At 53.4% G+C, this 57671-nt stretch carries 50 protein-coding genes, 1 tRNA gene and 1 pseudogene (2 of these 52 only partly in view); 21 read left to right on the top strand and 31 right to left on the bottom strand.

The genetic code is table 11. From position 1 onward, the window contains the following. Positions 1-1143, top strand: the 3' portion of a protein-coding gene (locus EOS98_RS07845; RefSeq protein WP_126523953.1) for a DEAD/DEAH box helicase. 618 nt of this gene lie to the left of the window's left edge; the window shows 1143 of its 1761 coding nt (coding positions 619-1761); its start codon lies off the left edge, out of view; it ends in the stop codon at positions 1141-1143. A gap of 124 nt (positions 1144-1267) precedes the next feature. Next, positions 1268-1552, top strand: coding sequence for a 50S ribosomal protein L25 (gene rplY, locus EOS98_RS07840; protein ID WP_000494192.1), 285 nt, complete (start codon positions 1268-1270; stop codon positions 1550-1552). 108 nt (positions 1553-1660) lie between these two features. Here rplY and EOS98_RS07835 read toward each other — a convergent pair whose 3' ends face one another. Together EOS98_RS07835 and yejK are read right to left on the bottom strand one after the other, a co-directional pair. Continuing rightward, positions 1661-2281: a hypothetical protein gene (locus tag EOS98_RS07835; RefSeq protein WP_000033433.1), complete on the bottom strand. Its 621-nt coding sequence runs from the start codon at positions 2279-2281 to the stop codon at positions 1661-1663. A 27-nt stretch (positions 2282-2308) separates the two neighbouring features. Then, positions 2309-3316 (bottom strand): nucleoid-associated protein YejK, encoded by a 1008-nt coding sequence (gene yejK / locus EOS98_RS07830; RefSeq protein WP_000050806.1) that lies wholly within the window; start codon positions 3314-3316, stop codon positions 2309-2311. Between the two features lie 179 nt (positions 3317-3495). Here yejK and EOS98_RS07825 point away from each other — a divergent pair, with 179 nt between their 5' ends. The 5 genes and pseudogenes from EOS98_RS07825 (at position 3496) to EOS98_RS07810 (ending at position 5910) form a co-directional block, all read left to right on the top strand. After that, positions 3496-3723, top strand: coding sequence for a YejL family protein (locus tag EOS98_RS07825; protein WP_001135904.1), 228 nt, complete (start codon positions 3496-3498; stop codon positions 3721-3723). Positions 3724-3754: 31 nt separating this feature from the next. After that, on the top strand, positions 3755-5515 hold the full coding sequence (yejM, locus tag EOS98_RS07820; RefSeq protein ID WP_000256155.1) for an LPS biosynthesis-modulating metalloenzyme YejM: 1761 nt from the start codon (positions 3755-3757) through the stop codon (positions 5513-5515). Between the two features lie 73 nt (positions 5516-5588). Continuing rightward, a tRNA-Pro gene (locus EOS98_RS07815) sits at positions 5589-5665 on the top strand. Then, a pseudogene (locus EOS98_RS24805) lies at positions 5621-5713 on the top strand (hypothetical protein); the annotation flags it as partial. The gene EOS98_RS07815 and the pseudogene EOS98_RS24805, both read left to right, overlap by 45 nt. Beyond that, positions 5707-5910 (top strand): DinI-like family protein, encoded by a 204-nt coding sequence (locus tag EOS98_RS07810; protein WP_126524423.1) that lies wholly within the window; start codon positions 5707-5709, stop codon positions 5908-5910. The pseudogene EOS98_RS24805 and the gene EOS98_RS07810, both read left to right, overlap by 7 nt. 192 nt (positions 5911-6102) lie before the next feature. Here EOS98_RS07810 and pagL read toward each other — a convergent pair whose 3' ends face one another. Further along, on the bottom strand, positions 6103-6666 hold the full coding sequence (gene pagL, locus EOS98_RS07805) for a lipid A 3-O-deacylase PagL (RefSeq protein WP_000281868.1): 564 nt from the start codon (positions 6664-6666) through the stop codon (positions 6103-6105). 817 nt (positions 6667-7483) lie between these two features. Between pagL and narP the strand changes: the two genes are divergently transcribed. Then, positions 7484-8131, top strand: coding sequence for a nitrate/nitrite response regulator protein NarP (narP, locus tag EOS98_RS07790; RefSeq protein ID WP_001115500.1), 648 nt, complete (start codon positions 7484-7486; stop codon positions 8129-8131). 43 nt (positions 8132-8174) lie between these two features. Here narP and EOS98_RS07785 read toward each other — a convergent pair whose 3' ends face one another. From EOS98_RS07785 to napF, 15 genes are all read right to left on the bottom strand, one after another. After that, positions 8175-9218: a cytochrome c-type biogenesis protein CcmH gene (locus EOS98_RS07785; RefSeq protein ID WP_126523952.1), complete on the bottom strand. Its 1044-nt coding sequence runs from the start codon at positions 9216-9218 to the stop codon at positions 8175-8177. Next, positions 9215-9772 carry a thiol:disulfide interchange protein DsbE gene (gene dsbE / locus EOS98_RS07780; protein WP_000828295.1) on the bottom strand — a complete coding sequence of 186 codons (558 nt, stop codon included), beginning with the start codon at positions 9770-9772 and terminating at the stop codon, positions 9215-9217. The genes EOS98_RS07785 and dsbE overlap by 4 nt, the downstream gene beginning before the upstream one ends. After that, a complete protein-coding gene (locus EOS98_RS07775; protein ID WP_039521875.1) occupies positions 9769-11700 on the bottom strand; it encodes a heme lyase CcmF/NrfE family subunit in 1932 nt (643 codons plus the stop codon). The genes dsbE and EOS98_RS07775 overlap by 4 nt, the downstream gene beginning before the upstream one ends. Then, entirely contained in the window at positions 11697-12176 is a 480-nt protein-coding gene (gene ccmE / locus EOS98_RS07770; protein WP_001053601.1) for a cytochrome c maturation protein CcmE, read from the bottom strand. Before ccmE ends, EOS98_RS07775 begins: the two co-directional genes overlap by 4 nt. Further along, the gene (ccmD, locus tag EOS98_RS07765) at positions 12173-12385 is read right to left on the bottom strand and encodes a heme exporter protein CcmD (protein ID WP_126523731.1); all 213 of its coding nucleotides are present in this window, start codon (positions 12383-12385) and stop codon (positions 12173-12175) included. Before ccmD ends, ccmE begins: the two co-directional genes overlap by 4 nt. Beyond that, on the bottom strand, positions 12382-13119 hold the full coding sequence (locus EOS98_RS07760; RefSeq protein WP_126523730.1) for a heme ABC transporter permease: 738 nt from the start codon (positions 13117-13119) through the stop codon (positions 12382-12384). Before EOS98_RS07760 ends, ccmD begins: the two co-directional genes overlap by 4 nt. A gap of 51 nt (positions 13120-13170) precedes the next feature. Then, positions 13171-13830 (bottom strand): heme exporter protein CcmB, encoded by a 660-nt coding sequence (ccmB, locus tag EOS98_RS07755; protein WP_126523729.1) that lies wholly within the window; start codon positions 13828-13830, stop codon positions 13171-13173. Next, entirely contained in the window at positions 13827-14444 is a 618-nt protein-coding gene (ccmA, locus tag EOS98_RS07750) for a cytochrome c biogenesis heme-transporting ATPase CcmA (RefSeq protein WP_052944467.1), read from the bottom strand. Before ccmA ends, ccmB begins: the two co-directional genes overlap by 4 nt. Before the next feature lie 20 nt (positions 14445-14464). Continuing rightward, entirely contained in the window at positions 14465-15067 is a 603-nt protein-coding gene (gene napC / locus EOS98_RS07745; RefSeq protein WP_000431778.1) for a cytochrome c-type protein NapC, read from the bottom strand. Between the two features lie 9 nt (positions 15068-15076). Next, the gene (napB, locus tag EOS98_RS07740) at positions 15077-15526 is read right to left on the bottom strand and encodes a nitrate reductase cytochrome c-type subunit (protein ID WP_000835182.1); all 450 of its coding nucleotides are present in this window, start codon (positions 15524-15526) and stop codon (positions 15077-15079) included. 115 nt (positions 15527-15641) lie between these two features. Next, entirely contained in the window at positions 15642-16511 is an 870-nt protein-coding gene (napH, locus tag EOS98_RS07735) for a quinol dehydrogenase ferredoxin subunit NapH (RefSeq protein WP_127821158.1), read from the bottom strand. Then, positions 16498-17193, bottom strand: a complete 696-nt coding sequence (gene napG, locus EOS98_RS07730) for a ferredoxin-type protein NapG (RefSeq protein WP_000091682.1) — start codon at positions 17191-17193, stop codon at positions 16498-16500. The genes napH and napG overlap by 14 nt, the downstream gene beginning before the upstream one ends. Positions 17194-17199: 6 nt before the next feature. Then, entirely contained in the window at positions 17200-19686 is a 2487-nt protein-coding gene (napA, locus tag EOS98_RS07725) for a nitrate reductase catalytic subunit NapA (RefSeq protein ID WP_000778097.1), read from the bottom strand. Then, complete coding sequence (gene napD, locus EOS98_RS07720) at positions 19683-19946, bottom strand: chaperone NapD (RefSeq protein ID WP_023206828.1); 264 nt, start codon at positions 19944-19946, stop codon at positions 19683-19685. Before napD ends, napA begins: the two co-directional genes overlap by 4 nt. Further along, positions 19936-20427, bottom strand: coding sequence for a ferredoxin-type protein NapF (napF, locus tag EOS98_RS07715; RefSeq protein WP_000228070.1), 492 nt, complete (start codon positions 20425-20427; stop codon positions 19936-19938). The genes napD and napF overlap by 11 nt, the downstream gene beginning before the upstream one ends. Positions 20428-20840: 413 nt before the next feature. Here napF and eco point away from each other — a divergent pair, with 413 nt between their 5' ends. Continuing rightward, on the top strand, positions 20841-21335 hold the full coding sequence (eco, locus tag EOS98_RS07710; RefSeq protein WP_080194533.1) for a serine protease inhibitor ecotin: 495 nt from the start codon (positions 20841-20843) through the stop codon (positions 21333-21335). A gap of 191 nt (positions 21336-21526) precedes the next feature. On the opposite strand, the gene EOS98_RS07705 is transcribed toward eco, so the two are convergent. The 5 genes from EOS98_RS07705 to EOS98_RS07685 form a co-directional block, all read right to left on the bottom strand. Continuing rightward, positions 21527-23170, bottom strand: a complete 1644-nt coding sequence (locus EOS98_RS07705; protein WP_000421584.1) for a multidrug ABC transporter permease/ATP-binding protein — start codon at positions 23168-23170, stop codon at positions 21527-21529. Between the two features lie 75 nt (positions 23171-23245). Beyond that, the gene (gene alkB, locus EOS98_RS07700; protein WP_000884991.1) at positions 23246-23896 is read right to left on the bottom strand and encodes a DNA oxidative demethylase AlkB; all 651 of its coding nucleotides are present in this window, start codon (positions 23894-23896) and stop codon (positions 23246-23248) included. Between the two features lie 2 nt (positions 23897-23898). Continuing rightward, entirely contained in the window at positions 23899-24960 is a 1062-nt protein-coding gene (ada, locus tag EOS98_RS07695; RefSeq protein ID WP_126523950.1) for a bifunctional DNA-binding transcriptional regulator/O6-methylguanine-DNA methyltransferase Ada, read from the bottom strand. Positions 24961-25040: 80 nt separating this feature from the next. Next, entirely contained in the window at positions 25041-26093 is a 1053-nt protein-coding gene (gene apbE / locus EOS98_RS07690) for an FAD:protein FMN transferase ApbE (RefSeq protein WP_000784304.1), read from the bottom strand. Between the two features lie 114 nt (positions 26094-26207). After that, positions 26208-27344, bottom strand: coding sequence for a porin OmpC (locus tag EOS98_RS07685; protein ID WP_000865526.1), 1137 nt, complete (start codon positions 27342-27344; stop codon positions 26208-26210). 728 nt (positions 27345-28072) lie between these two features. Between EOS98_RS07685 and rcsD the strand changes: the two genes are divergently transcribed. Then, positions 28073-30742: a phosphotransferase RcsD gene (gene rcsD, locus EOS98_RS07680; RefSeq protein WP_000083201.1), complete on the top strand. Its 2670-nt coding sequence runs from the start codon at positions 28073-28075 to the stop codon at positions 30740-30742. 16 nt (positions 30743-30758) lie between these two features. Then, entirely contained in the window at positions 30759-31409 is a 651-nt protein-coding gene (gene rcsB, locus EOS98_RS07675) for a response regulator transcription factor RcsB (protein WP_001061919.1), read from the top strand. 102 nt (positions 31410-31511) lie between these two features. Here the strand turns inward: rcsB and rcsC are convergent, their stop codons facing one another. From rcsC to EOS98_RS07655, 4 genes are all read right to left on the bottom strand, one after another. Beyond that, positions 31512-34358, bottom strand: coding sequence for a two-component system sensor histidine kinase RcsC (gene rcsC, locus EOS98_RS07670; RefSeq protein WP_000876084.1), 2847 nt, complete (start codon positions 34356-34358; stop codon positions 31512-31514). Positions 34359-34475: 117 nt separating this feature from the next. Next, complete coding sequence (gene gyrA / locus EOS98_RS07665) at positions 34476-37112, bottom strand: DNA topoisomerase (ATP-hydrolyzing) subunit A (RefSeq protein WP_001281271.1); 2637 nt, start codon at positions 37110-37112, stop codon at positions 34476-34478. A gap of 409 nt (positions 37113-37521) precedes the next feature. Next, positions 37522-38724, bottom strand: coding sequence for a mandelate racemase/muconate lactonizing enzyme family protein (locus EOS98_RS07660; RefSeq protein WP_000705581.1), 1203 nt, complete (start codon positions 38722-38724; stop codon positions 37522-37524). A 14-nt stretch (positions 38725-38738) separates the two neighbouring features. Further along, positions 38739-40064: an MFS transporter gene (locus tag EOS98_RS07655; RefSeq protein WP_000098078.1), complete on the bottom strand. Its 1326-nt coding sequence runs from the start codon at positions 40062-40064 to the stop codon at positions 38739-38741. Between the two features lie 49 nt (positions 40065-40113). Here EOS98_RS07655 and EOS98_RS07650 point away from each other — a divergent pair, with 49 nt between their 5' ends. The 5 genes from EOS98_RS07650 to yfaE all read left to right on the top strand — a co-directional run bounded on the left by EOS98_RS07650 (position 40114) and on the right by yfaE (position 45947). Continuing rightward, positions 40114-40998 carry a GntR family transcriptional regulator gene (locus EOS98_RS07650; RefSeq protein ID WP_000944714.1) on the top strand — a complete coding sequence of 295 codons (885 nt, stop codon included), beginning with the start codon at positions 40114-40116 and terminating at the stop codon, positions 40996-40998. Between the two features lie 82 nt (positions 40999-41080). Continuing rightward, entirely contained in the window at positions 41081-41809 is a 729-nt protein-coding gene (ubiG, locus tag EOS98_RS07645) for a bifunctional 2-polyprenyl-6-hydroxyphenol methylase/3-demethylubiquinol 3-O-methyltransferase UbiG (protein ID WP_001091009.1), read from the top strand. A gap of 355 nt (positions 41810-42164) precedes the next feature. Continuing rightward, positions 42165-44450, top strand: a complete 2286-nt coding sequence (gene nrdA, locus EOS98_RS07640) for a class 1a ribonucleoside-diphosphate reductase subunit alpha (protein ID WP_001076494.1) — start codon at positions 42165-42167, stop codon at positions 44448-44450. Positions 44451-44562: 112 nt separating this feature from the next. Beyond that, positions 44563-45693 (top strand): class Ia ribonucleoside-diphosphate reductase subunit beta, encoded by a 1131-nt coding sequence (nrdB, locus tag EOS98_RS07635; protein ID WP_000332030.1) that lies wholly within the window; start codon positions 44563-44565, stop codon positions 45691-45693. Next, complete coding sequence (gene yfaE / locus EOS98_RS07630) at positions 45693-45947, top strand: ferredoxin-like diferric-tyrosyl radical cofactor maintenance protein YfaE (RefSeq protein WP_000533921.1); 255 nt, start codon at positions 45693-45695, stop codon at positions 45945-45947. The genes nrdB and yfaE overlap by 1 nt, the downstream gene beginning before the upstream one ends. Position 45948: 1 nt before the next feature. Here the strand turns inward: yfaE and EOS98_RS07625 are convergent, their stop codons facing one another. Beyond that, complete coding sequence (locus EOS98_RS07625) at positions 45949-47139, bottom strand: MFS transporter (RefSeq protein WP_000660247.1); 1191 nt, start codon at positions 47137-47139, stop codon at positions 45949-45951. 161 nt (positions 47140-47300) lie between these two features. Here EOS98_RS07625 and EOS98_RS07620 point away from each other — a divergent pair, with 161 nt between their 5' ends. Beyond that, a complete protein-coding gene (locus EOS98_RS07620; protein ID WP_126523949.1) occupies positions 47301-48179 on the top strand; it encodes a LysR family transcriptional regulator in 879 nt (292 codons plus the stop codon). Positions 48180-48294: 115 nt separating this feature from the next. On the opposite strand, the gene glpQ is transcribed toward EOS98_RS07620, so the two are convergent. Next, entirely contained in the window at positions 48295-49365 is a 1071-nt protein-coding gene (gene glpQ / locus EOS98_RS07615) for a glycerophosphodiester phosphodiesterase (protein WP_058821330.1), read from the bottom strand. Between the two features lie 4 nt (positions 49366-49369). Next, positions 49370-50728, bottom strand: a complete 1359-nt coding sequence (glpT, locus tag EOS98_RS07610; protein WP_000948739.1) for a glycerol-3-phosphate transporter — start codon at positions 50726-50728, stop codon at positions 49370-49372. Positions 50729-51000: 272 nt separating this feature from the next. On the opposite strand from glpT, the gene glpA reads away from it, so the two are divergent. From glpA to sseL, 4 genes are all read left to right on the top strand, one after another. Then, positions 51001-52629 carry an anaerobic glycerol-3-phosphate dehydrogenase subunit A gene (glpA, locus tag EOS98_RS07605; protein ID WP_126523948.1) on the top strand — a complete coding sequence of 543 codons (1629 nt, stop codon included), beginning with the start codon at positions 51001-51003 and terminating at the stop codon, positions 52627-52629. Next, positions 52619-53878, top strand: a complete 1260-nt coding sequence (gene glpB / locus EOS98_RS07600) for a glycerol-3-phosphate dehydrogenase subunit GlpB (RefSeq protein ID WP_000667152.1) — start codon at positions 52619-52621, stop codon at positions 53876-53878. Before glpA ends, glpB begins: the two co-directional genes overlap by 11 nt. Beyond that, positions 53875-55065: an anaerobic glycerol-3-phosphate dehydrogenase subunit GlpC gene (gene glpC, locus EOS98_RS07595; protein ID WP_001285726.1), complete on the top strand. Its 1191-nt coding sequence runs from the start codon at positions 53875-53877 to the stop codon at positions 55063-55065. Before glpB ends, glpC begins: the two co-directional genes overlap by 4 nt. Positions 55066-55490: 425 nt before the next feature. Further along, complete coding sequence (gene sseL, locus EOS98_RS07585; RefSeq protein ID WP_126523946.1) at positions 55491-56513, top strand: SPI-2 type III secretion system effector deubiquitinase SseL; 1023 nt, start codon at positions 55491-55493, stop codon at positions 56511-56513. Between the two features lie 109 nt (positions 56514-56622). Here the strand turns inward: sseL and EOS98_RS07580 are convergent, their stop codons facing one another. Beyond that, a protein-coding gene (locus EOS98_RS07580) for a nicotinamide mononucleotide deamidase-related protein YfaY (RefSeq protein ID WP_000935682.1) crosses the window boundary here: on the bottom strand, positions 56623-57671 show its 3' portion. 148 nt of this gene lie beyond the right edge of the window; the window shows 1049 of its 1197 coding nt (coding positions 149-1197); its start codon lies beyond the right edge, outside the window; the stop codon is at positions 56623-56625.

Raw genomic sequence — 57671 nt, 5'->3', positions numbered from 1 at the left:
GTCCAATACGATTTCAGCCGCCTGCAGGCCCAAAGCAATGGGCTGTTCAGCGAAGCCGACCTGAACCGCGAGCTGAAAAAGCAGCAGCGGATTACGCCGCACATCATCAGCCAGATTATGGAATTTGCGCAAACGCGCAAAGGCGTGATGATTTTCGCCGCCACGGTCGAACATGCGAAAGAGATTGTCGGTCTGCTTCCGGTGGACGACGCGGCGCTGATTACCGGCGATACGCCAGGGCCCGAGCGCGACGCGCTGATTGATAATTTCAAGGCGCAGCGTTTTCGCTATCTGGTTAACGTCTCGGTGCTGACCACCGGCTTTGACGCCCCACACGTTGATCTCATCGCGATTCTACGTCCCACCGAGTCAGTTAGTCTTTACCAACAAATTGTCGGGCGTGGTCTGCGCCTTGCGCCGGGAAAGACCGATTGCCTGATTCTTGATTACGCAGGCAACCCGCACGACCTGTATGCCCCGGAGGTCGGTAGCCCGAAGGGAAAAAGCGATAACGTCCCTGTCCAGGTATTTTGCCCGGCCTGCGGCTTTGCCAACACCTTCTGGGGGAAAACCACTGCCGACGGCACGCTGATTGAACACTTTGGCCGTCGCTGCCAGGGCTGGTTTGAGGATGACGACGGCCATCGCGAGCAGTGCGATTTTCGCTTTCGCTTCAAAAACTGCCCGCAGTGTAATGCCGAAAACGATATTGCCGCCCGACGCTGCCGGGAATGTGACGCCATTCTGGTCGACCCGGACGATATGTTAAAAGCGGCGCTCAGGCTCAAGGATGCGTTAGTCCTGCGCTGTAGCGGAATGACGATGCAGCATGGGCAGGATGAGAAAGGCGAATGGCTGAAAATCACTTACTATGACGAGGACGGCGCGGATGTCAGTGAGCGCTTCCGCTTGCACACGCCCGCCCAGCGTACCGCTTTCGAACAGCTATTTATTCGCCCGCATACGCGCACGCCCGGCGTTCCTTTACGCTGGATCACGGCGGCGGATATTGTCGCGCAGCAGGCGCTGTTGCGGCATCCCGATTTTGTGGTCGCGCGGATGAAAGGCCAGTACTGGCAGGTGCGTGAAAAAGTGTTCGACTATGAAGGCCGCTTCCGCCGGGCGCACGAATTACGTGGTTAATTGTACTTTTCATTGATGTAACGGCGATTTGAGTATAGAATCCCGCCCGCCTTTGCATACGCAAAGCAGATCACTTACCTGTTGCTGGGTCGCCTGTAGCAGGAATTATTAAAGAGAGATTTAAATGTTTACTATCAACGCAGAAGTACGTAAAGAGCAGGGTAAGGGTGCGAGCCGCCGCCTGCGCGCCGCTAACAAGTTCCCGGCAATCATCTACGGCGGTTCTGAAGCCCCGATTGCTATCGAACTGGACCACGACCAGGTGATGAACATGCAAGCTAAAGCTGAATTCTACAGCGAAGTTCTGACCCTCGTTGTTGACGGTAAAGAAGTAAAAGTTAAAGCTCAGGCTGTACAGCGTCACGCTTACAAACCGAAGCTGACTCACATCGACTTCGTTCGCGCGTAATCGCCTGGAAGTTGAAGAAAAACCCCGCCCCGGCGGGGTTTTTTTATGCGTTTAATTGAATTTGACGACATGCAGAGCAACGAGAACCCACTTTGCTTTTCTGCGTTCTTACACCTCGCCATATTCAATTAGCGCCTCCCCTAATCGAGGATCTGTAGTTTCCGCCGCGGTATTCATACTTTTAAGCCGATTGAATAATGCCCGTTGACGAACGCTGGCACTTTCTGGTTTCCATGGCAAAATTCGTATTGGTATAGTTTGCCCGTCATTCAACGCATCAAATACCTTTTCATTGGTCAGTAAGTCGCCGCAGCTCCATGTCTTGCTATCAAACTGAAAATCAAATAAGACATGGAGCTCCAGTTCATCTACACGCACTTGACGCTTTGCATTATCGATGCGTATTTCCACCTTCTCTTTATGCGTCAAAGTTGCATCAAGATTGAGTCCATACCGTTTCAACTGCCCCTTGTCGTAATAGTAACGTATGCTGGACCAGGTTGATTTAAAAGCAAATCCAGTAATGAATAAACCACTTAACAAGAACAGCGGGCATATGAACAAGCTCAGTAACCAGTTGGCGCCATAAGTATAAAACAGTACCAACGAGAGAACGGTGAACACCATCCCGAGCACCAACATCATCAAAAATGCGACAATGTGCGCATACAAAACCTGCCGAAATAAACTGAAATTAACAGGCGGCTTCTGACGTATTCCTTTACTCACTACGGCGTCCTTTTATGTCGTATGCCTTTATTTCCCGCCCGACGTGCGTCGCTGCAACTGATCGCGCAGATTCGGCGGCGTCCCTTTGATAGTCAGGGTATCGGTCGCCGGGTCCCAGAAAATCCGCTCGCCCAGCAGCATCGCATCAAAGTTAATCGTTAACCCGCCGCCGCTGCCGGCATATTTGGTTAGCTGGCGCAGCGTACTGCGATCCGCCGGAAAGCTCTCTTCCAGCTCATAGCCTTTTTCGGCGGTAAATTCGCTGAAGCTGACTTCACTGACGCCGGAAAGCTCTTTAGACAGCGATTCCAGCTCAATCTCTTCCCCGGCTTGTAATTGCTCGTTGCAGTAGCTGTACACCTGCTGGCGCACGTTCTGACGTTCTGCTTTATCCAACTGCGCTTCTGCGGTGAAATCATCCACTGCCTGCAACAGGCCGCGATTCTGCGCTTTGGCGTTCAACCCTTCGCTGGCACCGAGGAAATCCATAAAGAAGTCAGCGACCTTGCGCCCTACCCGACCTTTGAGAAACGTCAGATAGCGGGTCGATTGCGGATTAGTTTCCCACTCGGTAAGATCGATACGCGCCACGATATCCGCATGGTTGATATCAAGATAATGCGTCGGGTTAATGTCCAGATTTTCATTGACCCGCATACTACTCAGGTTGTTCAGTACCGTAACCAGCAGATACTCCACCGCCAGGTAACGATAATGGCAGAACAATACAATGCCGCCGTCCGCAAAGGGATATTTCGCCAGTTCGTCACGCAGGCGTCCGGTCGCCGCCCGGCTAAAGGCAAGAAAATCTTCTTCCCCCTGACGTTGCAACCGCAGCGCTTGCGCCAGTTCACTCTCTTCATTAAACAGGCCATACGCCTTATTCTTGGCGCTATAGACCCGATGCAGTTCAGCCACCATCTCGACAACGGTGGTTGTCGGCTCCAGCAATGAATCGCGCAAGACCAGCTCAAGATTTTGCTCATCGCGCTTGATAAGCTGGTGCAGGGCAATCTGGTTGATATCCAGACTCATGATAAACTCTCCTTTAAGACCGGGCGGTATTCAACCACCGCCTGCCGGAAGACGCAAGCAATCGCCCTGTCATTTCAGGCGTTATCCGTAACGCGAATGATTTAGGGGATAAAAATGCAGAAAAAAAACTGTTGCTACGGTAATATGTTGCCCTTTCATGAACAAACAGATTTTGATTTATGCCACAACTCTCCCGCTATAGTGATGAACATGTTGAACAACTGCTGAGCGAACTGCTCAGTGTACTGGAAAAACATAAGGCGCCGACCGATCTTTCCCTGATGGTGCTGGGAAATATGGTCACCAACCTTATCAACACCAGCGTTGCGCCGGCTCAACGCCAGGCGATTGCGAACTCTTTTGCCCGCGCCTTGCAGTCTTCGATTAGCGAAGACAACGCGCACTAAAAAGCCGACTCCGGAGAAACAAGCGACAGGTATGGTAACTCATCGTCAGCGCTACCGTGAAAAAGTCTCCCAGATGGTTAGCTGGGGGCACTGGTTCGCTCTGTTCAATATACTGTTGGCTACGTTGCTCGGCAGCCGTTACCTGTTTGTCGCCGACTGGCCGACAACGCTTGCGGGTCGCATATACTCCTACCTGAGCATTGTCGGGCACTTTAGCTTTCTGGTGTTCGCCACCTATTTGCTTATTCTTTTTCCGCTCACGTTTATCGTGATGTCCCAGCGGCTGATGCGGTTTTTATCAGCCATTCTGGCGACCGCGGGTATGACGTTGTTGCTTATCGACAGCGAAGTCTTTACCCGTTTTCACCTGCATCTTAATCCCATTGTCTGGGAGCTGGTCATCAACCCTGACCAGAACGAAATGGCGCGCGACTGGCAGCTTATGTTTATTAGCGTGCCGGTTATCTTATTGATTGAGATGCTATTTGCGACATGGAGTTGGCAAAAGCTGCGCAGTCTCACGCGCCGTCGCCATTTCGCAAGGCCGCTTGCGGCATTCTTTTTCGTCTCCTTTATCGCATCGCATCTTATCTACATCTGGGCAGACGCTAATTTTTACCGGCCGATTACCATGCAGCGGGCAAACCTGCCGCTCTCTTATCCGATGACGGCGCGACGTTTTCTTGAAAAACACGGTCTGCTGGATGCGCAGGAATATCAGCGCCGTCTGGTAGAGCAAGGCAATCCGGAAGCGGTCTCCGTACAGTACCCGCTCAGCAATTTGCACTATCGCGATATGGGCACCGGTCAGAATGTGCTGCTCATTACCGTAGACGGCCTTAACTATTCTCGCTTTGAGAAGCAGATGCCGGAGCTGGCTACATTTGCCGAGCAAAACATCGACTTCACCCGTCATATGAGTTCAGGGAATACCACTGATAACGGTATTTTCGGCCTGTTCTATGGCATATCGCCAGGCTATATGGATGGCGTATTATCCACCAGAACCCCTGCGGCGCTCATTACCGCGTTGAATCAGCAAGGCTACCAACTGGGACTGTTTTCTTCGGATGGCTTCGCCAGCCCGCTTTATCGTCAGGCATTACTGTCCGATTTCTCGATGCCGACAGCGCAGACGCAGTCTGATGCGCAAACGGCCAGCCAGTGGATAGACTGGCTTGGGCGCTACGCACAGGAAGATAACCGCTGGTTCTCATGGGTATCGTTTAACGGTACTAACATTGATGACAGTAATCAGAAGAATTTTGTTAAGCGTTACGCCAGCGCCGCCAGCGACGTGGATGCGCAAATCAATCGGGTTCTGAACGCGCTGCGAGAGGCCGGTAAATTCGACAATACCGTCGTGATCATTACCGCAGGACGCGGCATACCGTTGACGCCGGAAGAAAATCGCTTCGACTGGTCGCAAGGTCATCTGCAAGTACCGCTGGTGATCCACTGGCCGGGGACGCCTGCGCAGCGTATTAACGTGCTTACCGATCATACCGATGTGATGACCACGTTGATGCAACGCCTGTTACATGTCAGCACGCCAGCGAACGAATATTCACAGGGCCAGGACATCTTTACCGTTCCACGTCGTCATAACTGGGTAACGGCGGCAGACGGCAGTACGCTGGCAATCACGACGCCGCAAATGACCCTGGTGCTCAATAATAACGGTCATTATCAGACCTATGACTTACACGGCGAGAAGATCAAAGATCAGAAGCCGCAGCTCAGTCTGCTGCTGCAAGTGCTAACAGAAGAGAAACGTTTTATCGCTAACTGATTAATTATAAATCAGTTAGCACCGTTTCCCCTTGCATTCGCGTTGGAAAGAGGTAGTATTAGCACCCACAAGTCGGCACGTAGCGCAGCCTGGTAGCGCACCGTCATGGGGTGTCGGGGGTCGGAGGTTCAAATCCTCTCGTGCCGACCAAAATTCCCCTTAAAAACCAGCCTCTCAGGGCTGGTTTTTTTATGCCTACAATTAAAAAGTTAGCTGATGCCAGAGACGTTATTTTGCATGAACTGATTTTGCATAAACTGATCGGACACCTTTCCCGTGCAGTGGTCAACGTAAAGTCAATGCAGGCAAATAACGTAAACCATTTTTGTACTAAAACAGAAAAAGCGCATCTATACCCTATGCTGGAAGAAATGTTTGTAGTGGCAGGTAAATGAGTAAGCAATCTGTCGCAGCAATAATAAAACGTTCTGGTAAGGTAAACGGCCTACCACTTCTTTGTCACTAACAATTAGCCTCCCTGTCGCCATAGGGTCGATAATGATCGGCTAGTCACAACACGTTTTTGTAGACAACGTACGGTGATTAATTACTCCTTCAGCCAGCAACTCGCTAATTGTTATTCAACTTTAGAAATTATAACTAATTGAAGCACCTACAAAATTATGCCCTGAATTTTTATCCGTGAGTGATCCATTCGAGAAATGCCGGATATAAGCTTCTGTAGAAAAAGCCCCAAAGTTCCAGCCAAGAAACGCTTTTTCTCCAAAGGTAAATGCAGAATTGACACGCATATCATCTCGCGACTTAGATTTTATATAAGCCCCCAGACCAATACCGGTATAGATACCAGCGAAATGAACCAGCGCCACATCCTTCGAGATACCCAATACACCCTGGTTATATTTATTGCAGGGAACGCTGCCAGAATGTTTACTGCAATCATCGCTACCCTTAGCCTTAAATCCTCCTAACTCCAGATTATTTCTTGCCTGTAAAAAGAAAAAATCGCTGGGTTCACTGTATGTCAGAAATGCCGTATATAAGTGCTCAACCCCTCCTCTTCTTATACTTTCTCCCGCAGCAAAAGAGATCTGATGCTTGTTGCCCTTGCCAAAAAAAACATTATCATTAGCAGAACATGCGAATGCACAAAGTAATAATATATATATAAATATTCTCTTCATATACACTCCACCACCATTTCAATGTCAATAGTTATTTTTAACCGGCTAACATATTTAAAATTTTCTACGCCACGCTTACGCTCACAGAAACGGCTGATATAGCATCCAGTATTAATATTATTGTCATAATTACTCCAACCAGCATTTTTGATGCAAACAGGCTGGACATGGACTGTGTGCAGAAATCAAAACATACTCACTACGCTTTCCCCTTGAGTCGCCCCAACGGGTGCTCAAAACGCCGCGAGTGTTGTTCAGGCACATCCAGGATAAGTTATAAGTGAATGACTCTCATTCCTGACCACATTTTCATTTATGATAAGAATATCGTCAGAATCTCTTTATCGCATAAAAATACCTCTGCTATTGACTTAATATTTAATTTAACAATGTCGCGGTTTATTCGTTCTGCTCAGATGTATTTCATTGACATTAATAAAACCATAAATAAATTCAATTAAAATAATTTGTTAATAATGAAAAGCTTTAGATGCTATGACTTTTAATAAGGAATTTCCTGCCAGTAAAGATAGTCTGGACTTACGGGGGCAAGGGCGCAGCTACATATGCCACACTTCTGTTATGTCACATTGTCCGAAAAAAGCGTCCAGACCAGCATTCAACTTCAGGGAGTATTCTGTTTTCTCTCACAACGGGTTGTTTTATCCTTTCTATCGTTCAGCTAATGACTCGCCTGTCACAGGTTTTACTACTTACCCATGCACTAATTAGGGTAAAATTTACGCGCTTGACAATGTGGCAAATCTGGACGATTTCCGCGCTGAAAACAATAATCATTCTAATAAAACTCAGGAGATATAGCATGCCTGAAGTAACACCTTTTCAGGTGCTTATTGTGGACGACCATCCACTTATGCGGCGAGGTATTCGTCAATTACTGGAACTGGACCCGGCTTTTTATGTCGTTGCCGAAGCGGGTGACGGGGCGAGTGCGATCGATCTGGCGAATCGCATTGAGCCCGATCTGATCCTGCTGGATCTGAATATGAAAGGTCTGAGCGGGTTAGATACCCTGAACGCGCTACGCCGGGATGGTGTGACGGCGCAAATTATTATTCTTACCGTCTCGGATTCCGCCAGCGACATCTACGCGCTGATCGACGCCGGCGCCGACGGTTATCTGCTCAAAGATAGCGATCCGGAAGTGCTGCTGGAGGCCATTCGCAAAGGCGCTAACGGCGGTAAAGTCTTTAGCGATCGGGTCAATGAATATCTGCGTGAGCGCGAACGGTTTGGCGCGCAGGAAGATCCCTTTAGCATCCTGACCGAACGAGAGTTAGATGTCTTGCATGAGCTGGCGCAGGGGCTTTCTAACAAACAGATTGCGTCAGTACTGAATATTTCTGAGCAGACGGTTAAGGTGCACATTCGTAATCTACTTCGCAAACTAAACGTGCGCTCGCGCGTCGCGGCGACCATTCTATTTTTACAAACACGCGGAATGCAGTAACAAGCCAGGCCCGATGGCGCCACGCCACCGGGCCGTCAGGGTCTTATTTCTCCTGCGCCAGCCGGATACTGCGCTCTATTACCGCCCGCCGGGCGTCACCTGCCGGCAGTAACTTCAGCATCATCTCCCAGGCCGCCACCGCCTCGCCAAAACGCTGCTGCTCAAAGGCGTTAAACGCATACAGGCTTAACACCCGGATATCCGTGTGGTCACGGCTCACCAGCCGGCGCAGCAGCTCCCCGCCACGGCGGTTATCCTCCGGGTCGGACGAGCGCGTCAGCGCCTCCGCGTAGCCCAGCGCCGCATCGCGGTTTTTCGGGTCCAGCCGGTAGGCGTTCGCATACGCCCCGGTGGCGGTACCGGCATTACCCAGTACCATGCCAATGCGCCCCAGCATGAGCCAGCCCTCAACATTGCCGGCATCATTTTGCAGGCGGGTGCGCAGCCCCAGCGCCAGCCGCGCCATCTCCTCCTCATTCAGCGGCTGCGCCTGCGGGTCCAGCGCCCGCGCCAGCAGCCCCGGCGTCTGCGCCGTTGCCTGCTGCCAGACCCTGACCTGCTGATAGCTGCCGGTCAGGGCGTAGCTGCCGGCGCCGACCGCCAGCGCAATGACGGCCCCCGGCACGTAAACGCCCCACCCGGCGCGCGCGCCGCAAACCGGGGTGTCCGCCGGCAGCGGCTCCCGGCGCAGGCGCACCCGCCGGCGCGTGCGGGCGACGATTATCCACCCGCCCGCCACAATGGCGGCCAGCGGCAGCACCCACAGCAGCACCGTCAGCGGGGTCAGCGGCGGGTCGTAGGTGACAAAGTTGCCGTAGCGCGCCACCATGTAATCGATGATTTCCTGGCGGCTCTTCCCCTCCTGCATCAGGTCATACACCCTGCGGCGCATGTCGGTGGCTATCATCGCGTTCGAGTCCGCAATGCTGTTGTTCTGGCATTTCGGGCAGCGCAGCTGCTCCGTGAGCTGGCGGAACTGCTGCTCCTGCGCTTCATCTTTAAACGGCATCACGTCGGTGGTTGCCCGCGCTGACCCGGCGATAACCAGCGCCAGCATCAGCATCACCATGCCCGGTAACAGTCTCATTGCGCCGCCTCCCGGCTGTATCTGTCCCACAGCGGTTTCAGTTCACTTTCCCATACCCGGGCATTCAAATCGCCCGCATGGCGGTAGCGGATAATCCCGTTGCCGTCGATGAGGAAGGTTTCCGGCGCGCCGTACACGCCCAGGTCCAGCCCCAGCATCCCGTCGCTGTCCGATAAACTCAGCGCATACGGGTTACCCAGTTCCTTTAACCAGGCCACCGCCTTCGCCCGGTCGTCCTTATAGTTCAGCCCGACCACCCGGATACCCTGCGCAGAAAGCTGGTTCAGGTACTGATGTTCGGCGCGGCAGGTCGGGCACCAGGTGGCCCAGACGTTAAGCAGCACCGGTTTCCCCTGCGTCAGCACCTCCGCCTGATAGTACTGACCCGGCGTCTCCAGCGATTCCAGGCGGAACGCCGGCACCGGCTTCCCGGTCAGCGCCGATTCGAGATTCGTCGGGTCATCCCCCTGCGCGTTGCGCGCCAGCTGCCACAGCAGCGCCGCGGCAATCAGCAGAAAAATCAGCAGCGGTAATAACAGTACGTTGCGTTTCATCCGGCCTCCGGCAATGGTTTACGGCGGCGGTAGCGCGGGTCCGCCAGGCACAGCAGCCCGCCCAGCGCCATCAGCAGTCCCCCGGCCCATATCCAGCGGACAAACGGTTTGTAGTACAGGCGCACGGCCCACGCGCCGTTGTCCAGCTCCTCCCCGAGCGCGGCGTACAGGTCGCGGGTCAGCCCGCCGTCAATCGCCGCCTCGGTCATCACCATCCGGCTGGTGTTGTAGAGCCGTTTCTCCGCGTGCAGCACCGCCTCCGGCTCGCCGTGGCGCGTCACCCCGATGAGGGCCACCCCGCCGCGGTAGTTGGGGCCGGTGATGTCCCGCACCTCCCGGAAGGTGAAGCGGTAGTCGTGAATGGTCACGCTGTCGCCCGCCCGCATCCGCACGTCACGCTCCACGCTGTAATTCTGGCTGAAGGCGATGCCGGTAATCGTCACCGCCAGCCCGAGGTGCGCCGCCACCATTCCCCAGTAGCTGAGAGAGGTTTTCGTGCCGCGGGACACGCGCTGTACGGCTTCGGCCACCGCCAGCACCGCAATCCAGCAGGCCATCGCCATCCCCACCGCCGTCATGGCGATGATTTTATCTTCCAGCAGCCATGGCAACAGTACCGACAGCACCAGGGTGGAGACCAGGGCGGTGAGCAGCAGTTTCCTGATGTTACGCGGCCGGTCACGGCCCCAGCGCACCAGCGGCCCCACCCCCAGCAGCAGGGCAAAGGGGACCATCAGCCAGGTGAACATGGTGTTAAAGAACGGCTCCCCCACCGAAATGCTGCCCAGCCCCAGCTGTTTGTGCACCAGCGGCAGCAGGGTGCCCAGCAGCACCACCAGCATGGCGGCCATCAGCAGGACGTTGTTGCCGAGCAGCAGCGACTCGCGCGACCACAGCGTGTTGTTCACCCGCGAACGCACCCTGTGCCCGCGCACGGCGAACAGCAGCAGCGAGCCGCCGGTGACCAGCACCATAAAGGCGAGGATAAACATTCCGCGCGCCGGGTCGGAGGCGAAGGCGTGCACCGACACCAGCACCCCGGAGCGCACCAGGAAGGTGCCCAGCAGGCACAGCGAGAAGGCGCAGATGGACAGCAGCAGCGTCCACGCCTTAAAGCCGGCGCGCTGTTCGGTGACCGCCAGCGAGTGCAGCAGGGCGGTGCCCGCCAGCCACGGCATAAAGGAGGCGTTCTCCACCGGGTCCCAGAACCACCAGCCGCCCCAGCCCAGCTCGTAGTAGGCCCACGCCGAGCCGAGCACGATGCCCAGCGTCAGGAACACCCACGCCGCCAGCGTCCACGGGCGGGCAAAACGGGTGAACGCGCTGTCCAGACGCCCGCTCAGCAGCGCGGCGATGGCGAAGGCGAAGGCCACCGAGAAGCCGACATAGCCCATATACAGCAGCGGCGGGTGGAAAATCAGCCCCGGGTCCTGCAGCAGCGGGTTCAGGTCACGCCCCTCCACCGGAAAGGCCGGCAGCGTGCGGGCGAACGGGCCGGAGGTGAACAGGATGAACGCCAGAAAACCGGCGCAGACCATCCCCATCACCGCCAGCACCCGGGCGACGATATCCGCCGGCACCGGCCGGCTGAACACCGCCACCGCCAGGGTCCAGCCGCTCATCAGCAGCACCCACAGCAGCAGCGAGCCCTCGTGCGCCCCCCAGGTGGCGGCCACCCGGTACCACACCGGCAGCTGCGTGTTCGAGTTGCCGGCGACATAGGCCACGGTGAAGTCGTTAACCACAAAGGCGTGCACCAGCACGAAAAACGCGCCCGCCACGCAGATAAACAGCAGCCAGGCGAACACCCCGGCCGACGCCATCATCCGCGCGTCGCCGCGCGCCACGCCCCACAGCGGGTAAACGGACAGCAGCAGCGCCACGCCGAGCGCCAGGCACAGCAGCGCGTGGCCGTATTCAGGCATCATGATGAGGTGTCCTTATCAGCGCGTTGCGGGCGGCGGTGGTTTTCCTGCATCGCCTTTTCCACTTCCGGCGGGGTGTAGTTCTCGTCATGCTTGGCCAGCACCTCCTGCGCCAGGACGTGGTTGCCCTTCTCCAGGGTGCCCTGCACCACCACCCCCTGCCCCTCGCGGAACAGGTCCGGCAGTATCCCCTCATAGCTCACCGTCACCGACCCTTCGGCGTCGTAGAGGCTGAAGTTCACCTTCAGCGAGTCCGGGTCGCGCCTGACGCTGCCGGGCATCACCATCCCGCCGACGCGCAGGCGCTGGCCCGCCGCCGGCAGCTGCTGCGTCTCGCGCTTGCCGTAGAGGATTTCGCCGGGGGTATAGAACAGGTCGATATTCGCGCGCAGCGCGTACAGGACCAGGGCGGTGGTCAGCGCCAGGCCCGCCAGCACCGCGCAGACCACCCATAGCCGGTTTTTACGTCGCAGGTTCACGCCGCCTCCTGTTGCGCCTGTGCGGCACGCATCCGCGCCTCGCGCGCCCGCTGCTGCGCCACGCCGTGCAGAATGGCCCGGCGCTGCAGCACCGTGTGCAGCGCCAGCAGCACCAGCGGCGCCACGGTCATCGCCACCGCCAGCCAGACAAAAAAGGCGTACCCGCCCATGGCGAAAAAATCGCTCCACGATGAAAATGCCGGACTCACCGGTGCCCCCTTTTCAGTATCAGTTCGCTCACCCACGGGCGGCGTTTTTCCATCAGTAAAATCAGGTTGCGCATCCGCATCAGCGCCAGCGTCATAAAGAGCAGCAGGTAGCCGGCGATGGCCCAGCGCAGCGGCGAGCGCATCGCCGGGTCGATACTCTGCTGCATCCGCGTCGAGCCCTGGTGCAGGGTGTTCCACCACTCGACGGAATAGTGGATAACCGGCAGGTTCACCACGCCGACCAGCACCAGAATGCCCGCCGCGCGCCCGGCCATCCGGCGGTCGTCAAAGGCGTGCCACAGGGCGATGACCCCGGCGTAGAGAAACAGCAGCACCAGCTCCGAGGTCAGGCGCGCGTCCCACACCCACCAGGTGCCCCACATCGGCTTGCCCCACGCCGCGCCGGTGACCAGCGCGATGAAGGTGTACACCGCCCCCACCGGCGCCATCGCCGCGACGGCAAGGGTGGCCATTTTCATCTGCCAGACCAGCCCGGTGAACGCCGCCACCGCCATCGCCGCATAGATACCCATTGACCAGATGGCCGCCGGGACATGCAGGTACATAATGCGGTAGCCCTCCCCCTGCTGGTAGTCCGCCGGGGCGAAACCAAAGCCCCGGACCCAGCCGGTGGCCAGCACAATGATGCCGGCTGCCGCCAGCCACGGCACAAGCCTGCCGCAAATCTGATACAGCCGGGGCGGCGCCGCCAGCTGATGAAGGGTTTTCCACATAGTCGTCACCTGACCTCCTGAAACCAGTAAAATGTCCGTCGCGCCGGGGCGCTACTGCACGCTGAGGCGCAGCGCCGCCGCAGTGGCGAAGGGGCTTAACGTCGCGCTGCCCGCCAGCAGCGCCCCCAGCACCGCCAGATAACCGTCAGCGGGTAAATGCATCGATGCCGCGTCCATCGCCGCGGCGGCGAAAATCAGCACCGGGACACTCAGCGGCAGCACCAGAATGCCCAGCAGGACGCCGCCGCGCCGCAGGCCGGCCGTCAGCCCGACGCCCGGCGCGGCGAGAAACCCCAGCGCCGGCGTGCCGAGCAGCAGCGTCAGCGCCATGATTTTCCAGCCGTACACGTCCATCCCCAGCAGCATCGCCACCAGCGGGGAGAGCATAATCAGCGGCAGGCCGGTCACCGCCCAGTGGGCCAGCACCTTCGCCAGCACCACCGCCGGCAGCGGCACCGGCAGCAGCATCAGCTGCTCCAGGCTGCCGTCCTGCAGGTCGTCGCGAAACAGCCGCTCCAGCGCCAGCAGCGAGGCCAGCAGCGCCGCCACCTGGATGATGCCCGGCGCGATACGCGCCAGCAGCTGCGGCTGCGGCCCGACGCTTAACGGAAACAGGGTGATGACCATCAGGAAGAACCACAGCGGGCCGGCGATGTCCGCGCCGTGGCGGAACGCCACGCGCAGCTCGAGACAGAAGACACGCCACATCACAGCCCTGCCTCCCCGCCGGTCAGCGCCAGGCGGCGGACGGTATCCGCGGCCCCCGGCAGCGGCTGGTGGGTGGTGAGAATGACCATCCCGCCCTGCGCCGTGTGCGCCGCCATCCGCCGGGTGAGGCGCGCCACGCCGTTAACGTCAATGGCGGTGAACGGCTCGTCGAGCACCCACAGCGCGGCGCGGGTCAGCCACAGGCGGGCCAGCGCCACCCGGCGCTGCTGCCCGGCCGAGAGCCGGGCGACCGGCACGTCCTCAAATCCCGCCAGCCCGGCCTGCGCCAGCGCCTCCGGGAGACGCGCGCCGTCGCCGGGGTGGAAGAAGTGCAGGTTCTCCCGCGCCGTCAGGCGGGTTTTTATCCCCGGCTGGTGCCCTATCCACAGCAGGCCGGAATGGAAGCTGTCGCGCACGCGGCGCAGGGGCTCGCCCTGCCAGTACACCTCGCCGCCGTCCGGGCGCGCCAGCCCGGTCAGCAGGCGCAGCAGGGTGGTTTTTCCGGCGCCGTTGCCGCCGGTGACCTGCACCCACTCCCCGGCCTCCACGGTGAACGACAGCCCGCGAAACAGCGTCCTCTCGTCCCGCTCGCAGTACAGATCTCTGGCTTCAAGCATTCCCACTCATCAACGTCCTGTCAGAAACCTGGTTTAACATCACGCATATCCGGCAGTTTATGCGCGATCCCTTTGTGGCAATCGATACAGGTCTGTCCATCTTTTACCGCCTGATCGTGCATTTTCGCCGCGACGCCTTTTTGCGCGGTCAGATCCATAAAATCGAAATTGTGGCAGTTACGGCATTCCTGCGAGTTGTTGTCTTTCATGCGCCGCCACTCATTTTGTGCCATTGTCAGGCGATGAGCTTCAAATTTCTGCGGTGTATCTATCAGCCCAAATACCTTCGCGTACAGCTCTTTACTGGCTTTGATCTTACGGATCATCTTCGGCCCCCACTCATGCGGCACATGGCAGTCAGGACAGGTGGCACGAACGCCGCTACGGTTGTTGTAGTGGACGGTTTCCATATACTCCTCATACACCGTGTTGCGCATTTCATGGCAGCTAATACAAAACTCTTCGGTGTTAGCCTTTTCCATTCCGGTATTGAAGCCGCCCCAGAAGATGATGCCGCCGATAAAACCGATTAACAGCAGCGTCCCCAACGCCAGGCGGCTGGGGCTGCGCCACCATCGCCAGACGCGCTTTATCCAGCCAGGTTTACGGTTAGAATTTTCCATAATGACCTCTTATTTCCCGTAACCTTGCGAGGGGGTAAAGGTATTGTCGATAATCGGCGCGGTATCAGACTGCGGTACGTGGCACTGCAGGCAGAAATAACGACGCGGCGCGACGTTGCCCGACACTTTACCGTCGCTGTCCATAAAGTGCGTCGGACTGATACGCGGCGCGCCCGTCGTACGATAACTTTCCACGCCGTGGCATTGCAGACAGCGGTTGGTATTGGTCGTCACCTGGTAGCCCTCGACGCTGTGCGGGATCATCGGCGGCTGGTTGACGTAATTTAGCGGCATACGTTCCTGCTCTTTCGGCATACGAATCGCCCCTTCCTGCGTCCCGGATACTTCCGGCGACTGGCTCAGATCCACTCCGTTTGCCGCCCAAACCGCACCACTTACCACCAGGGCAAGCGTGGCCATCCATTGACACAGCGCTTTCATCAGGTCATGGCTTTTCATTGTTTCGCTCCCGAACTCCATCGCATTTACACTTCATCCTTCGAGCTGCCTCTTTGTTGGCTGCGCTCGAAAATCCCAGTCACATCGTTATCTATGCTCCTGGGGATTTCCTCGCTTACCGCCGCGATGCATCCCGAATGATGTTGTGTATCGTTATTGTAAAAACATCCTCAGAACAGACATCCACGCAGCGACCGCAGGTCATGCAGTCGCGGTGAGTGACCTGCGCCGGGCTTTGCTCATCCAGCACCGGCACACGTAGCACATGCGGTTCCGGGCAAACATGAAAACAATCCATACAGCGATTACATTTCTCACGTTTTTTGGCCGTCACGGTCACTACGCCTTTACTGCCCAGCACGCCATACAGCGCGCCCATCGGGCAAATATGACCGCACCAACCGTGCTCAACGACTAATAAATCAAATAAAAACAAAGCAATAATCAGCAACGCGCCGCTACTAAATCCCATAATCAGACTACGACCTAACAGCGACACGGGATTAATCCATTCCCACAGCAGCGTGCCGGTCAAGGCCGAACCGATTAACACCACCACCAGAAGGACGTACCGTATATGGCGTGGAATCGTCGCAGACTGGTTCAGGTCAAATTTCCTGCGCATCCAGTTAGCCAAATCGGTAACGGGGTTTAGCGGGCAAACCCAACTGCAAAATAATCGCTTTCCCGCCAGCGCATACAGCACAGCGATAATCACTGCTCCCGTCAGCGCCACGGTAGCGGGAAGATGTCCACTGGCGAGACTTTCCAGGGTAATCAGCGGATCGGTCAACGGGAGGGTATCGAACAGCAAACTACTGCTGTAGTTGCCATGCAAAACCCAAAAGCCCAGCCACGGGCCGCTGAGAAACATCCCCAGCACCATAAACTGGCTGATACGGCGTAACACCAGCCAACGGTGGCTACGCCACCAACCTTTTTTCGCCCGCGCTTCTCGCCCGGCGTCGCGTTTACGATTTGCCATCTTTCCCCTCCAGCCAGCCGAAGCGGTAATGGTGTCCTAACTCCCCTTTCGCCAATGACAACGGCAACACTTTTATCGCTGGTTGCTCCAGTACGCAGACTTTTTCGCATTTGCCGCAGCCGGTACAGGCGTCGCTGTGTACGGTGGGCAGAAAGCGCGCATGTTTGCCGGTGCGCATGTTGCGATCCAGCTCCAGCGTGATGGCCTCATCGATTTTCGGGCATTCGCGGTAACAAACGTCGCAGCGCAGCCCCTGAAAGTTGAGGCAGTTTTCCTGATCCAGCAGCACCGCCAGCCCCATGCGCGAGTCATCAATGGAGGCGATATCTTTATTCAGCGCCCCGCTGGGGCAGACTTTGGCGCACGGAATGTCTTCACACATTTCGCAGGGGATGTCGCGAGCGACGAAATAGGGCGTGCCTGCCGATAGCCCGGAGGCCAGCGTCGCCAGTTTTAGCGTGTCGTATGGACACGCCTGAACGCACTGCCCGCAGCGCACACAGGCGCTGGCGAAGACATTTTCATTCAGCGCGCCAGGCGGACGCAGCCGCACGCCCGTTGCGCGCGCGGTTTGCTGTTGCAAGCCCAGCGCCACGCCAACCGCCGCCAGCCCGCCCACAGTGCGCACAACATCACGCAGAAAGCGGCGGCGGCCATTTTGGGGTTTCGCTGTACGGGACATAACGCGTTACACCTTCGCCAGCTTAACGGCGCACTTCTTGAAGTCCGTCTCTTTAGAGAGCGGGTCCGTCGCATCCAGCGTCAGGTTGTTCACTAGCTGAGCGGCATCGAAGAACGGCATATACACCAGTCCCTGCGGCGGACGGTTACGTCCACGCGTTTCGACAATCGAAATCACTTCGCCGCGGCGGGATGACACTTTAACCTTATCCCCACGACGCAGATCGCGCGCTTTCGCATCCAGCGGGTGAATAAAGACCACCGCTTCCGGGAAGGCGCGATGCAATTCAGGCACGCGGCGCGTCATACTGCCGGTATGCCAGTGTTCCAGCACGCGACCGGTGGAAAGCCACAGATCGTACTCGTTGTCCGGCGACTCCGCCGCAGGTTCAAATGGCAGCGCGAAGATCACCGCTTTGCCATCCGGTTTACCGTAGAATTTGTACCCTTCCCCCGCTTTTACATACGGGTCGTTGCCTTCGCTGTAACGCCATTGCGTCTCTTTGCCTTCGACGACCGGCCAGCGCAGACCGCGCGCGTTGTGGTAATCGTCGAACGGCGCCAGATCGTGCCCGTGGCCACGTCCAAACCAGGCGTATTCTTCAAACAGTCCTTTTTGCAGATAGAAGCCCAGCTCACGAGACTCATCGTTTAACTGATCCTCTTTCAGCTCGCTCAGCGGGAATTTGCTGACCGCCGGCGTGGCGAACAGAACGTCATACAGCGTTTTACCGCGCAGCTCCGGCTTCTGGGCCAGCAACGCCTCCGGCCAGACCTCCTCGGTTTTAAAACGACGGGAGAACTGCACCAGTTGCCAGAGGTCGGATTTGGCTTCGCCCGGCGCTTTAATTTGCTGACGCCAGAACTGCGTGCGGCGTTCGGCGTTGCCGTAAGCGCCTTCTTTCTCAACCCACATGGCGGTCGGCAGGATCAGATCCGCAGACAGCGCGCTCACCGTCGGGTAAGGATCGGAGACAATGATAAAGTTACGCGGATCGCGCCAGCCCGGCATTCGATCTTCATTGATGTTCGGCCCGGCCTGCATATTGTTATTACACATTACCCAGTAGACGTTCAGCTTGCCGTCTTTCAACGCGCGATCCTGCGCCACCGCATGTAAACCCACTTTTGCCGGAATAGTGCCAGCGGGGATCTGCCAGTGTTTTTCGCAGATATCACGGTGTTTTTCGTTCGTCACGACCATGTCTGCGGGCAGACGGTGTGAGAAGGTTCCCACTTCACGCGCCGTACCACAGGCGGAAGGCTGGCCGGTCAGCGAGAAAGGACCGCAGCCAGGCTGGGAGATTTTTCCGGTCAGCAGATGGAGGTTGTAAACCAGGTTATTCGCCCACACGCCGCGGGTATGCTGGTTAAAACCCATCGTCCAGTAAGAGATCACGCGCTTATTCGGATCGGCGTAGAGCTGTGCCAACTGTTCCAGTTGATCTTTCGGCACGCCGGTCATTTCAGCAGTCTTGTCCAGCGTATATTCCGCCACGAAAGCTTTATACTCGTCGAAGCTCATCGGCTCGGAAGCGTCGGAACCCGGATTCTTCGCCGCTTTTTCCAGCGGGTGCGTCGGGCGTAAGCCGTAGCCGATATCCGTCGCCCCTTTACGCAGGTTCACATGCTTTGTGAAGAAATCCTGATTTACCGCGTTGTTCTGAATAATGTAATTCGCGATATAGTTAAGGATCACCAGATCGCTTTGCGGGGTAAAGACAATACCGTTGTCCGCCAGTTCAAAGCTGCGGTGCTGGAAGGTGGAGAGGACGGCAACCTTCACGTTCGGGTCGGACAAACGGCGGTTAGTGATGCGCGACCATAAAATCGGGTGCATCTCCGCCATGTTGGACCCCCACAGCACAAACGCATCGGCCTGCTCGATATCGTCGTAGCAGCCCATCGGTTCATCCATGCCAAAGGTGCGCATAAAGCCCACCACCGCCGAGGCCATGCAGTGACGCGCGTTCGGGTCAATGTTGTTAGAGCGGAAACCAGCCTTGAACAGTTTCGCGGCGGCATAGCCTTCCCAGATGGTCCATTGACCCGACCCAAACATGCCGATCGCTTCTGGTCCTTTCTCTTTCAGGGAGGTTTTAAACTTCTCTTCCATCACATCGAAGGCCTGTTCCCAGCTCACCGGCGTAAACTCGCCGTCTTTGTGATAGCTGCCGTCTTTCATGCGCAGCATCGGCTGCGTCAGACGATCTTTACCGTACATGATTTTGGGCAGGAAGTAGCCTTTAATGCAGTTCAGACCACGGTTGACCGGCGCGTCGGGGTCGCCCTGGCAGGCGACCACACGGCCCTGCTGCGTTCCCACCAACACACCGCAACCCGTTCCGCAAAAACGGCACGGCGCTTTATCCCATTTGATGGCTTCCTGCTGCCCGACAACGGCGCGGGCGACGCCCGGCACGCTCAGACCGGCAGCCGCCGCAGCGGCCGCAACGGCGTTAGCTTTCATAAAGCTACGACGACTGAGTTTCATGGTGTTTCCTCACCTTGCTCATCCTGCTGGTGATAAACCAGCGACACCGCCAGTACGCCCTCGACATTGCGTACTGACTCAATTGTTTGCATCAGCGCTTCACTCTGATCTGCTTCCGCCACCACGATCAGTTGCCCGCTTTCAACATCGCTTAACGCGACTTCGCAACCCGGCAACGTGTTCAACTGTGTGCCAATGGCGGCGATGTTCTGACTTTTGGCCTGCACGACCAGGCTACAGACCTGCCAGTTAGTGCGCATGGTGGTTCTCCGCTTTGATGGCTGACACGGGGCAGATAGCCACACACGCCCCGCATCCGTTACAGGCCTGCGAGTCAAGCTGCGGCTGGTAAATACCGGATAACGTGGGACGAAAGGTAATGGCCATAGGTTCACAACTGTCCTGGCAACGATGGCATTCAACCGATTGCCTGGCGAGGCAGTTTTCCGTGAGCGTAAAAACCAGATCCCAGGCCCTGGTGTGGCGCGGAAGAAAAAGCGATTCGGTACAGGCCTGCGCACAGGCATAACAAAAGCTGCACTCGCCCCGTTTGAAATCTACGCTCGGATATCCCCCCGCCCCTCGCTGCAGGATGTCGGCCTCACACGCCTGGATGCAGGCGTCGCAACGCAGACAATGTGCGAGAAAATAAGTTGTTTCTCTGGCCCACGGCGGAAGAATCCCATTGCTGGCGTTGCGCCAACTGCCGGTCAACATGCTTCGACGGGATAAATCAACCATGATATCGCCCTTCCATAACGACACGCTTCCATAGGGAGTGAATACCAATAAAAACCGTACAATTTATGAGTAGTTGTTTTTGTAAATAAGATATTTCAGGATGTGTAAGAGATGCATACCCCGATAGAGGTAAATGCTGTTGCCGGATCAAAAGAGTGCCGGGTAAAGACCCGTAAACGTGCTTTTTCTCACATTTCAATGAGTTATATAGATATTTATATAACGAAAACCACTAATAGCTGATAATTTCATTTACATTATCAATATCAGAATATTCCACTATATAAAAAGACGCTATTTTATTAATAATCTTGAAAATATGAGTAAATACAGATTAATAGATAATATGAATGTGTTAATCTGTTGTCAGTGAACACCGAAAACAGCAGAAAGGAAATACTGTGAACAATCAAATGAAGATGTTTGTCCCTGCCGTTGTCTTCGCCGCCCTCGCCAGCGCCTCTGCCTGGGCTAACAATAGCGATACCGCCCAGCCGCTGGAAAAAATCGCCCCCTATCCGCAGGCGGAAAAAGGAATGAAGCGGCAAGTGATAACCCTTACCCCTCAGCAGGATGAATCTACCCTCAAAGTGGAACTGTTGATTGGCCAAACGCTGAATGTGGATTGTAACCAGCATCGCCTCGGCGGCACGCTGGAAACAAAAACGCTGGAAGGCTGGGGCTATGACTATTATGTCTTTGATAACGTCACCTCTCCGGTATCAACCATGATGGCCTGCCCTGACGGTAAGAAAGAGCAAAAATTCGTCACCGCCTGGCTGGGTGAAGACGGGATGCTGCGCTACAACAGCAAGCTGCCGATCGTGGTGTATACCCCGGCGAATGTGGACGTGAAATACCGCATCTGGAAAGCGGACGCTAACGTACAGAACGCCGTCGCGCGATAACGTTACGCTGCCCGGTCACACTTACCGGGCATCTGAACACGCCGGCTCACGCAGCGCTCCGGGGTTCTTTTCAAAACACGTCTGGAAATCCGCTCGCCCGATGCCTGGTGGCGACGCGTAGCATCTTATCAGGCCTACCCGCGTGCGGACGTAGGGCTGCCATCAGGCGGTTCATCCGGCGCCATAGTCCATTACGCAGTACGCGCAACCGCATCACGCGAGGCGGCATCACGTTCGTCGCCGGTGAGTTCGGTTAACTGCCCGTTACGCATTTCAAGCAGACGATCGGCGTGAATAAAATAGTGATCATCATGGCTGATGGCGAAAATGGTTTTGCCCATTTCCTGCATTAACGGCAACAGTACCTGATAAAACTCCCGGCGGAAATGCGGGTCCTGATCGGCGGCCCACTCATCCAGCAAAATAATATCGCGCTCTTCCGCCAGCGCCAGCAGCAGCGCAATGCGCTTTTTTTGCCCTTTCGACAGTTTAAGATTCAAAATGCGCCCGTCGTTTAGCTCCAGCTTGTGCGTCATTTTCAGGTGCTCAAGCCACTTTTCGACCAGAGCGGGATTGGCGGGTTTCCCCTGCGGCCCCAGCAGGCGGTCGAATAACCACACATCGGTGAACACCGCAGAAAACAGTTTGCGATAATCTTCCGGCTGTCCGGCGGCAATAGGTTGACCATCAAGTAAAATCGTTCCCGATTGCGGCTGGTATAAACCGGTCAATAACATGGCCAGCGTCGATTTCCCGCTACCGTTGCCGCCAATTAAAAACAGCAGTTCGCCGCGGTGAATCGTCAGGTTGATGGGCCCCACGGAAAACGCGTTATCCTGATAGTGGAAAACCACATTGCGCAGCTCCAGCGTCTTCCAGTCGGGAAAGGCTTTCGGCTGCGGAAAATCAGGCTTATACGGGGCGAGCGCGAATTTATTCAGTTTATTAAACGCCACCTGGGCGGTCAGTAGCGTTGGCAACGCCCCCACCGCAGACAGCAGCGGCGTGCGCAGGAACAGCAACGTCAGTGAATAGGTCGCCGCAACGTTGGTATCCGCCCAGCCGAGACTATTCGCCATCCAGAAGACCAGGCCTATCGCCCCCAGCATCATGATATTCGACCAGTTGACGGCGCTCAGGTGAAAAGTATCGGCACGGATAATGTGATGACGATACTCTTTGGCGTCCGGGATATAGCATTGCTGAAAAATCTGCTCCGCACGCTCGCGGTTTAGCGTCAGCTCTTTGCGTCCTTCCAGCACCGTCTGATAGTCGTTGTACAGCTTATCTTCGGTCTCGCGCAGGGTCGCCATATGCTGGTAAACCCGCGCCACCAGCACGAATCCGCCCCAGATAGTGACCGCCATCCAGATAGCCGTAACCAGCAGCATTTTTGTCGATAGCATCGCCAGATACGCCGCCGAGCCGACGGTGAGGATAATGCCCTGCACCAGCTCAGGCAGACGCACAAAGGCGATAGTAATATTGCGAATATCGCTGGTCAGACCGGCCAGTAAAGAGGCGCTGCCCAGTTGCTCAATGCGTTCAACGTGCGTATCCAGAATGCGCTTGATAAATTCGCTGCGCAGGCGGTAAACGAAATGGTGTCCCAGAGTGGTGAGCGCCAGTTGGGAACCTAATGTGACGACCATTAGTAACAGGAGCAGACCGAGAAATTCCGGCAGCACCATGACGGTGGTGTCCACCGTTTCAATCAGGCGCTGATTGATAAACGCGATCAGGCCAATCCCCAGCGCCGCGCTGGCGAGGCTCAGCGCCATCACGCTAATAAATGGCCAGCGGTACTGCCGCCAGACAAGAATAAGAAGTTCCATGCATACAACCCGGACCGATAATAACAGCCCGCAGTTTAACTAACTCCACCTGCACAGCAATAATAATTCTTATTTTTATTCTTTTTCAGCCGCCTGACGGAAGGTGAGATTGTAACGAAATTCACCGGTCATGGGATGAAAGCCCGCTTTAAGCGGCTGGATACCATGATAAAACAGCCGGGACTCGCCGCCCCAGACCACGATATCGCCATGCTCCAGTAAGATCCGCTGGAGCGGATCGCTGCGACGCAGGCCGCCAAACTGAAAAACCGCCGGCACCCCCAACGAAACTGAGACGATAGGCGCGCGCAGATCCGGCTCGTCTTTATCCTGATGCAGCGACAGTTTTGCGCCGGGCGCGTAGCGATTGATCAGGCAGGCGTCCGGTTGGAAGCTCGCATACCCTGCCGCGATTGCCGCCTGACGACATACGCTGGCAAACGATAACGGCAGCGCAGGCCAGGGTTTATCGGTCAACGGATCGCGCACGGCATAACAATAACCGTGACGATCGGTGGTCCACCCTAACGCGCCGCAGTTGGTCATCGCCACCGACATGGTGTAGCCGCCCGGCGTCACCATCTGACGAAACGGAGACTGACTGGCGACAAACCCGATATCGTCTAATAGCGACTGCGCCGCGCGAAACGCAAAGCGGCGCAACACCACCGCGCCAGGCGCCAGGGGCTCTTGCCAGGGCGCTTCATCAGCAAATAGATCCAGCATTGCTACTCCTCTTTTTGCGCTTCTCGCTTTAATAGCTGCGCTTTTCGACGCACGCCCCAACGATAACCGGAGAGCGCGCCATCGCGACGCACGACCCGATGACACGGGATCACCATCGCCAGTTTATTCGCGCCGCACGCGCTGGCGACCGCGCGTACCGCCGTGGGTTTGCCGATAGTCGCGGCAAGCTGTTGATAGCTTACGGTTTCGCCGCAGGGAATTGCGCATAACGCCTGCCAGACCTGCTGTTGAAACGCGGTTCCCTGAATATCCAGCGGCAACGAGAGCAGCACATCGCGTGTGTTGATAGCCGCGACAACCTGCCGCACCCGTTGCTGAAAAAGCGCGTCGGCAGGTTCGTGGCGGGCCGTCGGGAAAAGGGTGTGTAATTCAGCCAGTAGCGCGTCGTCGCTATCACCGGGGAGAATCGCGCAAATCCCCCGCTCGCTCTCCGCCACCAGGCACCGTCCGTAAACCCAGTCCGTCAGCGCATAGCGAACGGAGACATTATCGCCGCCTTTGCGAAACTGTTTTGCCGTCATGCCCAGCGTCTGGTCGGCATGACGGTAGTAGCTACTGCTATCCGGGAAGCCGGCGCGATAAATAGCCGCCGTGATCGGCTCTCCTTTCGCCAACGCCTCACGCAGCCGCCGGGCGCGCCACGCCTGCTGCCACCCTTTCGGCGTCATTCCGGTGCTCGCTTTAAACAGACGGTGCAGATGAAACGGGCTCATCGCCACCGCCTGCGCCAGAGACGCCAGCGTTACCAGCGTCTCCCGCTCAAGTAAACGGCAGGCGTAGGCAATCTTATCCAACCGCCGTTGCTGCGCGCGCGCATTATCCGGCTGACAGCGCTTGCAGGGGCGAAAACCGGCGTCCAGCGCCTGCTGCGCGTTGGCAAAAAAGCGAACATTTTTACGTAATGCCCGCTTCGAGCGACAAGAAGGGCGGCAAAAAACGCCGGTAGTTCGCACCGCAAAAACGAAACGCCCATCCGCGCTGGCATCGCGCGCCTGCACCCGCAGCCAGCATTCATCATCGGTAAGTAACGCTTTTTTCATCATAGACTCCTTCATTAAGCATAGTGCTTGCTTACATGCAGTGTGTCCGTAAATCCGCCCACAAAAACCCGTAATCTTGCGTTTTAATTCTTATCGCTCACCAGGAACGTTTTGAACTGCGGCGACATCCAGGTTTTAAAGCCTTCACCTTCTTTCATGATCATAAAGACCGCCAGCCCTTCCCGCCGCACGACCTCTTGCGCCTTTTGCGTACCAAGCACCATTAGGCCGGTGTCCCAGCCGTCCGCTTCCAGCGCCGTTGGCGCAATGACCGTAACCGATACCAGGTTGTGTTCAATGGGGCGCCCCGTTTGCGGATCGATAACGTGCGAGACGCGCTTGCCATCCAGCTCATAATAGTTACGGTAGCTGCCGGAGGTGCTGATGCCATGCCCGTTGATATCCACAATCGCCTGCACCGCGTTTTCCCGGTCGGTCGGCTTCTGAATCGCGACGCGCCACGGCAGCCCCTGCGCATTCATCCCGCGACTGCTTAATGCGCCGCCCACCGAGACCAGATAACGCGCAATGCCCTCCTGCTCCATCAGACGCGCCAGGTGATCCGCCGCATAACCCTCCCCGACCGTGGAGAGATCAACATAAAGATCCGGCAGATCTTTTTGCAAAAACTGATGTCCAGCCCTGTCGATAACCTGCAAATGTTGCAGGCCTGTTTTCGCTTTTGCCGCATCGATTTGTGCTGGTGTTGGGATATGCAGCGGCTGCCGATCCGGCCCAAACCCCCACAGATTGACCAGCGGGCCCACGGTGATATCCATCGCGCCATCCGTCTTCGCGCCAATACGTAGCGCCGAGGTCACGATATCCGCCATGGCTTCGCTGACCGGCCAGGGCGCAAGACTACGTGAATGGTTAAAACGCATCAGCGCGGAGTCATTTTTATAGGTAGAAAGCAACCAATCATCAGCATCAAGCTGAGTCTGGATTTTAGTCTGTAACTCTGCGGCGCGTTTCGCATCGATGCCAACCACGCTCACCCGCCAGAGGGTCCCCATCGTTTTACCTTCCAGCACCTGAGCGGCAGGTGACGCTGTTGTCGTTTCGGGAGCCTCATCGCAACCCATAAGTAAAAAAGCCGCCGCCAGACACACGGCCCGGCAAAAAGTCATTTTCATCGCTGTTTATCCTCATTCGAATGGACGCAAGCGTATATCAAAACGTCGTATTTGTACGCCGGAATAAGGCATGAAAAAAGGGCCCGTAGGCCCTTTAGCAACATCTTTTGCTGATTAGAACTGGTAAACCAGACCCAGCGCTACGATGTCGTCAGTGTTGATGCCCGCATCGCGGGTAAAGTCGTTTTTATCCAGCAGGTTGATTTTGTAATCAACATAGGTGGACATGTTTTTGTTGAAGTAGTAAGTCGCGCCGACATCAACATATTTTACGATGTCCTGGTCGCCATAGCTGGCGCCGTAGCCGTTGCTGATGTCCTTACCTTTAGACTGCAGGTAAGCCACAGACGGACGCAGACCAAAGTCGAACTGGTACTGAGCAACCACTTCAAAGTTCTGCGCTTTGTTGGCAAAACCGTAAGAGGTGGACGGGTTGCTGCCGTTAGAGGTACCAAAACGGGTTGCGTTATAGGTCTGAGAATACTGCGCTGCCAGATAGATGTTGTTCGCATCGTATTTCAGGCCGCCGGTGTAAACCGTGGCGCGATCGCCGTTACCATACAGGCGAGCGTTAGCGGTGTTGTTCTGATCGGCAGTACGTTTAGACGTGGTGATAGCGCCACCGACAGAGAAGCCTTCGCCGATTGCATAAGTCAGCGATCCGCCGTAACCGTCGCCGTTCTGGTTCAGCAGGCTGCGACCGTTGGTGTTTTCACCGCTCACGCTGCCGTTTTTGCCCTGATACTGCAACGCGAAGTCCAGACCATCCACCAGGCCGAAGAAGTCGGTGTTACGGTAGGTGGCATAGCCGTTACCACGCTGCTGCATAAAGTTGTCAGCGCCGTAGGTGTCGCCGCCGAACTCCGGCAGAACGTCGGTCCAGGAGGTCACGTCATAGGTTACGCCGTAGTTACGACCATAATCGAAGGAACCTGCGTCAGCGAATTTCAGACCCGCAAACGCCACACGCGTCCAGGAGTCGTTGCTGCCTTCAGTCTGGTTGCCCTGAATCTGATATTCCCACTGGCCATAACCGGTCAGCTGATCGTTAACCTGCGTTTCGCCTTTGAAGCCGATACGCATGTAGGTCTGGTCGCCGTCGCTGCCTTTGTCGTCAGAGAAGTAGTGCAGGCCATCAACTTTACCAAACAGGTCTAATTTGTTGCCGTCTTTATTATAAATTTCAGCCGCATTCGCTGCGCCCGCCACCAGCAGAGCTGGTACCAGGAGGGACAGTACTTTAACTTTCATGTTATTAACCCTCTGTTATATGCCTTTATTGCTTTTTTATGCCACTGCTTACTGGTTAACCCTCATTAACCAGTCGGCAAGTCCATTCTCCGCAAAAATACAGAATAATCCAACACGAATATGATACTAAAACTTTTAAGATGTTACAGTTATCTACATAGATGTTTCAAAATATTAATTTTACGGAACTTTTTTAAAGCAAAAATCAAGTAAAAATAAGCACAAATAGACAAAATATATTCACAAAACTTTTAAAATCAACGGGTTAAATTGATGAAATTCATAGCACTGAATGATAAAACAGAATCTTCATTCGCAACTAAAATAGTGACCGCTATCATCATTAACTTTATTTATTACCGTCATTCACTTCTGAATGTCTGTTTACCCCTATTTCAACCGGATGCTTCGCATTCGGTTTTTTTTACCCTTTTTCAGACACACCCGGCTGATTTATGCTACCTGCCTAAAACTATCACGGTTATTCACTACCCTCCCCTGCTCGACCGTTCGTAAGACATTAGCAAATAATTTCTTGATATTTAGTGCTAAACATTTATAAGTAGTCTTTATATTTGTACCGTTCTGCGAAGGTTGTACGCTTTTCCCGTCCCGCCGACGGAGCGCGTGTTAAGTTGCCCGGCATGACGTAAGAGTCTGGAAATTCATTCATTACCCTTTATACTGCCCTTCACCTTCAGCGTTGCTTTTACAGGTCGTAAACATAAATGAGTCAGTCTGACACAACGGTCTCTACCCGATTCTCCCTTCTACCGGGAAGCATTACCCGTTTCTTCTTATTGCTGATCATTGTGCTGCTGGTAACGATGGGCGTTATGGTACAGAGCGCCGTCAACGCCTGGTTGAAAGACAAAAGCTATCAAATTGTCGATATCACCCACGCTATTCATAAACGCGTGGATACCTGGCGGTATGTTACCTGGCAAATTTATGACAACATCGCCGCGACCACTACGCCATCGACAGGTGAAGGACTTCAGGAAACGCGTCTGAAGCAGGATGTGTATTATCTTGAAAAGCCGCGACGTAAAACTGAAGCGCTGATTTTCGGTTCCCATGACAGCGCCACGCTGGAAATGACGCAGCGTATGTCAACTTATCTGGATACGCTGTGGGGCGCGGAAAACGTGCCGTGGTCAATGTATTACCTCAACGGACAGGATAACAGCCTGATTCTTATCTCTACCCTACCGTTGAAAGATCTCTCATCCGGCTTTAAAGAGTCCACTATTGGCAATATCGTCGATTCCCGCCGGGCAGAGATGTTGCAGCAGGCGAATGCGCTGGATGAGCGCGAAAGTTTCTCCTCATTGCGAAAACTGGCCTGGCAAAACGGTCACTATTTTACGCTGCGCACGACCTTCAATCAGCCAGGACATCTGGCGACCGTGGTGGCGTTTGATCTGCCCATTAATGATTTAATCCCGCCGGGAATGCCGCTGGACAGTTTTCGGATAGAGCCTGACGCAACCCAGGCGACGGGGCGAAGCAGTGAAAAGGAAGCGCCTGATAGCGTCACGATTAGCTTTAACGGTTCAAAAATTGAGATCTCCTCAGCGCTTAACTCTACCGGAATGCGCCTGATCTGGCAGGTACCGTTCGGTACGCTTTTGCTTGATACGTTGCAAAATATTTTGCTGCCTTTACTGCTGAACATCGGGCTGCTGGCGTTGGCGTTATTTGGCTACGCCACGTTCCGTCATCAGCCGGGGCGGTCGACGGAATCGACATCCGGCAACGCGGCGAATAATGAGCTTCGCGTCTTACGCGCCATTAATGAAGAGATCGTTTCTCTGCTGCCGCTGGGTCTGCTGGTCTACGATCAGGAAGGCAACCGCACCGTGATCAGCAATAAAATCGCCGATCATCTGTTGCCGCATCTTAACCTGCAAAATATTACCAGCATGGCGGAACAGCATCAGGGCGTGATTCAGGCGACAATTAATAACGAACTGTATGAGATCCGTCTGTTTCGCAGCCAGATCGCTCCCCGCACGCAGATCTTTATTATTCGCGATCAGGACCGGGAAGTGCTGGTGAATAAGAAGCTTAAACAGGCGCAGCGTTTGTATGAGAAGAATCAGCAGGGCCGCGCCGCCTTTATGCAAAATATCAGCAACACGCTTAAAGAGCCCGTACGCCAACTGGCGGTTAACGCCGCAGCAGTCACCACGCCGGAAAGCCTGAAACTGGCGGATCAGGCGGATGTATTGGTACGTATGATCGATGAAATCCAACTGGCGAATATGCTGGAAAATGACGCATGGAAAAGCGAAGCAACGCTGTTCTCCCTGCAGGATCTTATTGACGAAGTCGTGCCGGAAGTGCTGCCCGCCATTAAGCGTAAAGGGCTGCAGCTGCTGATTAATAACCATCTTAGCGGCAACGATGAACGCTGGGGCGATCGCGACGCCCTGCGCCGGATTTTGCTGCTGTTGATTCAGTATGCCGTCACGACGACCGCTATGGGTAAAATTACGCTTGAAGTCGAGCAGGATGAATCTATCGCGGAGCGTCTGACTTTCCGTATTCTGGATACGGGCGAAGGTGTAACGTTAAACGAGATTGATAATCTGCATTTCCCGTATATGAATGAAACGCAGGGCGATCGTTACGGCAAAGCGAATCCGCTCACCTTCTGGCTGTGCAATCAACTGGCGCGCAAACTGGGCGGTCATCTCAACATTAAAGCGCGAGAAACGCTGGGCACGCGCTATACCGTTCATGTCAAAATGCTTCCTCACGATCAGCATACTCAGGTCGAAGAGCGCCTGCTGGACGACGTGAGCGTGATGGTCGATGTGACGTCCAACGAGGTTCGCGCGATTGTACTGCGTCAGTTAGAAAACTGGGGCGCCACCTGCATCACGCCGGATGAAAGGCAGATAAGTCAAGAATATGATCTCTTTTTAACGGATAATCCGTCTAATCTTACTGCCTCGGGCTTGCTTTTAAGCGATGATGAGTCAGGCGTGCGGAAAATTGGCCCGGGTCAGTTGCGCGTCAACTTTAATATGAGCAATGCTATGCAGGAAGCTGTACTACAACTTATCGAAGAGCAGCTGGCGCAGGAAGAGATTCCCGCCTCCCCGCTCGGCGGAGATGAAAATGCCGAGCTTCATGCCAGCGGCTATTATGCGCTATTTGTAGACACAGTACCGGATGATGTTAAGAGGTTGTATACTGAGGCGGCAACCAGCGATTTCGCTGCGCTGGCCCAAACGGCCCACCGCCTGAAAGGGGTGTTTGCCATGCTTAATCTGGTACCCGGCAAGCAGTTATGTGAAACGCTGGAACATCTGATTCGTGAGAAAGATGCTCCAGGTATAGAAAAATATATCAGCGACATTGACGCCTACGTCAAAAGCTTGCTGTAGCAAGGTAGCCCAATACATGAACAATATGAACGTAATTATTGCCGATGACCACCCGATTGTACTGTTCGGTATTCGCAAATCACTTGAACAAATCGAGTGGGTGAATGTTGTCGGCGAATTTGAAGATTCCACAGCATTGATCAACAACCTGCCGAAATTAGATGCGCATGTGTTGATCACTGACCTCTCCATGCCGGGAGATAAATACGGCGATGGGATCACCTTGATCAAGTACATCAAGCGTCATTTTCCGAGCCTGTCTATTATCGTTCTGACCATGAACAACAATCCGGCGATCCTGAGCGCCGTGTTGGATCTTGATATTGAAGGGATCGTACTCAAACAGGGTGCGCCAACCGATCTGCCTAAGGCGCTGGCCGCGCTGCAAAAAGGCAAAAAATTCACCCCAGAAAGCGTTTCTCGCCTGCTGGAGAAAATCAGCGCAGGCGGTTACGGCGATAAGCGCCTGTCGCCAAAAGAGAGCGAAGTATTACGCCTGTTCGCCGAGGGTTTCCTGGTCACCGAAATCGCCAAGAAGCTCAACCGCAGCATTAAGACCATCAGCAGCCAGAAGAAATCGGCGATGATGAAACTGGGCGTAGAGAATGATATCGCGCTGCTCAACTATCTCTCTTCCGTCACCCTGAGTCCGACAGACAAAGAATAAATCGCTTTTATGTTACCCAGCCTGATGGCGCTACGCTTATCAGGCCTACCAGTCGACTCATCTTTTACAGGCCGGACAGGCGACGCCGCCATCCGGCATTTTTTATGCCCGCGTTTTACGTACCCGCTCGGCATACACCGCCAGCGTCTGTTTCAACACATCCAGCGTCACAGGCTTCGACAAACAGCTGTCCATACCGGACTCCAGGCAACGTTGTTTCTCTTCCGCCAGCGCGTTCGCCGTCACGCCGACGACCGGCAGCGTCAGCCCAAGCTGACGGATACGCTGCGTCAGGCGATAGCCGTCCATGTTCGGCATGTTCACATCGCTCAGAACAATATCGATAGCATTTTTACTCAGCACATTCAGAGCGTCCACGCCATCATTGGCTGTCTTACACTGATACCCCAGCGATCCCAATTGATCGGCCAGCAAGCGGCGATTGATAGGATGATCGTCAACGACCAGAATCATCATATCGTCATTTGAATCTGCGGTTTTATCCGTCGTCGGCAATGCGCTGGAAAGCGCTTCACTATCCAGCTCAATACTATAAATACGCGCCAACAGTGCGGGCAACTCATGCACCGACGCCACACTATGCACCCACTCGCCAGGCGCTCTTTCCAACGGAATCCCGATATGACGGCGGCAAAAGACGACCGCCGCCCTCCCCTGCCAGGTATGCTCCAGCGCGTCATCGACAATCAAAATATCGTCTGCGGCGGGTTCTTGCCCTTCATAACGCTGCGTATGAACGCCGCTACGCGCCAGACTGGTCTCAATAAACTGGCACAAAGAAGTATTGCGCACCGCCAGCCAACAGCAGGTTCCGGCGAGTCCTTCCACGCTCTTTTTCACAGGGTATTGCGCGCCATAAAGCGGGATGCGCAGCGTAAACTGGCTTCCCATGCCCGGCTCCGAATCGACGGAAATATCGCCGTCCATCATGCTGATCAATTTTTCGCAAATCGCCAGCCCCAGACCGGTCCCCTGAAAGTTACGCTGTACGCCGGTTCCCACCTGGAAGAAGGGATCGAACAGGCGAACCACCTCTTTTGCCGGAATACCGACGCCGGTATCCCGCACGCGAATGCTGAGATAATCCCCATCACAGCGCACATGCAGCACGATGCAGCCAATATCGGTAAACTTAATGGCGTTGCTCAACAGGTTTGAAATGACCTGCTGTAAACGCATCGGGTCGCCGTTCAGCGATACCGGCACGTCAGGCTCAATAAAACAATACAGGCCGAGCTGCTTACGCACCACCAGCGGCAGATAATTGGCGGTGATATGATTCATCACCTCTCGCGGTGAAAATTCGCGCGGCTCAATCTTTAGCTGTTCCGACTCAATTTTCGAGAAGTCGAGAATGTCGCTGATAATTTTCAGCAACAGACTGGAGGAGTTATTCATCGCCGTGACCAGACGATCCACGCCTTTTGGCAACTCTTTGGTTTGCAGCAGATCGAGATTGCCGATGATACCGTACAGCGGTGTGCGCAATTCATGGCTGACCGTTGCAAGGAACATGGATTTAGACTGGCTTGCCTGCTCCGCCGCCTGCGCCATCTCTTGCAGCGACTCTTCCATTTTGACGCGCGTACTCACATCTACCAACACGCAAATCGCGACGTTTTCATTACGATAGCGGGAATGGACGAAGCTAATTTGCAAATTGGTATTATTGCTGGTCAATACATCAACAAAGTTGACCTGCTGGCCGCAAATGATTTGCGTCAGGCGCTGTCTGTCTTCATGCGTGAGCATGTTCAGGTAGGTGTGCGCCAGTTCGTTACTCAGAATATTGACACCATCAATAGTGCGCAGAATACAGATCCCCACCGGCGCGGAGGCGACGATTTTACGGTTGAACTGTTCATGCTCTTCCAGACGCTGGGCATCGCTCTCCGCCGGAATGAAAATTCGCCGCTCATACATCCGCGCAAGCGTAAACAGCCCTGCGCCCACCAGCACGTTCAGCAGGATAGCGTTCAGGATAAGAATACGAATACGCTCCAGGACTAAATCTACAGGCACAGAATAGACAATACTGAGCGAGGATGGCGGCAGGCTTTTTTTGAGTACCAGTTCGCGAAAACCTGGCGTATAACCAAACCAGGAGCGCTCCTGCATCCAGCGCGGCTCCGCTTTAATATTGCCGTCAGGACCGGTCAACGAAATCAGCGAATGGCCGTTCTCATCAATAATAGTGACGCCCATCGGCAAACTGCCGGGCGTGAAAAAATTTTCCATACGGATGGACTGCTCGACGCCCAGCAGCGCCTGCAGACGGTTGGCCAGATACACCGGCGTCAGCGCATAAAAGTAGCCCACGCCCTGACGCGCGCCCTGGCTTATCCAGAAAAGGTTATTCCCACTTTCTTCCTGCGGCGCGTTGCGGTATTTCATAATCCGCTCATGTAACGCTTTTAACGCATCATCGCGCTCCACGGGCATTTCACGCAGGCCGAAATTCGCCATACAGAGGTTATCGCTGCCAATCAGGAAAACGCGGTTAAGATCATACGCCGCTGAAAAGTTGTCGCGCCAGTAACGCATAAACCAGGCCAGCGACTCCAGCGATCCACGCCAGGCGGAGCCCATCGCCGCACAGTCTGAGTCGGCAAATAGCGGTTCAAAGTCCGGCACCACCATTTTGTCATCACGCGCACGCGACGACATGACGCCGTTTTCCGCCGTTAAACGGTTCTCGGCGATATATTTGAGCTCTTTCATCACGTCCGACGTGCGCTGGATAAAACGCTGCGCCTGATCGGAGCTAAGGTTGAACTCCTGACGAATTTCAGACTCCCGCTGGTGCAGGGCATTGACGATGTAAAACACCGAAACAAAGGCGATTAAGAGCCAAATGAGTAACGCTAACGCTCTGAATAAGTAGCGCGAGACTTTCAGCGTAGTTCGAAAGGAAGCAAGGTATTTCAAAGGGGCGAAGCTCCGCCTCAGGATGTAAATAGAGTGTGACTAAGGTAGCGGTAAATGACGTAGCCCGCAACGGCAAAGAAAAAGGGCCGGATATCCGGCCCTCGCACAGCAATAACATTACTCGTCAGCGTCATCCGCAACGTCGTCATCGCTTTCCGCTTCCGGGGCGATATCCTCATCCCCTTCCGCCACGCTGCCGTCGATAGCGTCGAGTTCTTCGTCATCTACCGGTTCAGCAACGCGTTGCAGACCCACCACGTTTTCATCTTCCGCCGTGCGGATAAGGATAACGCCCTGGGTATTACGTCCCACTACGCTGATCTCGGACACACGGGTACGCACCAGAGTACCGGCATCCGTGATCATCATGATCTGGTCGCAATCGTCTACCTGTACCGCACCGACAACGGAACCGTTGCGCTCGGTCACTTTGATAGAGATAACGCCCTGCGTCGCACGAGACTTGGTCGGGTACTCGTCCGCTGCGGTACGCTTCCCGTAGCCGTTTTGCGTTACGGTCAGAATAGCGCCTTCGCCGCGTGGGATGATCAGAGAGACGACTTTATCGTCTCCCGCCAGCTTAATACCGCGCACACCGGTCGCGGTACGCCCCATCGCACGGACGGCGTCTTCTTTGAAGCGCACCACTTTACCCGCGGCCGAGAACAGCATGACTTCGTCAGAGCCAGAAGTCAGGTCAACGCCAATCAGCTCGTCGCCGTCGTTGAGGTTCACCGCGATAATACCGGCGGAACGCGGACGGCTGAATTCGGTCAGCGCCGTTTTCTTCACGGTACCGCTGGCGGTCGCCATAAAGACGTTGACGCCTTCTTCGTACTCACGAACCGGCAGAATCGCGGTGATACGTTCGTTGGCTTCCAGCGGCAGCAGGTTGACGATCGGACGACCGCGCGCGCCACGACTGGCTTCCGGCAACTGATAGACCTTCATCCAGTACAGACGGCCCCGGCTGGAGAAGCAGAGGATGGTGTCATGGGTGTTGGCCACCAGCAGGCGGTCGATAAAGTCTTCTTCTTTAATACGCGCGGCAGATTTACCTTTCCCACCACGACGTTGCGCTTCGTAATCCGTCAGCGGTTGATATTTGACGTAACCCTGGTGAGACAGCGTCACGACAACATCTTCCTGGCTAATCAGATCTTCGATATTAATATCGGCGCTGTTGGCGGTGATTTCGGTACGACGCTCATCGCCGAACTGATCGCGAATTAACTCCATCTCTTCGCGGATCACTTCCATCAGGCGATCGGCGCTGCCCAGAATGTGCAACAGTTCAGCAATCTGCTCCAGCAGCTCTTTGTATTCGTCGAGCAGTTTTTCATGCTCCAGGCCGGTCAGTTTCTGCAAACGCAGATCCAGAATCGCCTGCGCCTGCTGCTCAGTCAGGTAGTACTGACCGTCACGCACGCCAAATTCTGGCTCCAGCCATTCCGGGCGCGCGGCGTCATCACCGGCGCGCTCCAGCATCGCAGCAACGTTGCCCAGATCCCACGGACGCGAAATCAGCGCCGCTTTTGCTTCTGCCGGCGTTGGCGCGCGGCGAATCAGTTCGATAATCGGGTCGATGTTGGCCAGCGCAATCGCCAGAGCTTCAAGGATATGCGCGCGGTCACGGGCTTTACGCAGTTCAAAAATAGTACGACGCGTCACCACTTCACGGCGGTGGCGCACGAACGCTGAAATGATATCTTTCAGGTTCATGATCTTCGGCTGGCCGTGATGCAGCGCCACCATGTTAATACCGAAGGAAACCTGTAGCTGGGTCTGGGAGTAGAGATTATTAAGCACCACCTCGCCCACCGCATCGCGTTTTACTTCAATCACGATGCGCATCCCGTCTTTGTCGGATTCGTCACGCAGCGCGCTGATGCCTTCCACGCGTTTATCTTTCACCAGCTCGGCGATTTTCTCGATCAGGCGCGCTTTGTTCACCTGATAGGGAATTTCATGGACGATGATGGTTTCACGGCCCGTTTTGGCGTCAGCTTCAACTTCCGCGCGGGCGCGAATGTACACTTTGCCACGACCGGTACGGTAGGCTTCTTCGATACCACGACGACCGTTGATGATCGCGGCGGTCGGGAAGTCCGGACCCGGAATATGTTCCATCAGCCCTTCAATGCTGATGTCTTCGTTGTCGATATACGCCAGGCAGCCGTTAATCACTTCCGTCAGGTTGTGCGGCGGGATATTCGTCGCCATACCTACTGCGATACCGGAAGAACCGTTAACCAGCAGGTTAGGAATTTTGGTCGGCATGACGTCCGGAATTTTTTCCGTACCGTCATAGTTATCCACGAAATCCACCGTCTCTTTTTCGAGATCGGCCATCAGTTCGTGGGCGATTTTCGCCAGACGGATCTCCGTATAACGCATTGCCGCCGCGGAGTCGCCGTCAATAGAACCGAAGTTACCCTGACCATCCACCAGCATGTAACGCAGCGAGAATGGCTGCGCCATACGAACGATGGTGTCATACACTGCGGAATCGCCGTGGGGATGGTATTTACCGATTACGTCACCAACGACACGGGCAGATTTTTTATAGGCTTTGTTCCAGTCATTGCCCAATACGTTCATGGCGTAAAGTACGCGACGGTGTACCGGCTTCAGGCCATCTCGGACATCCGGCAGCGCACGGCCAACAATGACCGACATCGCATAATCCAGATAGGAGCTCTTCAGCTCTTCCTCAATGTTGACCGGTGTAATTTCTCTCGCAAGGTCGCTCATCTAACCGCTATCCCTCTACTGTATCCCGGATTCAAAGGTCGCAAATTATAACACATTCGCCCACGTACTGGTAAACGGAATGCAGCCAGACAATGCTTTATTCGGGTGCCGCATGCTCTCTTCATTTATAAGCGTGGTCCCGGCGTTTATCGGCGATCGGTTTCAGAGGCGACACAGGGGAGATCGGGGTCTGGCTAGGAAGAGGCTGGAAAATCAATACCTCCCGCGTATACCCGTCATACTTCAAGTTTCATGTGCGTTGGCGGCAAGTTACTCGGCCCATCCCTGGGCCTCGCCCCGTCGGGGTTAGCGCAAGCGCTGTTCAAGACGGTTAACCATTTTATCCTGCAACTCGAATTATTTAGGGGATATGCCGGGAGGCATAAACCATAATCAGTATCACCAGATGCTATTTAATCACATAGGCCAGGTATTCTTTCACTACCTCATCGTTTAATTCCTGACCCAATCCGGGCTGTTCCGGCGCGACATAATAGCCATTTTCCGGCTGATAATCGTGGGTACAAAGTTCCCGAATAGATGCTTTCATCGCATTGGTATGATGCTCATGAATAATAAAGTTGGGAATTGCTGTTTCCATATGCAGCGCGGCTACCGTGGAAACAGGACCGCCGCAAACATGCACCTGTACAGTGGTGTCATAAATATTAGCATAGTCACAGATTTTCTTTCCTTCGGTAATTCCGCCGCAGAGACACAAATCAGGTTGCGCTACGGCAATAGACTGCTTCTCCAGTAATTCCCTGTATCCCCATCTTGTGTAGGAACGCTCGCCAGTGGCGATTGGAATCGTTGTTGAACGGGAAACTTTCTGCATATTATCAGAATTTAATGGATGAATCGGTTCTTCATAAAGAAAGATACGATACTTTTCTATCGCCTTCGCAAATTGAATAGCTGAGTTTGTACCGAGAAGAGAATGGATTTCCACGATAATATCAGCATCATCCCCCATTGCTTCACGCATAGCGGCAATTCGCGCTTCCCCCATTTTTAATTGATCGGCCAGTAACAATCCTGAATAGTTACGATTTTTATTCTGAAAAACACAGTCATCACCATTACGATCGATTTCGAGTGGATCCACTTTAATCGCATCATATCCATCGTCAAGAGCCGCACGCGCCGCCTCAGCATATTCATCAGGTGTCACTAATATCTGGCGTTTATCCCCCCAACCAAATTGTAACTGACTAGCATAGGTTCTTAATTTTTCATTAGTTTTTCCGCCAAGGAGCTGATAAACAGGTACACCTAAATATTTACCTTTGATATCCCAAAGAGCAATATCAATAGCGCTCATTCCGGCATAAAAAACGTTCCCGCCCCCCATCCCCCAAAAAGTCTTTCTGAAAAAGAACTCCCAAATTTTTTCGATATTTAGTGGATCTTCACCCACAATCAATGGCGCCAGATCTCTGATGATCCCTACGCCAGCTTTAGCGCCTGCGCCATAGGCCAGTCCTACTTCGCCAATACCACTTAATCCTGAGTCGGTATTCACCCGGATAAGTACTGGATTATAGGAGGACATCGTTTGATCTCTTTTTTTTAATTCACAGTCAAAAACTTCAATAGACGTAATTTTCATAATTTCTCCATTTATCAGGTTCGTGATACAACATTTGTTTGTTGGCTTTTTTCTTTTTTCACATCAATTTTCATTAACGCCAAAACGGCTACCGCAGCGAAGCAAAGTATTGCCTCTACAATAAATATTCCTGTCGCACCATAATGAGTAGAAACGAATCCCAGTGATTTATTAATCAGGAATCCGCCAAGACTTGAACATGAGTTAATAAACGCAATGCTGATAGCCAACCCTGACGGCGACAATAATGCAGAAGGCAGCGCCCAGTAAGGTCCGTAATAGCTGAGGATCCCAACACCATAGAACGTTAGCCCCAGCATTCTCAGCGACATTGAGGGGACAAGAGCAATCATCAGAAAACCACAGCCTGCCAGAAACATGGGTAATGCAGCATGCCATTTTCGTTCATTCTTTTTATCGGAATGCCAGCCCCACCAGGGCATGCTGAACATAGCGAAAATAAACGGAATACTCATGATTAAACCAACGTCAGTATCCGTAAAATCAGCTGAAAATCCCTTCACCAACCCCGGCAACCAGTAGTTTGCCGCCAGAGCAGCCGCCTGAATCAACATGTAGGCGAAAGAAAGCTGAAGCAAAACTGGATTTTTGATTACGGAAAGAAAGGATGAGTTGGTATTTTTATTTAATGCAGCTGCGGTTTCATTGTCAGTACGTAATTTATTAACTAAGGCCGATATCTGCTGTGGCGTAAGCCATTTAGCCTTTTCTGGACTGTCAGGCAGTAAATAAAATGTCAGGATGCCAAGGAATACGGTAGGGATACCTTCAATAGCAAAAAGCCAGCGCCAGCCTTCATAATCCGGGGTATTCAAATGCTCGATGATCCAACCAGACATCGGTGCAGCCAATACCGATGCAACAGCAATAGATAACATGAAGAAACTATTGACTTTTCCGCGTTCACGAGCCGGGAACCAGCATGCAAGATAATAAACCATGCCCGGGAAAAAGCCAGCTTCAAATACCCCCAAAAAAATGCGAGCCAGCAAAATATGTTGAGTATCTTTAGCAAAAAAAATCAGCCCAGTTACCGCTCCCCAGCCGATAATAATGGAACTAATCCATTTTCTTGCACCAAGCTTTTGCAAGCCAATGCTACTCGGAATTTGAAAGATTAAATATGATATGAAGAATATAGAAGAAATATTAGCGAAATCCTCAGGCGTAATACCGAGAGATTCATTCATGCGTAATGCAGCAAACCCAATATTGACACGATCCATATAGTTAAAAAAGTAAAGAATAAAGGCCAAAGGAATGATTTTCCTTTTTACAATACGAATTGCATCGTATAAATTTTCTTGTGGACTACTCATTTTGCATCACCTTTTATGATTCAATGAATAAGGGTATTGACCGGAATCGATGTTACGTAAAAAACAATACAATTCAAAAGCTAATGTGTCATATCTGATATATCAGCAAGCAAACTTAATGAAATATACAATAACAACAATAAAGTATGTAAATTTTCTTATATCTGATATATTAGATCCGTTAATTTTGAATAAATTAATTACAATGGAGCCGGGTTTAACCATGGAGGAGAAGAAAATGAAAAATAGATTAAAGCGTGACTTTAGTCACATATCAATTGAAATACCCAAATCCATCACCCAGGTGATTAAAGAGAAAATAAGGGAGATGATTATCCATGGCGATTTCGATCTTGGGCAAGCGATCAGTGAAAATGAACTATCAAATATTCTGATGGTAAGTAAAACACCAATTCGTGAAGCTTTTATTTGGCTGAGCTATAATGAGAACCTGGTCAACATCATTCCCCGCAGTGGGACATTTGTTTTTTCTGTCACCGACGAGGATATCAATGATCTCATCAAAATGAGGGTTATCCTTGAACAGGGCGCAATTCGTGAAGCGATGGAGAAAAATGCTAACAATGTCATAGTCGAATTAAGCAATATTTTATCGAAGTCAGCAAAAATTAATGCAGAGCGAGATACGCAAGCTTACCTCAAACTGGATCATGATTTTCATTATGTTTTTGTGAAATATGCCGATAATAAATACATTTCACAAGCACACCTGTTGATCTCAGCACGTTTATTGGCAATTCGCTACAGACTGGATTTTACCGCTGAATATATCACCAGCTCTAACCGTGGACATGCCACTATTTTGGATATGTTAAAAAACAACAACGTCGAGGGCGTCTGTAATTTTATCACGCACCACATCGGTAGCGGTTTTACAGAACGCGCAAGAAAACTTCTTGCGCTGAAAGCGTAATAAAGACGGCAGTAGATATAACGCAGCGACTTTGCACCTGCTATACTGCCCCGATAGATCAATAGCGGAATCTCATGTACTCATGAACACTGAAAAACCGTCGGTAGCTCACAACGTTGACCATAATGAAATCGCCAAATTCGAAGCCGTCGCGTCGCGCTGGTGGGATCTGGAGGGCGAATTCAAGCCATTGCATCGCATCAACCCTCTACGCCTTGGCTACATTACTGAGCGCTCAGGCGGCCTGTTCGGTAAAAAGGTGCTCGACGTCGGCTGTGGCGGCGGTATTCTGGCGGAGAGCATGGCGCGCGAAGGCGCTACCGTTACCGGGCTGGATATGGGCTTTGAGCCTTTGCAGGTCGCCAAACTGCATGCGCTGGAAAGCGGCATTGAGGTAGAGTACGTGCAGGAGACGGTTGAGGAACATGCGGCAAAACACGCCCAGCAATACGACGTCGTCACCTGTATGGAAATGCTGGAGCACGTTCCCGATCCGCAATCGGTCGTCCACGCCTGCGCCCAACTGGTTAAACCCGGCGGCGAGGTGTTCTTCTCAACGTTGAACCGCAATGGGAAATCCTGGCTGATGGCGGTCGTCGGCGCTGAGTATATTCTGCGCATGGTGCCAAAAGGCACGCACGACGTGAAGAAATTCATTAAGCCTGCTGAACTGTTAAGCTGGGTAGATGAAACCGTCCTGAAAGAGCAACATATCACCGGGCTGCACTACAACCCGATAACCAATACTTTCAAACTCGGTCCCGGAGTAGACGTTAACTACATGTTGCATACCCGCGCTAAAAAAGCCTGACATCAAAGAATTTTCCTATAAGGGTTGCGTTAGATCATCGGGCGCAACCTTTCTCTTCGATGAAGAAATCAGCATTCGATCAAATTTTGATTTTTTTTTATGAATTGTTGACATCCTCTCCAGGCCTTATCAGACGCGCATTTAGCGATTCTTACGCTTTTGCAACCGCAATTTAACGCCAAAATCAACTCTTGTACTCAAAAGAATCCCTACTAGAATACTCACCATATAGCGTTTCACTTATCGATTACCCCCTATATATAGTATTTATCCACAGAGTTAGTCACAACGTGGCGTTGTGGATAAGCGGGGGGATATTTTTCTTTCACGGACAGGTAAACAGGTAGAAAACCACATGAATCAGAGTCTGCTGGTGACAAAGCGTGACGGCCGTACTGAGCGCATCAATCTCGACAAAATTCATCGCGTTCTTGATTGGGCGGCAGAAGGACTGAATAACGTATCGGTTTCTCAGGTCGAGCTACGCTCGCATATTCAGTTTTATGATGGGATTAAGACCTCCGATATCCATGAAACTATCATTAAGGCTGCCGCAGACCTGATCTCTCGCGATGCGCCGGATTATCAATACCTGGCTGCGCGTCTGGCGATTTTCCACCTGCGTAAGAAAGCCTTCGGCCAGTTTGAGCCGCCCGCACTTTACCACCATGTGGTAAAAATGGTTGAGCTTGGCAAATACGACAATCATCTGCTGGAAGACTACACGGAAGAAGAGTTCAAGCAGATGGATTCGTTTATCGTTCACGATCGCGATATGACCTTCTCCTACGCTGCCGTTAAGCAGCTGGAAGGGAAATATCTGGTGCAAAACCGCGTGACCGGTGAAATCTATGAAAGCGCACAGTTCCTCTACATTCTGGTAGCGGCCTGCCTGTTCTCGAACTACCCGCGTGAAACGCGTCTTGACTATGTAAAACGTTTTTACGATGCGGTCTCTACGTTCAAAATCTCGCTGCCGACGCCCATCATGTCCGGTGTGCGTACCCCAACCCGTCAGTTCAGCTCCTGCGTACTGATCGAGTGTGGCGACAGTCTGGATTCCATCAACGCCACCTCCAGCGCGATTGTGAAATACGTTTCTCAGCGCGCCGGTATCGGTATCAACGCTGGCCGCATTCGTGCGCTGGGCAGCCCGATTCGTGGCGGCGAAGCCTTCCACACCGGCTGCATCCCGTTCTACAAGCACTTCCAGACGGCGGTGAAATCCTGCTCGCAAGGCGGCGTGCGCGGCGGCGCGGCGACACTGTTCTATCCGATGTGGCACCTGGAAGTGGAAAGCCTGCTGGTACTGAAAAACAACCGTGGCGTGGAAGGTAACCGCGTACGTCACATGGACTACGGCGTACAGATCAACAAACTGATGTATACCCGCCTGCTGAAGGGCGGCGACATTACGCTGTTCAGTCCGTCCGATGTACCCGGGCTATACGATGCGTTCTTCGCCGACCAGGACGAATTCGAACGCCTGTACGTGAAATATGAAAACGACGACAGCATCCGCAAACAGCGTGTGAAAGCGGTCGAACTGTTCTCGCTGATGATGCAGGAACGCGCCTCTACCGGTCGTATCTATATCCAGAACGTTGACCACTGCAATACTCACAGTCCGTTCGATCCGGTTGTCGCCCCGGTACGCCAGTCTAACCTGTGTCTGGAGATTGCCCTGCCGACCAAACCGCTGAACGATGTCAACGATGAAAACGGCGAAATTGCGTTGTGTACGCTGTCTGCATTCAACCTGGGCGCCATTAAGACTCTGGACGAGCTGGAAGAACTGGCTATTCTGGCAGTACGCGCTTTGGATGCTCTGCTCGATTATCAGGATTACCCGATTCCGGCTGCCAAACGCGGCGCAATGGGCCGTCGTACGCTGGGCATTGGCGTGATTAACTTCGCCTACTGGCTGGCGAAAAACGGTAAGCGTTATTCCGACGGCAGCGCCAATAATCTGACGCATAAAACCTTCGAAGCCATTCAATACTATCTGCTTAAAGCGTCCAACGAACTGGCGAAAGAGCAAGGCGCCTGCCCCTGGTTCAACGAAACCACCTATGCAAAAGGCATTCTGCCGATCGACACCTACAAAAAAGATCTGGATGCGATCGTCAACGAACCGCTGCACTACGACTGGGAACAGCTGCGTGAGTCGATCAAAACCCACGGTCTGCGTAACTCCACGCTATCGGCGCTAATGCCGTCGGAAACGTCGTCCCAGATCTCCAACGCCACCAACGGCATTGAGCCGCCGCGCGGCTACGTCAGCATCAAGGCCTCGAAAGACGGTATTTTGCGTCAGGTCGTGCCGGATTATGAGCATCTGAAAGACGCTTACGAACTGTTGTGGGAGATGCCGAACAACGACGGTTATCTGCAACTGGTGGGTATCATGCAGAAGTTTATCGATCAGTCGATTTCCGCCAATACCAACTACGATCCGTCACGTTTCCCGTCAGGAAAAGTGCCGATGCAGCAACTGCTGAAAGATTTGCTCACCGCGTATAAGTTTGGCGTGAAAACTCTGTACTATCAAAATACCCGCGACGGCGCGGAAGATGCGCAGGACGATTTGGCGCCTTCTATTCAGGACGATGGCTGCGAAAGCGGCGCTTGTAAGATCTGATGAATAGTGCCGGGTAGCGCTATGCTTACCCGGCCTACGATTGTACGGTTTGTAGGCCGGATAAGGCGCTTGCGCCGCCATCCGGCGCTCATCCCATAAAGGATTCACTTCAATGGCATACACCACTTTTTCACAGACGAAAAACGATCAGCTCAAGGAACCCATGTTCTTTGGCCAGCCGGTCAACGTTGCACGCTATGACCAGCAGAAATATGACATCTTCGAAAAACTGATCGAAAAACAGCTCTCTTTCTTCTGGCGTCCGGAAGAGGTCGACGTCTCCCGCGATCGTATCGATTATCAGGCGTTGCCGGAGCACGAAAAACATATCTTCATCAGCAACCTCAAATACCAGACGCTGCTGGATTCCATTCAGGGACGTAGCCCGAACGTCGCCCTGCTGCCGCTCATTTCCATCCCGGAGCTGGAGACGTGGGTAGAGACCTGGGCGTTTTCTGAGACGATTCACTCACGATCCTACACCCACATTATTCGTAACATCGTCAACGATCCGGCTGTCGTTTTTGACGATATCGTGACCAATGAGCAAATTCAGAAGCGCGCCGAAGGGATCTCCGCCTACTACGACGAACTTATTGAGATGACCAGCTACTGGCATCTGCTCGGTGAAGGCACCCATACCGTTAATAGCAAAACGGTTGTCGTGAATCTGCGTGAGCTGAAGAAAAAACTGTATCTGTGCCTGATGAGCGTGAACGCGCTGGAAGCCATCCGCTTCTACGTCAGCTTCGCCTGCTCTTTCGCATTTGCCGAGCGTGAACTGATGGAAGGCAACGCCAAAATTATCCGTCTGATCGCCCGTGACGAAGCTCTGCATCTGACCGGCACGCAACATATGCTGAACCTGTTGCGTAGCGGCGTGGACGACCCGGAGATGGCGGAAATCGCCGAAGAGTGTAAACAGGAATGTTATGACCTGTTCGTGCAGGCGGCGCAGCAGGAAAAAGAGTGGGCGGACTATCTGTTCCGCGACGGTTCGATGATCGGCCTGAATAAAGATATCCTGTGCCAATACGTTGAATATATTACTAATATTCGTATGCAGGCGGTAGGGCTGGATCTGCCGTTCCAGACCCGCTCCAACCCAATCCCGTGGATCAATACCTGGCTGGTGTCCGATAACGTTCAGGTCGCGCCACAGGAAGTGGAAGTTAGCTCTTATCTGGTCGGACAAATCGATTCAGAAGTCGATACCGACGATCTGAGTAATTTCCAGCTCTGATGGGACGCGTCACGCTGCGTATCACTGGCACACAGCTGCTGTGCCAGGATGAACACCCTTCTCTGCTGGCCGCGCTGGAATCGCATAACGTTGAGGTGGAGTATCAGTGCCGCGAAGGTTATTGCGGCTCCTGTCGTACCCGACTGGTTGCCGGCCAGGTTGACTGGATTACGGAACCTTTAGCGTTTATCCAGCCGGGAGAGATTTTGCCCTGCTGCTGCAGGGCAAAAGGCGATATCGAAATCGAGATGTAACTCAGTGCAACTCGCTGGTGGAAACCAAAGGCATCACGCCACGTTTTTTCATCTGCACGGCATACAGTGCGCCAGCGAGTACCACCAGCACCGCGCCAGCGACATAAATCATACGATAGCCAACCGACTCAACCATCATTCCCATGATAAAGGCGCCAATCGCCATTCCGGCGTCCATCGCGTTAAAGAACAGTGAATTCGCCACGCCGATTTTATGCGGTTCAACCGAGCTGATAATTTGCGTCTGGAAAACCGGCGTGACCGAACCGTAGCCGATACCGATGAGACCGCCGGAAATAATCATCATGATGCTGCCATTGGTGTAGCCCAACGCCACCAGACCGATGGTAAAAGCCAACAGGCATGGGAAAACAACGTATTTCGGCCCTTTTTTATCACAAATATTCCCGGTGAAGGTACGGCATATCATCAGGAAAATCGCGTAACACAGCAGGAAATTACTGGCCGCCGCCATTAAATCCAGCTCACGCGCATACAGCGCCAGGAAAGCCGACACGCCGGCATAGGAGAAAGTCATAAAAAAGGTGACCAGCGCAAAAGGCAAGGCGGCGCGGTCAAACATCGCGGCAAAACCCAGATTCGGTTTCGAACCATCGGCATGACGAATTACCGGAGGGACCGTCACAATCAGGGAAAGTACAATCCCTAACGCCGCTACAGCGGAACAAAGCCAGAATGCGGCAGTGAACGCGTTCCAGCGGGCCATATTCAAACCGATCCACGGTCCGACGACCATCGCCAGGCCCATCGCTAAAGAGAAAAAGCTGATGCCCTCTCCACGTCGGGAGGCCGGAATTAACCGCGCTGAAATAGTTCCTTTTACCGTGGTAATAACACCAAACGTAATCCCATGAAGTACGCGGATAAAGAGCAGCGACTCGATAGAATGGCAAACCGGATACAGCGCGGTAATCACCAAAAAAGCCAGAGAAGAGAGCACCAGAATCTTTTTATTCGAATATTTTCCCACCCACTGTCCGGCAAATGGCCGAATAACAATTGCCGCGGCCAGGAAACATGTCACTAACAGCCCGGCCTTATCTGCAGAAGCATGCAGGCGATCAGCGATATAAATGGGTAATAAAGTTAGCAGTACATAAAAAACAAAAAAGATAATAAAACTGACTATGGTGATTGCCCAAAAATCCTTCGTCCATAATTTTTCTTTCATTCTTAACGACCCGCTCAGATGGCGCACGCAGGCAACGCTCAGCTCAACTGAACACCTATCAGGTGCGTCAAAATGTGATGTATTCGATAGAATCGCAGTATAAACAAGTGCACTCTATTAGAAAAATTAATCGTTTTAATTATATTGATTAGGTTTTACTAATGACGCTAACCCAAATCCACGCCCTGCTTGCCGTACTGGAGTACGGCGGATTTACCGAAGCCAGCAAACGGCTATACATGACGCAATCCGCCGTCAGCCAGGCCATCTCCGCGCTTGAGGAGGAGCTCGGCGTTGATATATTGATTCGTGAGCGTCGTAAAGAGATTGAGCTTACCGCCGCCGGTAGCCGCATCGTCAGGCACTTACGCGCGATCCAGCGCGACGTCAACGCGGTAAAAGAGATTGCCGAACAAGAAAAAAAGAACCCGGCCCGTACGCTACGGATTGGCTGTTTTCCCAGCGCCTGCGCCTGCATTTTACCCGGCGTCATTCGCTATTTTGAAAGCCATCATCCAAATGTAAAAATTATCCCCTATGAAGAGAACAGTACGGCTATTATTGATTCGCTGCAGGACGGAAGTATTGATGCCGGTTTCGTTCCTTTTCCGGTCAACGGTATGTATTGCGTCCCCATTTACCGGGATAAATTCACCGTAGTGGTGCCTGAAAATCATCCCCTGGCGGCCAATAGTACAGTAACGGTCGAAGAACTGATGGACGAACCACTTATTGTCAGTAAAGGTCGTTATGAATTAAGCATTATGGCGTTGTTTAAAGAAAAGGGTATTGAGCCGATATTTAAATATGAATTTAACCATCCCGATACTGCGCTGAATTTTATTCGCCAGGAATTAGGTATCGCCTTATTGCCAGAATTAACCTTAAAAGCCACGACAGGAAAATTATGCTCCGTGGCGCTGGAACCCACCTTTTATCGACAAATTTCCCTGTTAGCAAAAGAACCGCCGGTAGAAGGAAGTCCGCTATTTTTATTACAAAAATGTATGGAAACACTGACCGATGAGGGGTTGCTATAAAACAACCCCGCCTGATGGTATTGCGTTTACCAGACTTACGCTGGCAAACGTTGCGCCAGGCCGGATGAGGCGTTTATGCCCTCATCCGGCGCGTCACTTCTACTATGGCAAACCTTTAGTCATTTTTTTGCAGGAACATGACCGCCTTATCCGGGAAGTCAGTGAACAGCCCGTCGACGCCCGCCTTGTTATACAGGATGTCGTACAACTGATTGACGTCTGTGGCATAGTCCGGCAATTGATCGGCACGCACAGTGTAAGGATGCACTACCATCTTATTCTGATGCGCGTCTTGCACCATTCCAGTCAGCTTGATATTCCCTTTCGTTGAGCCTTCCGCGACCAGCATATGGTAATCCGGACCAATACCGTCCGCATATTCCGCCACCTGCTTCATAGCGCCCGGCTTAAACATCCAGTCGTAGTTGTAATTTACCCAACGACCGTCCGGCTGTTTCTGCTGTGTTTCATTCCAGTCGGTATACGCAATAAGTTGAACCAGATTGAGATCCATCCCCATTTTGGGTTCCAGTTCATTCTTAATACGTTTCAGCTCAGCGACATCAAAACACTGCAAATAGACATTGTCCTGCTTGCCGGTGTAACCATACTTCTTCAGCACTTCCAGCGTTTTCGCGGCAATATCTTTCCCTTCCTGATGATGGAACCACGGCGCTTTAATTTCCGGATAAATACCGATATTTTTACCGGTAGAGTGATTTAATCCCTGAACGAATTCAATTTCCTCTTCAAAGGTATGAATGCGGAAATCAGATTTTCCCATCGGGAAACGGCCCGGATAAGTTTGTACTTTTTTGCCGTTTTCAATATCAAACCCTTCGGTGAACTTCAGGGATTTAATTTCATCCAGCGTAAAATCGATAGCGTAATAGCGCCCATCTTTACGCGCCCGGTTCGGAAAACGATCAGCGACGTCAGTCACCCGGTCAAGGTAGTGGTCATGGAGGACGACCAGATGGTCGTCCTTTGTCATCACTAAATCCTGTTCCAGATAATCTGCCCCTTGCGCATACGCCATCGCTTTCGCCGGTAGCGTATGCTCCGGCAGATAACCGCTGGCGCCACGGTGGGCGATAACGACTTTTTCAGCCGCCACGGCGCCGCTTCCGATGGTCATTCCTGCCAACATTAACGCCACGCTAAGGTTTTTCAGTGTGGTTTTCATGTTATTAGCCTCCGTTGCGTTTTAACTGCAGCTCATCATGATGGCGTTTTTCACCAATCATCACGACCACCAGCAGGATTACCGCCAGAATGCTGCCGCCAATCATCACCATAAAGCCGCCATCCCAACCGAAGAAGTCAACGGTATAACCCACAATGGCGCTTGCAGCGACAGAACCGCCCAGGTAACCAAACAGACCGGTAAAGCCCGCCGCCGTACCCGCCGCTTTTTTCGGCGCCAGTTCCAGCGCGTGCAGACCGATCAACATTACCGGGCCGTAGATCAGGAAGCCGATGATAATCATACAAGCCATATCAACGTTCGGGTTTCCTGCCGGGTTCATCCAGTAAACGATGGTCGCGATAGTCACCAGGGTCATAAAGAACACGCCGGTCGCGCCACGGTTGCCGCGGAAGACTTTATCCGACATCCAGCCACACAGCAGCGTGCCCGGAATACCCGCGTATTCATACAGGAAGTAGGCCCAGGAGGATTTATCCAGTGCGAAATGCTTCACTTCTTTCAGGTAGGTCGGCGACCAGTCGAGGATGCCGTAGCGCAGCAGATAAACAAACACGTTGGCGATAGCGATGTACCACAACAGTTTGTTTGGCAGTACGTACTGCATGAAGATCTGCTTCGCAGTCAGCTCTTCTTCCGCTTTTTCGTTGTAGTCGTCCGGATAGTCGTTTTTATACTCTTCGATAGGCGGCAGACCGCAGGATTGCGGCGTATCGCGCATCATTGCGAAAGCGAACAGCGCCACCACAATCGCGCCAAAGGCTGGCATATAGAGCGCCGCTTTCCAGTCGTTAAACCACGCCATCCCCAGCAGGAACAGCAGTGGCGGGATCCCGCCGCCGACGTTATGCGCGCAGTTCCAGACCGACACAATGCCGCCGCGTTCTTTCTGCGACCACCAGTGAACCATCGTACGTCCGCACGGCGGCCACCCCATCCCCTGGAACCAGCCGCAAAGGAACAACAGTACAAACATCACGGCGATGCTGGATGTCGCCCACGGTACAAAGCCCATAAACAACATGACTGCTGCGGCCAGAATCAACCCTGCCGGCAGGAAAACGCGCGGATTCGAGCGATCGGACACCGAACCCATTATAAATTTCGAAAAACCATAAGCGATGGAAATCCCGGACAGCGCAAAGCCCAGATCGCCGCGTGAAAAACCCTGTTCTACCAGGTAGGGCATCGCGAGGGCAAAGTTCTTGCGCACCAGATAATACGCGGCATAGCCAAAGAATATCCCCAGGAAAATCTGCCAGCGTAATCGGCGATAGGTCGGATCAATCTCCGCCGCTGGCAAGCGCGCTTTATGCGGCGCTGGTTTAAAAATACTCAACATATTGTAGCCTCCGTGGCCCGTATTTTATTTAGAGGTAAACACCGCAGTTTGTTCAAACAACCCCGCTGCTCCCAGTGTGGCCGCGATGTTAAGTAAAGATACGTCACGTTAATGTGAATTACAGCACATATTGTTACAGTTTTATGACCAATGTTCAGAAAGGCGCACGAAATCACGTTTCATTTTCGAATAGTGAGCGATTATGCGCGAAATCAAACATTCCATATGATTTGTATGGCTAAATGATAAAAAACGAACTGTGAGGAAAAACAATGAAAACTCGCGACTCGCAAGCAAGTGACGTGATTATCATTGGCGGTGGAGCAACAGGCGCAGGGATCGCCCGCGACTGCGCGCTGCGCGGTTTACGTGTCATTCTGGTGGAACGGCATGATATAGCGACCGGCGCGACCGGGCGTAACCACGGACTGCTGCACAGCGGCGCTCGTTATGCGGTTACCGACGCGGAATCCGCGCGCGAGTGCATTAGTGAAAACCAGATTTTAAAACGGATCGCCCGCCATTGCGTCGAACCGACGGATGGTCTGTTTATTACGTTGCCGGAAGATGATCTTGCGTTTCAGGCCACCTTTATTCGCGCCTGTGAAGCGGCAGGCATTCGCGCTGAAGCCATCGATCCGCAGCAGGCTCGCATCATCGAACCTTCCGTTAACCCTGCGCTCATCGGTGCGGTAAAAGTGCCGGATGGCACCGTGGACCCTTTCCGCCTTACCGCCGCCAATATGTTGGATGCCAGAGAACATGGCGCAATCGTGTTAACGGCGCATGAAGTGACCGGGCTCATTCGTGAAGGCGCAACGGTCTGCGGCGTCCATGTGCGCAACCATCTCACTGGCGAAACCCAGACGCTTCACGCGCCGGTGGTGGTCAATGCGGCAGGTATCTGGGGACAACGGATCGCCGAATACGCCGACCTGAGTATTCGCATGTTCCCGGCGAAAGGCTCGCTGTTGATCATGGACCATCGGATCAACCAGCATGTCATTAACCGCTGCCGGAAACCATCGGATGCCGACATTCTGGTACCTGGCGATACGATTTCACTGATCGGCACCACCTCTACCCATATTGATTACAATGAGATAGACAGCAACCGCGTCACCGCAGATGAAGTCGATATCCTGCTGCGTGAAGGGGAAAAACTGGCCCCTGTCATGGCGAAGACGCGTATTCTGCGCGCGTATTCCGGCGTCCGCCCGCTGGTGGCCAGCGATGACGATCCCAGCGGTCGTAACGTCAGCCGCGGTATTGTGTTGTTCGACCACGCCGAACGCGACGGGCTTGAAGGCTTTATTACCATTACCGGCGGGAAGCTAATGACTTACCGCCTGATGGCGGAATGGGCGACCGACGCCGTGTGCCGCAAGTTGGGCAATACTCGCCCCTGCATCACGGCGGGTACGCCGTTGCCTGGCTCAAAAGAGTCTACGGAACATACGCTGAAACGCATTATCTCGCTTCCCGCGCCGCTACGCGGATCGGCGGTTTATCGGCATGGCGATCGCACGCCGGGGTGGCTGAGTGAAGGCCGCCAACACCGTAGCCTGGTCTGTGAATGCGAGGCCGTCACGGCGGGGGAAGTGCAGTATGCCGTCGAAAACTTAACCGTGAATAGCCTGCTGGATCTGCGCCGTCGCACCCGCGTAGGGATGGGCACTTGCCAGGGCGAACTGTGCGCCTGCCGCGCGGCCGGGCTATTGCAGCGTTTTAATGTGACGACCGCGGCGCAATCTATTACGCAACTCTCTGAATTTCTGAATGAGCGCTGGAAAGGCGTACAACCTGTCGCCTGGGGAGACGCGCTGCGCGAAAGCGAATTCACGCGCTGGGTTTATCAGGGATTATGCGGTCTGGAGAAGGAGCACCAGGATGAAATTTGATACGGTTATTATGGGCGGCGGTCTCGCCGGTTTGCTGTGCGGACTGCAACTCCAGCAGCATGGATTACGCTGCGCCATCGTCACCCGCGGACAAAGCGCGCTGCATTTTTCCTCCGGCTCGCTGGATCTACTCAGCGCCCTGCCCGACGGCCAACCGGTGACCGACATTACCGCCGGGCTTGATGCGCTGCGCCGCCAGGCGCCTGAACATCCTTATTCGCGTTTAGGCGCGCAAAAAGTCCTTACGCTGGCGCAACAGGCGCAAACGCTACTTAACGCCAGCGGCGCGCAGTTATACGGCGACGTACAGCAGGCGCACCAGCGTGTCACGCCGCTTGGCACATTGCGTTCAACCTGGCTTAGCTCGCCGGAAGTACCGGTCTGGCCGTTATCCGCACAGCGAATTTGCGTCGTCGGCGTTAGCGGATTACTGGATTTCCAGGCGCACCTTGCGGCAGCGTCGCTGCGCCAACGCGACCTCAACGTGGAAACCGCAGAAATCGACCTTCCGGAACTGGACGTACTGCGTGATAACCCGACGGAATTTCGCGCGGTCAATATTGCGCGTCTGCTTGATAACGAAGAAAAATGGCCACTGCTGTACGACGCGCTGTCGCCAATAGCGACAAACTGCGACATGATCATCATGCCCGCCTGTTTCGGGCTGGCGAACGATACGCTGTGGCGCTGGCTTAACGAACGTCTGCCCTGCGCGCTCACGCTGCTGCCGACGCTGCCGCCATCGGTGCTCGGTATTCGTCTGCACAATCAGCTCCAGCGCCAGTTTGTCCGTCAGGGCGGCATCTGGATGCCGGGCGATGAAGTGAAGAAAGTCACCTGCCGTCGCGGTACCGTGAGCGAAATATGGACCCGCAACCATGCCGATATCCCACTGCGCCCGCGTTTTGCCGTACTTGCCAGCGGTAGCTTCTTTAGTAGCGGTCTGGTTGCCGAGCGCGAAGGGATCCGCGAACCTATTTTAGGGCTCGACGTACAGCAAACGGCCACCCGCGCCGAATGGTATCAACAACATTTCTTCGACCCACAGCCCTGGCAGCAGTTTGGCGTCGTGACGGATGACGCTTTCCGCCCCTCCCTTGCGGGCAACACGGTAGAAAATCTGTATGCAATAGGTTCTGTGCTGGCGGGATTCGATCCTATAGCTGAGGGATGCGGCGGCGGCGTCTGCGCAGTCAGCGCCCTCCAGGCCGCGCACCATATCGCTGAGCGTGCAGGAGAACAGCAATGAGCGACACACGTTTTGAAAGTTGTATTAAATGTACGGTGTGCACCACCGCGTGCCCGGTCAGCCGCGTTAATCCTGGCTACCCTGGCCCTAAACAGGCCGGACCGGATGGCGAACGCCTGCGTCTGAAAGACGGCGCGCTGTATGATGAGGCGCTGAAATATTGCATTAACTGCAAACGGTGTGAGGTCGCCTGTCCGTCGGACGTGAAGATTGGCGATATCATCCAGCGCGCCCGCGCGAAATACGATACGACGCGCCCGTCATTGCGTAATTTTATTCTTAGCCATACCGATCTGATGGGCAGCGTTTCAACGCCGTTCGCGCCGGTGGTCAATACCGCCACCGCATTAAAGCCAGTGCGCCAGTTGCTTGATTACGCGCTCAAAATCGATCATCGCCGCACCTTACCAAAATACTCTTTCGGCACCTTCCGCCGCTGGTATCGTAGCGTGGCGGCGCAGCAGGCTAAATACAAAGATCAGGTCGCCTTTTTCCATGGCTGTTTTGTGAATTACAACCATCCGCAGCTCGGAAAAGATCTGATTAAGGTGCTGAACGCAATGGGTACCGGCGTACAGTTACTGAGTAAAGAGAAGTGTTGCGGCGTACCGCTGATCGCTAACGGTTTTACGGATAAAGCTCGCAAGCAGGCTATCAGCAATGTGGAGTCGCTACGCGAGGCGATTGCCGTCAAAGGTATTCCGGTCATCGCCACGTCATCCACCTGTACGTTTGCGTTGCGCGATGAATATCCTGAAGTGCTGGACGTGGACAACGCCGGGCTGCGCGAACATATCGAGCTGGCCACCCGCTGGCTATGGCGCAAACTGGATGCCGGGAAAACGCTGCCGCTTAATCCTTTGCCGCTGAAAGTGGTCTACCATACGCCGTGTCATATGGAAAAAATGGGCTGGACGCTTTACACGCTTGAACTATTGCGGCAAATTCCGGGGCTTGAATTGACGGTACTTGATTCACAGTGCTGCGGCATTGCCGGTACGTATGGATTTAAAAAGGAAAACTATCCGACATCACAGTCCATCGGCGCGCCACTGTTCCGCCAGATTGAAGAGAGCGGCGCCGACATTGTCGTCACCGATTGTGAAACCTGTAAGTGGCAAATTGAGATGTCTACAAGCAAACGCTGCGAACACCCCATTACGCTACTGGCCCAGGCGCTCGGCTAAGTAAAAAGCGCCGGAGCCCCTCCGGCGCCATTACCCTACTCACCAGGGCCGATTTTCCATCAGACATATACCCTTCATACTTCAAGTTGCTTATGTGTTGGCTACGGATTATTTTGGGTATAAACGCGGATGTCTCTTTGCAATAACCTGCCCTATTTGGTTAACCATGACCGCTAACCCACGGTGGCATGACAGATAACGACGTTACTGTTTATAGAGCAATATCTCTTGTATCGACGCGTTACCAGCCCCCTTTAAAGAGGGGGGATAACTGAATATCCCAATAATAATTGAGTGTTATGTGAATAATAATAAAATCAGGTCTATGCCTGATTTAATATATCCCCCACTAACAATAATATTTATACAAATAATTATAAATTACATCATATTCGCTACTTTCACCTACCAGGAAACAGAGCAAAATGAATATATGTGTAAATTCACTTTACCGATTGAGCACACCGCAATTCCACAGCTTATATGCAGAAGAGGTGAGCGATGAGACGCTTGCGTTGTTGTTTAGCGCCGTAGAGAACGGTGATCAGAATTGTATTGATCTGTTATGCAATCTTGCGTTACGCAACGATGACCTGGGACATAGAGTTGAGAAATTTCTTTTTGATCTCTTTAGCGGAAAAAGATCGGGATCACCAGATATAGACAAAAAAATCAATCAGGCTTGCCTTGTATTACATCAAATCGCCAATAACGATATAACAAAAAATAACACTGAGTGGAAAAAGCTACATGCCCCTTCCAGATTACTTTATATGGCCGGTTCCGCGACAACCGACCTTTCTAAAAAAATAGGAATAGCACATAAAATTATGGGCGACCAGTTCGCTCAGACAGATCAAGAACAGGTAGGAGTTGAAAATCTTTGGTGTAGTGCGCGAATGTTGTCGTCAGATGAGCTGGCAGCTGCAACGCAAGGCCTGGTTCAAGAATCACCTTTTCTCTCGGTAAACTATCCTATTGGGCTTATTCATCCTACCACCAAAGAAAATATATTAAGCACTCAGCTACTTGAAAAGATGGCTCAATCAGGATTATCTGAAAATGAAGTCTTTCTGATAAATACAGGAGATCACTGGCTTATATGTTTATTTTATAAACTTGCAGAAAAAATAAAATGCCTTATATTTAATACTTATTATGATTTAAATGAAAATACTAAGCAAGAGATTATAGAAGCAGCAAAAATTGCAGGCATATCAGAAAACGAAAATATTGATTTTATTGAAACTAATTTACAAAATAATGTACCCAACGGCTGTGGTCTATTTTGTTACCATACAATTCAACTCTTATCGAATGCCGGGCAAAACGATCCTGCTACCACACTACGAGATTTTGCGGAAAAGTTCTTAACGCTTTCAGTAGAGGAACAAATACTATTTAACACCCAAACCCGGCGACAAATATATGAATACAGTCTCCAGTAATGATGAGTACTTAGAGCCTATCCCATTAGGCTCTTATCCTGAAATGATGCTCTGCGAAGAATTTATAAGTATATAAGGGTGGGAAGGCCAGACCTTCCCACTAAAAGTTCTATGCCGTCAATGATTCAACCACGTCTATCCAGCCATGCTCGCTGATAATGTCCTCGCCATTAAGCCAGCGGCGCAGCATATTTAGCGCCATCATCGCGCAGACCTCCTGACGTATTGCCAGACTATACCGATTGGCGCTAAAACGCACGCGTAAGGCATACGTGCCATCCGGCGTCGCCAGCGCGAAATTAAGATGTTCGTTTTCCAGCCCCGACACGGCCAGCGCCAGACCGGCATAATGATTGCTGCGTCGTTCTGTCGTCCAGTGCGCCGTTTGCGCCAGCGTCTCTTCCTGAGAAGGAACGACTTCGCTGGCAAGAACAGGCGCCCCGGCGCGGGAAAGCTGTAGCGCCAGTAAGCCGCTGGTGTATTGCTCGCTCAACGTCAGACTCAACTGTCTTTCCTGCAGGCGGCGGGCTATTTGCGCCGGCAGGTTTTCCGTACCTTCAAAAATCAGGTTCTGCCCGGCAACCCGTTTGACCTCTGGCCATAACGCCAGCATCGCCTCCCGTTGCGTAGCCGGGCCGGTCAATTTCAGTTCAATGATCGGCATTGATGAGCGATACCCCATCGTCACGCCGGGCGGCAACGGCAGTGAATCGAGACGCTGCGCGAGGTCACTTTCTGAACGTCCAAAAGTCGTTAACCGCAGGCAAAGCGGCGGCTCCGGCAGTGAAAAACGCGCGCGTAACCGCGGTAAGATTTCCTTCTCCACCATAACCTTAAATTCCGACGGTACGCCGGGGGTGAAAAACATCAGGCAGCGGTTGAGCTGGAGCGCAAATCCACAGGCAGTGCCGACCGGATTATTAATAAACTCCGCGCTGGCAGGCAGTTCCGCCTGTTTACGGTTGCTCGGCGCCATCACGCGACCACGCTGCTGAAAGTAACGTTCCATTTCGGTCAGCCACGCCTGGTGCAGTACTAATCCTTCGCCTTTTGCCGTTGCCGCGGCGAGCGCGCTTAAATCATCGCTGGTCGGCCCTAACCCGCCATTAACAATCAAAACATCAGCATGTTGACTGCGTTCACGCAAGATAGCGACCA

Source organism: Salmonella sp. SSDFZ69, from assembly GCF_004010755.1.
In the GTDB taxonomy this organism is placed as follows: domain Bacteria; phylum Pseudomonadota; class Gammaproteobacteria; order Enterobacterales; family Enterobacteriaceae; genus Salmonella; species Salmonella enterica.
Note: the sequence above shows the minus strand (reverse complement) of the source record. Positions and strands in the feature narration are given on the sequence as shown.

Coding starts and splice junctions, on each gene's coding strand:
- EOS98_RS07785 (WP_126523952.1), bottom strand. CDS start 9,218: ATGAGACTGTTACCGGGCATGGTGATGCTGATGCTGGCGCTGGTTATC.
- napA (WP_000778097.1), bottom strand. CDS start 19,686: ATGAAACTCAGTCGTCGTAGCTTTATGAAAGCTAACGCCGTTGCGGCC.
- napB (WP_000835182.1), bottom strand. CDS start 15,526: ATGAAAAGCCATGACCTGATGAAAGCGCTGTGTCAATGGATGGCCACG.
- yfaE (WP_000533921.1), top strand. CDS start 45,693: ATGGGACGCGTCACGCTGCGTATCACTGGCACACAGCTGCTGTGCCAG.
- rcsB (WP_001061919.1), top strand. CDS start 30,759: ATGAACAATATGAACGTAATTATTGCCGATGACCACCCGATTGTACTG.
- dsbE (WP_000828295.1), bottom strand. CDS start 9,772: ATGAAACGCAACGTACTGTTATTACCGCTGCTGATTTTTCTGCTGATT.
- yejM (WP_000256155.1), top strand. CDS start 3,755: ATGGTAACTCATCGTCAGCGCTACCGTGAAAAAGTCTCCCAGATGGTT.
- gyrA (WP_001281271.1), bottom strand. CDS start 37,112: ATGAGCGACCTTGCGAGAGAAATTACACCGGTCAACATTGAGGAAGAG.
- ccmA (WP_052944467.1), bottom strand. CDS start 14,444: ATGCTTGAAGCCAGAGATCTGTACTGCGAGCGGGACGAGAGGACGCTG.
- napG (WP_000091682.1), bottom strand. CDS start 17,193: ATGTCCCGTACAGCGAAACCCCAAAATGGCCGCCGCCGCTTTCTGCGT.
- yejK (WP_000050806.1), bottom strand. CDS start 3,316: ATGAGTCTGGATATCAACCAGATTGCCCTGCACCAGCTTATCAAGCGC.
- glpT (WP_000948739.1), bottom strand. CDS start 50,728: ATGTTGAGTATTTTTAAACCAGCGCCGCATAAAGCGCGCTTGCCAGCG.
- napD (WP_023206828.1), bottom strand. CDS start 19,946: ATGCGCACTAACTGGCAGGTCTGTAGCCTGGTCGTGCAGGCCAAAAGT.
- EOS98_RS07655 (WP_000098078.1), bottom strand. CDS start 40,064: ATGAGTAGTCCACAAGAAAATTTATACGATGCAATTCGTATTGTAAAA.
- EOS98_RS07775 (WP_039521875.1), bottom strand. CDS start 11,700: ATGATGCCTGAATACGGCCACGCGCTGCTGTGCCTGGCGCTCGGCGTG.
- EOS98_RS07625 (WP_000660247.1), bottom strand. CDS start 47,139: ATGAAAGAAAAATTATGGACGAAGGATTTTTGGGCAATCACCATAGTC.
- ada (WP_126523950.1), bottom strand. CDS start 24,960: ATGATGAAAAAAGCGTTACTTACCGATGATGAATGCTGGCTGCGGGTG.
- napC (WP_000431778.1), bottom strand. CDS start 15,067: ATGGAAAATTCTAACCGTAAACCTGGCTGGATAAAGCGCGTCTGGCGA.
- ubiG (WP_001091009.1), top strand. CDS start 41,081: ATGAACACTGAAAAACCGTCGGTAGCTCACAACGTTGACCATAATGAA.
- glpC (WP_001285726.1), top strand. CDS start 53,875: ATGAGCGACACACGTTTTGAAAGTTGTATTAAATGTACGGTGTGCACC.
- EOS98_RS07810 (WP_126524423.1), top strand. CDS start 5,707: ATGCCTACAATTAAAAAGTTAGCTGATGCCAGAGACGTTATTTTGCAT.
- nrdB (WP_000332030.1), top strand. CDS start 44,563: ATGGCATACACCACTTTTTCACAGACGAAAAACGATCAGCTCAAGGAA.
- EOS98_RS07660 (WP_000705581.1), bottom strand. CDS start 38,724: ATGAAAATTACGTCTATTGAAGTTTTTGACTGTGAATTAAAAAAAAGA.
- rplY (WP_000494192.1), top strand. CDS start 1,268: ATGTTTACTATCAACGCAGAAGTACGTAAAGAGCAGGGTAAGGGTGCG.
- EOS98_RS07825 (WP_001135904.1), top strand. CDS start 3,496: ATGCCACAACTCTCCCGCTATAGTGATGAACATGTTGAACAACTGCTG.
- eco (WP_080194533.1), top strand. CDS start 20,841: ATGAAGATGTTTGTCCCTGCCGTTGTCTTCGCCGCCCTCGCCAGCGCC.
- rcsD (WP_000083201.1), top strand. CDS start 28,073: ATGAGTCAGTCTGACACAACGGTCTCTACCCGATTCTCCCTTCTACCG.
- EOS98_RS07760 (WP_126523730.1), bottom strand. CDS start 13,119: ATGTGGAAAACCCTTCATCAGCTGGCGGCGCCGCCCCGGCTGTATCAG.
- nrdA (WP_001076494.1), top strand. CDS start 42,165: ATGAATCAGAGTCTGCTGGTGACAAAGCGTGACGGCCGTACTGAGCGC.
- glpA (WP_126523948.1), top strand. CDS start 51,001: ATGAAAACTCGCGACTCGCAAGCAAGTGACGTGATTATCATTGGCGGT.
- sseL (WP_126523946.1), top strand. CDS start 55,491: ATGAATATATGTGTAAATTCACTTTACCGATTGAGCACACCGCAATTC.
- EOS98_RS07705 (WP_000421584.1), bottom strand. CDS start 23,170: ATGGAACTTCTTATTCTTGTCTGGCGGCAGTACCGCTGGCCATTTATT.
- EOS98_RS07650 (WP_000944714.1), top strand. CDS start 40,114: ATGTTACGTAAAAAACAATACAATTCAAAAGCTAATGTGTCATATCTG.
- napF (WP_000228070.1), bottom strand. CDS start 20,427: ATGGTTGATTTATCCCGTCGAAGCATGTTGACCGGCAGTTGGCGCAAC.
- glpQ (WP_058821330.1), bottom strand. CDS start 49,365: ATGAAAACCACACTGAAAAACCTTAGCGTGGCGTTAATGTTGGCAGGA.
- narP (WP_001115500.1), top strand. CDS start 7,484: ATGCCTGAAGTAACACCTTTTCAGGTGCTTATTGTGGACGACCATCCA.
- alkB (WP_000884991.1), bottom strand. CDS start 23,896: ATGCTGGATCTATTTGCTGATGAAGCGCCCTGGCAAGAGCCCCTGGCG.
- apbE (WP_000784304.1), bottom strand. CDS start 26,093: ATGAAAATGACTTTTTGCCGGGCCGTGTGTCTGGCGGCGGCTTTTTTA.
- napH (WP_127821158.1), bottom strand. CDS start 16,511: ATGGCAAATCGTAAACGCGACGCCGGGCGAGAAGCGCGGGCGAAAAAA.
- glpB (WP_000667152.1), top strand. CDS start 52,619: ATGAAATTTGATACGGTTATTATGGGCGGCGGTCTCGCCGGTTTGCTG.
- EOS98_RS07620 (WP_126523949.1), top strand. CDS start 47,301: ATGACGCTAACCCAAATCCACGCCCTGCTTGCCGTACTGGAGTACGGC.
- EOS98_RS07685 (WP_000865526.1), bottom strand. CDS start 27,344: ATGAAAGTTAAAGTACTGTCCCTCCTGGTACCAGCTCTGCTGGTGGCG.